Raw genomic sequence first — 56,616 nt, forward strand, 5'->3', positions numbered from 1 at the left:
TCTCGGTCAGCGCTTTCCTGCCGGTTACCCGGTAGGCCGGGTGCTGTCTGTAGAGCAGGACCCCTCGCAACCTTTTGCCGACGTGAAAGTCGCGCCCACCGCCCAGCTGACGCGCAGCCGCTATATGCTGCTGGTATTCAGTGCCGAGTCCGGTTACGGCGAACTGGTGCCCGTACTGGAAGAGGGTAGCGAGCTGAATGATGCTGAAGTGCAGGCTGTCGAAGATGCGCTTCAGGATCCGGTGTTGTCTGCTCCGGCCGCGCCGGAAGCAACGACCGAAACGCCCAGCGCTCCTCTCGATGCACCCCTTAGCGTCCCGCCCAGCGAAGCACCGGCCGTCGAGGGAGCGCAGTGATGCGAACCAATCTGATCGTTGCACTGACCTTTATCGTCGCCTTGTTACTTAGCGTCATGCCGATGCCCGCACCGATGGATCTGGGACGGCCGATGTGGGTAGCCATGGTCGCGGCGTACTGGGTCATGGCGCTACCGCACCGTATTGGACTGTTGACCGCCTGGGTTGCCGGTTTGGCTACGGACGTACTTTACGGGCAATTATTCGGGCAGTACGCGCTGGTCATGACGTTGGTAGCCTGGATGATGTTGTTGCTGCACCAGCGCATTCGACGCTTCCCGCTATGGCAGCAGAGTCTGGTGATGCTGCCAGTCCTGGGCATTGCGCAGATGGTTTTGTTGTGGCTGAGCAGCCTGACCGGCAGCCGGCCGCCAATTCTGCTGTTTCTGTTGCCGGCGCTGGTCAGTGCATTGCTCTGGCCTTGGGTATCGTCGGTATTGCGCGTCATCAGAATGCGCTTTCATGTACTCTGAGCCGGGCATAGCCAGTTTGTATCTGGCTTCAGCCTCTCCCCGGCGCAGCGCGCAGCTGGCGCAGATCGGCGTGGCGCATCGCCAGTTTGCCTGTGATATCGATGAACAGGTTCTGCCCGGCGAGTCCGCAGAAGCCTACGTTGAGCGAGTTACCCTGGCCAAGGTGGCTGCCGGTCAGCAGCGGGTAGCCGCCGAAGCTGCAGCGGTGGTGCTGGCAGCAGATACGGTGGTAGTGCTGGACGGGCGCATCCTCGGCAAACCGGTTGATCAGCAGCAGGCTACCGAAGTGTTGCGCAGTCTGTCGGGTCGAGAGCATCAGGTTTTGACCGCGGTGGCTGTCGCCAGTGGTGAGCGTTGTGAGTTGCTCAGGGTGGATACCACAGTATTTTTTCGGTCTTTAAGTGAGGCTGAAATTGCAGCTTACTGGGCGACCGGTGAACCTGCAGACAAGGCTGGCAGTTATGGTATTCAGGGCCTGGCAGCCGTATTCGTGCAGCGGATCGAGGGCAGTTACAGCGCGGTAGTAGGCCTGCCGTTGCTGGAAACCGCCGGTCTGTTAGCGGATTTTGGTATCGCCAGTTGGCAGCAGCTCTGAAATGGAATTCCGATTTCCGGTATTCTGAAGCACAGTGTCCAGACCGTTGAAAGGATCGCGAGCGAAGTCGCATTTCGGCGATCTGGTTTGGAGAGCGCATGAGCGAAGAAATACTGATCAATGTCACGCCCATGGAAACCAGGGTCGCCTTGGTGGAAAACGGCGTGCTGCAGGAAGTGCACATCGAGCGCACGCTGCGTCGCGGTATTGTTGGCAATATTTACAAGGGCAAGGTGGTCCGGGTATTACCTGGGATGCAGGCAGCCTTCGTTGATATCGGCCTGGAACGCGCCGCATTTATTCATGCCTCCGAGGTGTCCGAGCGTGAAGGCTCGGCGGTAGAGCCGATCACCGCCTTGTTGCACGAGGGCCAGGCTCTGGTGGTGCAGGTGACCAAGGATCCGATTGGCACCAAGGGCGCGCGCCTGACCACCCACTTGTCGATTCCATCCCGGTTTCTGGTCTATATGCCGCGCACGCCGCATGTGGGTATTTCCCTGAAAATCGAGGAAGAGAGCGAGCGCGAGCGGTTGAAACAGATCGTGGCCGATTGTGTTGCTTCTGAAGGGATCGAGGAGGCGGGGGGCTTTATTCTGCGCACCGCCGCCGAAGCTGCCCGTGAAGATGAAATTCTCGCCGATATTCGCTATGTCCGCCGCCTGTGGCTGCAGATCTCGCAGCAGATTCAGGCTGCCCCTTCGCCTTCGGTCATCTATGAGGACCTGTCACTGGCGATGCGCACCCTGCGTGATCTTGTCAGCCCGCGTACGGAAAAGGTGCGGGTCGATTCGCGCGAAACCTTCCAGAAGATCGAAGTGTTTGTACAGGAGCTGATGCCAGCGGTATCCGGATTTCTCGAGCACTACCCGGGTGAACGGCCAATTTTCGATCTGTATGGCATAGAAGACGAAATTCAGAAGGCCATGGAACGGCGGGTCATGCTCAAGTCCGGTGGCCATCTGGTTATCGATCAGACCGAGGCCATGACCACCATCGATGTGAATACCGGGGCTTTTGTCGGTCATCGCAATCTGGAAGAAACCATCTTCAAAACCAACCTTGAAGCGTCCACGGCGATTGCCCGGCAGCTGCGGCTGCGCAACCTGGGCGGCATCATCATTATCGATTTCATCGATATGGAAGATGAAGAACACCAGCGCCAGGTATTGCGCACGCTGGAAAAACAGCTGGAGCGTGATCACGCCAAGACCAATATCATCGGTATTACCGAGCTGGGCCTGGTGCAGATGACGCGCAAGCGCACGCGTGAAAGTCTTGAGCAGATTCTCTGCGAGCCTTGCCCCTGTTGTTCGGGCCGCGGGATTCAGAAGACCCCGGAAAGCGTCTGCTATGAAATCTTCCGTGAAATTCTGCGGGAGGCGCGAGCCTATCAGGCCGGCGCTTATATGGTGCTGGCGTCGCAGTCGGTGATCGACCGCCTGCTGGATGAGGAATCCGGGCATGTTGCCGATCTGGAGATCTTTATCGAGCGCCCGATCAAGTTTCAGGTCGAGACGGTCTATACCCAGGAACAATATGACGTGGTGCTGATGTGATGAAGGGCTGACCTCAATGCGCTGGCAACGCTGGTTAAAGCGTACCCTGGATGGGCTGATCGTGCTGCTGGTGGCCTGGTTGCTGTTGGCCGCTGCCTACGTCAGCCTGGGCCGTCAGTTTGTGCCAGCGATAGCCGATTATCAGACGCAGCTGCTCGATTGGACCGAAGAGAAAACCGGTCGCTACATTCTGCTCGATAGCCTTGCCGGCGAAATGCAGGGCGCTCATCCGGTATTGAGCCTGCGCGGTCTGCAGGTGCATGCGGATGCTAGTCCGGACAGTCCGGTGCTGTTTGCGCTGGAAGACGTTACCGCCAGGATCGACATCTGGTCCAGCCTCTGGCAGCAGCGCCTGGTGATGGATGCGCTGCAAGTCGAGGGCTTGGCGTTGGAGTTGGTAGAGAATGCCGAGGGCCGCTGGCGGCTCTATGGGCTGGGTGACATGCAGACCAGTCAGCTGGGTCTGGACCAAGCACTGGAACTGCTCTTCGACCAGCGGCGGATCACCTTGCTGAATACGCAAATTCAGATCAGCCCCTATGCGCAGCCGCAGTGGCTTTTTCGCAATGGTGATTTGACGCTGCTCAATGGCGCTGACTGGCAGCGACTGGATGCCCAGGTGCGCTTACCTGACGGTCAGCAGATCCGTCTGCAGGCCAATGCACCCGAGGTATTTCGCCGCTGGGAAGAGACCCAGCTGAGTTTCTTCCTTGAGTTGCCTGCGCTGGACTGGTCGCGCTATCTGCCGCCCAATCTGCTGGAGTCTGCCCGTTTGCAAGAGCTGGTCGCGGGCGGGCGCTTCTGGGGTAACTGGGGTGAGCAGCGATTACAAGCGATGCAAGGTCAGGTCGTGGTGCCGAGGCTGCAAATGGCGACTGATCAGCCGGTGCCGCTGATCCGCGACTTGCTCGCCGATTTCAGTTTCCATCAGGGTGCTACGCAGCGTGTGCAGGTCGATAACCTGATGTTGCGCCTGGATGAGCGTGCCTGGCCTCAAACCCGTCTGCAACTGGAACGGGACACCGCGCAGGGCGACTGGCAACTACGCATGGACAGCTTGCCGCTAGCGCTGCTCAGCCAATTGTTACCCCCTTTTATCGCTGAAGATCGCCAGCGCGAACGCCTTGCGACGCTCAATCCAACTGGGTTCCTGCGTGATATTTACCTGCGCGGCACTGCCGATCTGAAGGATCTCGACGGCCTGCACATCGACGCTGCTCTGGATCAGATCGGGGTGCAGGCCTGGGAAGGTGTTCCTGCGCTGAACGGTATCAGCGGTACGATGGCTGGCAGCGCTGCCGCCGGAGAGCTGCGCGTCGACAGTCATGACTGGGGCATGCACTTGCCGCGGCTGTTCCCGCAAGCCTGGGCGTTTGAGCGCTTACAGGGGAAAATGGCCTGGCAATGGTCGCGAGAATCCGGCCTGGGCCTGGATGCCTCGGGCTTGAAGGTCACCGCCGAGGAAGGACCTATAGCAGTTGATCTCAACTTGCAGCTTCCGCCCCCGGGTGGCGTTCCGAACATGGACCTCCAGGTGTCCCTGCGCGATAGCGATGCCCTGTATGCCGACCGTTACCTGCCGACCTCCGCTACCGGGTTCAGCCCAAAACTGGCCGAATGGTTGGCCGCTGCAGAGTTTCAGGGCCAGGTGCCGCTGGCGGTGTTTCAGTATCAGGGATCACTATTGCGCGGCGCCGGTCCAGATGAGCGCCAGCTAAAGCTGTACCTGCAGGTCGAACAGGGCAGTTTGGCGTTTCGTCCGGGCTGGCCCAGGCTGGAGCAGGTCCATGGCGTAGTGCGGCTGAACAATACGGAGTTGGATATCCAGCCCGCCGAAGCGCAACTGCTGGATACCCGCTTGAGCGACGTAAAGGTCAGCACGCGGCGTGAACACGCCCAAGCGCCCGTGTTGTTGAGTATTTCCGGGCATGCCGAAGGGCCGCTGACCAATGCCCTGACGATCATGCAGGACACGCCTCTGGCCCAAACTACTGGTGATCCTTTAAACGGCTGGCAGGGCGCCGGCGAGCTGAGTGGCGATATCGCTCTGACGCTCCCGCTTGAGGGGCAGCAGGCACCATCGATACAGATCAATTGGCAGGCAAAGGCAGATCAGCTGCTGATACCCCAGCTGCAAACGCCGTTGACCAAGGTCACCGGGGATTTTGCGTTTGATCTGCAGCAGGGGATCAAAGCCCGGGACCTCAAAGCCGAGGTGCTGGGTGGGCCTGTCAGCGGAAGCATTGACGGCGTGGTCGGTGAGCAGCGTGTGCAACTTAGCGGACGGCACAGCATGGATAACTTGCGTGGCTGGCCGTTACTTGCGGCCATGCCGGCCGGATTGGTCGACGGCGCAACGCGTTGGCAGGGCACGGTGACGCTGGGCACCGGGCAGCAGCGCATCGAGATAAGCAGCGACCTGGAAGGCGTCAGTCTGGATTTGCCCGGTCCCCTGGCCAAGCCGGCCGCGAGCCGCTTGCCGAGCACGTTGACCCTACGTCTGAATGAGCAGCGCCAGCGCTGGGATTTCAGGCTGGGAGCGGATCTTGCCGGGCAACTACAGGTGGTCGATGGTGCGCCGAGTGGTGAGCTGGCCTATCGCACCGAGCTGGCATCTGCTGGGAGTGCCTCGGGGCTTAATATTCGTGCGCGATTGAATGATCTGGATCTGGATGAATGGCAACGCTGGTGGGAAACCCATCAGTTTGCGCTGCCGGAAGCGAAGGAGCTGCAGCCGTTGCGCGGTACGGCGAGCGAGGTAGTCAGCGCGGTGGATCTGCGCGCTGAACGCTTCTCCGGCTTCGGCCAAGAGTTGGAGCGGCTCGCGGTAACAGGTGTACGCGTTGACAGCGGCTGGCTGTTTGATATCGACCAGGCGCGTATTCGCGGCCAGGTGACGTTGCCCGATGCCATATCCGAGCCACTGCAGGTGAATTTGCAACGGTTGCAGCTTGAGCGTCCGGCCGAAGCCCAGACAGATGATGCATTGGCCAAACCATTGCTGCCCGAGGACAGCCTGCGCATGGTCAAGCCGAGCACGCTCCCGCCGGTGGATCTGCATATTGACCAACTCTATTGGGCCGGTGAGCCGGTGGGTGCGGTGGATATGCGTCTGCGGCCCGACGCGTCAGGGGCAAAAATTCGTGATCTGAGCGTCAATCTGCGTGGCTTGCAGCTGACCGGCGAGCTGGACTGGCGGGAAACGGGGCCACGTAGCCACTTCAAGGGACAGATGCGCGCTGACAACATGGGTGATGTGTTGAAAGCCTGGCACTATGCGCCCACACTGACCAGCGACAGTTTTGCCATGCAGGCCGATTTGAGCTGGCCCGGCTCGCCCATCTTTTTCGCTCTCAGCCGCAGCACCGGTCAGCTCCAGCTACAGGCCAAGGACGGCGCGCTACAGAGCGGTGAGGGCGGTGCTGATGCATTGCGCATTTTCGGCCTGCTGAACTTCAATGCCTTTACCCGGCGCCTGCGCCTGGATTTCAGTGATCTGTTCGGTAGTGGTACCGCTTACGATACTTTGAACGGTGACCTGGTGTTCACCGATGGGACCATGCACACCGTCAGCCCATTGGTGATGGATGGCCCTGGCGCCAAGCTGCAACTGGACGGCAAATTGGACCTGGCGGCGGACCAGATTGACATGGGTTTGCTGGTCACCTTGCCGGTGACCAATAATCTGCCCTTGGCCGCGCTGCTGGTTGGTGCGCCCTATATCGGCGGTGCGCTGTTCATCGCTGACAAGATTCTCGGTGACCGGGTAGCGCGCTTCGCCTCGGTGAAATACAAGATCAGTGGCGACTGGAAACAACCCAGCGTGGAGTTCGACCGCGCGTTTGATAACAAAGCCGCCCTGGAGGAGGACTGAGATGCATCAAGTGGCAGCCATACAAATGATCAGCGGTCCGGACGTGCACGCGAACCTGACCCGCGCTGGCGAGCTGATCGCCCGCGCCGCCGCGCAAGGTGCGCGTCTGCTGTTGTTACCGGAATGCTTCGCGCTGTTTGGCAGCCCCCATCTGGCTCGCGTCGCGGAGGAAGAGGCCAGCGGTGCCCGACCGATCCAGCAATTTTTAGCCGACCAGGCTGAGCGCCATGGGGTATGGCTGATCGGCGGCAGTATTCCGCTGCCGCGTCAGCCTGGCGGCAAAGCCATGGCGGCCTGCCTGGTGTTCGACGATCAAGGCCGCGAAGTGGCCCGATACGACAAGCTGCATCTGTTCGATGTGGAGGTCGCCGACAATCAGCGCAGCTATCAGGAATCGCGCGATTATGGCTACGGCGATCAACTGGTGTGCATCGATACACCGGTCGGTCGAGTCGGACTGAGCATCTGTTATGATCTGCGTTTTGCCGAGCTGTACCTGGCGCTGCGTCGTGCGGGTGCTGAACTGATTGTCGTGCCCTCGGCTTTCACTGCCGTTACCGGCGCGGCGCACTGGGATATTCTGCTGCGCGCGCGGGCGGCCGAAACTCAGTGTTACATACTGGCCGCCAACCAGGGTGGGCTTCACCCGGGGGGGCGTGAGACCTTTGGTCACAGTTGCCTTGTCGACCCCTGGGGCGATATCCAGGCCGGCATGGACCAGGGTGAGGGCGTGGTTATTGGCGCTCTGGACCCGGAATATCTTGAGTCTGTGCGCGGGCGGATGCCCGTGCTACAGCACCGTCGTTTTGCCGCTGTGGACACTATTGTCCCGGCAGCCAAGGAGTCCCAAACGCATGAGTAATCTGCTCGCACAAGTCGAGAGCCGTCTGTTGATGCCGGCCGAACTGAGTCCCGACCACATTGCCAATGTGCTGGGTCAAATCGTCTCCGCCCCGGGCGTAGATGCGGCCGATCTGTATTTTCAGCATCAGATCAGCGAGTCCTGGGTGCTGGAAGACGGTATCGTCAAGGATGGCAGTTTCAATGTCGACCAGGGCGTCGGCGTGCGTGCTCAGTCCGGCGAAAAAACCGGCTTTGCCTACAGCAATGACATCCGCATGCCAGCCTTGAGTCAGGCGGTTGGAGCCGCACGCTCCATCGCGCGCGCTGGCCAGGCGGGCAGTGTGCAGGCGTGGAATCGTGGCAACAGTCAGCCGCTCTATGCAGCGGACAACCCGCTGGATGTGATGCCCCAGGCTGACAAGGTGACCTTTTTGCAACGTCTGGATGCCTACACGCGCAGCCTGGATTCGCGTATCACCCAGGTCAGCGTCAGCCTCGGTGGTGTGCATGACACCGTGCTGGTCGCTGCCAGTGATGGCACCTGGGCAGGGGATATCCGTCCGCTGATCCGCCTGAATGTCAGCGTCATCATCGAACACAACGGCCGGCGTGAACGTGGCAGCTTTGGCGGCGGCGGCCGCACCGATTACCGGTTTTTCGAAGCCGAGGAGCGCGCTCTCGGGTATGCCCGTGAGGCGGTGCGTCAGGCGGTAGTCAATCTGGAAGCGATACCGGCGCCAGCAGGGGCGATGCCCGTGGTCATGGGCCCGGGCTGGTCCGGCGTGCTGTTGCATGAAGCGGTAGGCCATGGTCTGGAAGGTGACTTCAACCGCAAGGGCAGCTCAGCCTACAGCGGCCGGGTCGGTGAAAAAGTCGCCTCCAGCCTGTGTACCATCGTTGACGATGGCACTATTCCCGAGCGGCGTGGCTCATTGAGCGTGGACGATGAGGGCAATCAGACCAACTGCACCACCTTGATCGAGAACGGCATTCTCAAGGGCTATATGCAGGACAAACTGAATGCCCGGCTGATGGGCGTGCCAGCCACCGGTAACGGTCGCCGCGAGTCCTATGCCCATCTGCCGATGCCACGCATGACCAACACCTATATGCTGGCGGGCGAAAGCGATCCGGAAGATATTATCCGCTCAGTCAAGAAGGGCATCTATTGCGCCAATCTGGGCGGTGGCCAGGTGGACATCACCAGCGGCAAGTTCGTATTTTCTACCAGCGAAGCCTATCTGATCGAAGACGGCAAAATTACCGCGCCGGTCAAAGGCGCGACGCTGATTGGGAACGGCCCGGAAGTGATGAACCGCGTGTCCATGGTCGGCCATGACCTGAAACTCGACAGCGGCGTGGGCACCTGTGGCAAGGACGGTCAGTCCTTGCCAGTGGGTGTCGGTCAGCCGACGCTGAAGATCGATCAGATCACCGTCGGCGGTACCGGCTGAGTTGGCTCACTAACGCTCCTCAAAGCGCCCCGCGATGCGGTTCTTGCGAACACCGTCGGCGGGGAATACCCGGCCGCTCATGGCGATATACACGCCCGGCTGGCAGGTGTTCAGGGCCCCGATCGCCAAGCCCAGATTGAACAGCGCGTCGGAATCGCGAAAGCGCGCAGGCTGCATGGCACCGGTCAGCACTATCACCTTGCCGTCGATATCGGCCAGACCGGCTGCGGTCACCGTCATGGTGTCGGTGCCGTGGGTAATCAGAATATACTCGTGCGGGCAGGCTTTGATTTTGTCGTGAATCAACCTGCGGTCGGTGTCGTCCAGTTCCAGGCTGTCTTTCTTCATCAATGACTCGACCGCATAGTCAAAGCCGACACGCCCCTGATCAAGTAGCTCCGGCGCCACCGGATCGCCAATCTGGTATTCACTCAAGGCATCGAAATAGACCTTGTCCAGGGTGCCGCCGGTGCTGAAAATCTGTATAAACATGGCTTACTCCAAGGTTCCAGATAGCTAGTATGCCTGTGCCCAACAGCAAACACAGCCCTGAACATCACGCCGAACATGGTGCCGGAAGCCCCGAGCAGACGTCTGCCCCAATGGGTGCCGAGAAAGTCTGGTGGGTTTATATGGTGCGCGCTGCCAATGGCCACTTGTATACCGGCATCAGTACCGATCCGCATCGCCGGCTACTCCAGCACCAGCGCGGCAAAGGCGCGCGCTTTTTTAATCGTAGCCCGGCGGTGGCGCTGGTGTGGTTTGAGCGCTGTACCGACCACTCCGATGCGTTGCGTCAGGAGCGCAGCGTAAAGGCGCTGGCGAAGGCGACCAAGGAGCGACTGATCAGTCAGTTCGATGCCGAGCTATCAATTGCTGCGAGTAGCTGTGCAGCATCCGACGCACGCGCTAAGCTGGATCCACTTTGACAGGAGAATTCCGATGACCGATCTGATTTTGCATCACTATCCGCAGTCCCCTTTTGCTGAGAAGGCCCGTTTGATGCTGGGTTTCAAGGGGCTGGCATGGCACTCGGTAATGATCCCTGCGGTAATGCCCAAGCCTGACCTGACGGCATTAACGGGCGGGTATCGCAGGACCCCGGTGCTGCAGATCGGCGCCGATATTTATTGTGACACCGCGTTGATCGCCCGCCGCCTGGAACGTGAAAAAGCCACCCCAGCATTATTCCCGGAAGGCAAAGAGGCCGCTGCGGCCGGTCTGGCGCAGTTTGCCGACCAGGTGCTGTTTCAGCATGGTGTGGCGATCAATTTTCAGCCCAAGGGCCTGGCTGCGCGCTTTGCCGGCGCGCCTGAGGCTATGGTCCAGGGCTTTATGGCCGATCGCAAAGCCCTGTTCTCTGGCGGCACAGCCAGCCGTCTGGACTCTGCGGTAGCGTTGTCGCAGTGGCCCGCTTTGATTGGCCGGCTGGAGACTCAGCTCGACCGCGATGGTGAGTTTCTGCTTGGCGACCAGGCCTGCGTAGCGGATTTTGCCCATTACCATGCGCTCTGGTTTGTCGCCAGCAACAAGGCAGTGGCAGAAGTCCTGGAAGGTTATCCGGCGGTTAAGGCCTGGATGGCGCGCATGGCCGATTTCGGTCATGGTTCCTCCACTGCCATGGAGTCCGCCGAAGCTATCAAAATAGCGAAGGAAGCGACCCCGGAAAGCATGCCCGCGACTGATTTTGTCAGCCCAGGCGGGTTTACTGCTGGCCAGCAGGTCACTGTCAGCGCAGTCGATTACGGGACTGAAGAAGTGGCCGGCAAGTTGGTATTCGAAGACGCCGAAGAAATCGTCATTTCCCGTGAAGACGAGCGTGCCGGGCTGGTGCAGGTGCACTTCCCGCGCTACGGGTTCAAGATCAGCGCGGCTTAAGCGCTGGTAATAGACCTCCGGGTCATAAAATCCCCCCATGTGCGTTGCAGATGGGGGGATTTTTTTGGCTGACGACTGTGTTGTTCAAGGCCTTCAATGCGTCAGACCGATTCGCAAACTGTTGTATTGCGATGGTTGTCTGTTTTTTGCCATCCCTTGACGGAACCTGGTCATGACCTGGTTGATACTGATCGCGTTTGTAGTGACCTACCTTGGCATGGCTGTGGGTGGAATCCGAGGGCTACGCGTGGACCGCGCCTGGATCGCCGTCGCGGCAGCGACAGTGCTGCTGTTGTCGGGGGCGATGTCGCCGGCTCAGGCCATGGGCTATCTGGATGGCGGCGCGTTGCTGCTGTTGTTTGCGTTGATGCTGGTGTCTGCGCAGTTCGATTTCTCTGGCGCTTATACACGGCTGACCGAGCTCCTCGACCGGCACGCGCAAAAGCCGGAATTGCTGTTGCTTGGCGTGGTCGCCATGGGCGGACTGCTCTCGGCGATCCTGGTGAACGATATCGTTGCTTTTGCGCTGACGCCCTTGTTGTGCCGAACCCTTCGCCAACGTGGCCTGGATCCACGTCCGTTCCTGCTGGCGCTGGCGCTGGCCTGCAACGCCGGCTCGGTCGCGACCTTGATTGGCAATCCGCAGAATATTCTTATTGGCCAAGCTGGCGGGTTGGATTTCTGGAGCTATACACTGGTGGCAGCGGTACCAGCGTTGATGGCATTGACGGTGGTTTACGCGGTTATCTGGTGGCAATGGCGGCATGGCTGGACATACCTGCCGCGGTCGCAGAACGCCGTCAGCGAGGCGATGCCGCATCAGAGTTACCGCTACAAGCCTATGCTGGCGACGCTGGCTCTGATCCTGCTGTTCTCCCTGCCGTTCCCTCGCGAATATTCTGCGCTGGCTATTGCTGTTCTGGTCATGCTCTCGCGCACGGTAGACAGCCATAGGTACGTCGAAAAGGTCGATTGGAACCTGTTGCTGCTGTTTATCGGCCTGTTCCTGGTGACCGGCGCTGCGGCGGCTATTCCGCAAGTGACTCAGTTCGCCCACAGCCTGACCGTGGGTGGCGAGTTGCCGGAAAGCGTGGCGGCCCTGGCAGGCCTGTCACTGATAGCGAGTAACCTGATCGGCAATGTGCCCTTTGTTATTTTGCTGCTGGGCTTATGGCCCGATCTCAGTGATGCCAGTTTGATCGGCTTGGCGGTGATGTCGACCTTGGCAGGCAACTTTCTGCTGATTGGCAGTGTCGTAAACCTCATCGTGGTGGAAAGCGCAAGGCGCCAGGGCGTCAGGCTGGGATTCATCGATTTCGCCCGCAGCGGCGTTCCAGTGACCTTGATATCCATGTTGCTGGCTGGTATCTGGTTGACTATCGCTGCCGGCGGCTAATCCGGTTGCGAACCCCTGGGGTCTGGTAAAGGCCCTGCCCGGACCTTAAAATTGGCGCACTAACCGCTGTCGAAAAGCTCTGGATGCATGGGTTGATTGATCGGTCGTTCGCAGGAAAATATTCAATCCAATATCAGGGGTGTTGTGATCCGTATTTCATATCAGGCCAAAGGGTTCTGGGCAGGTGTAGGGGCAGCGCTGCTATTCACGCTGCCGATGAGCAGCCCGCTCCTCGCCGCCGACCCCCCACCGCTTACTGACACCAGTGATGAGCCATCGTCTGCAGTAGCTCCCGGCGTGGACGCCCAGCGTCTGTGCGCGGCACCCGCAGCGGAGTTTCAGCAAGCCTTGGCCGATGCCATGGCTGACGGCCTGGTAAAGCCCCGGCACAAAAGCGCTTTTCTGCAGCAGTTGGGCCGCTGCCGTGCGGTCTACCAGGCTGAAATCGCGCGCCTTAAGACTGACTTTGCGACCTTGCCATCGACATCTGTCTGTCACTCGGCGCAGCGTGATCTGCACGAGGGACTGGAGATATTTGATGCAATCAAAGCGCGCGCTCAGCTATTGCCGCTGGATTCTGAAGAAGATCGCCAAGCGGCAGGCATCTTTTTTACTCGTACCAGTCCTGGTCTGGTACGTGCTGTGAATGGCCTCTATCTGCTGCGTCATGGCGTGTGTATGGAGGAGGAGAGGGCACCCTTCGACTCAGCGTCGACAGATTCGGAAATAAGTCATCCCACGCTCTATCTCGAATAACGACGGACATGTCTGCGCTTCGGGCGCGGACATGAGAAGATAGAGGAATTTCGCTAGCCAGCTTCAAGGAGGCCCAGTGGACCCTATTATCACCGTCAGTGGTCTGACCAAAACCTACGCGTCGGGTTTTCAGGCGCTCAAGAGTGTCGACCTCAGCATCCGCCGTGGCGAAATACTTGCTCTGCTCGGCCCTAACGGCGCCGGCAAGACCACCCTGATCAGTATCATCTGCGGTATCGTCAACGCCACCTCCGGCCAGGTCCTGGTCAATGGTCACGACATCGTGCGGAATTATCGTGCCGCGCGCAAAACCATCGGCCTGGTTCCCCAGGAGTTGACCAATAACATGTTCGACACGGTATGGGCGACCATGCGTCTGAGTCGCGGCCTGTTTGGCAAGAAGCGCGATGATGCGCATCTGGAGAAAGTCTTGCGCGATTTGTCGCTGTGGGACAAGCGCGACGAAAAAATCATGGGCTTGTCCGGCGGCATGAAGCGCCGGGTGCTGATCGCCAAAGCCTTGTCCCATGAGCCCGATGTGCTGTTTCTCGACGAGCCCACCGCTGGCGTCGACGTGGAGCTACGGCGCGATATGTGGGAAATGGTACGGCGGCTGCGGGAAAGTGGCGTCACTATCATCCTCACGACGCATTACATCGAAGAAGCTGAGGAAATGGCCGATCGGATTGGCGTGATTCGCCAGGGCGAGATCATCCTGATTGACGACAAGGCCGCGCTGATGCGCAAGTTGGGTACCAAGCAACTGAGTATTCATTTGCAACAGCCATTGCTGACCATCCCGGCTTCCCTCGCTGAATTTCCCCTGAGCCTCACCGACGAGGGCTATGAACTGGTTTATACCTTCGACGCGCTCAAAGAGCAGACCGGCATCGCCGGCTTGTTGCGCGCGCTGGCGCAGGAAGGGATCGATTTCAAGGACCTGCATTCCAGCCAGAGTTCACTGGAAGATATCTTTGTCGAACTGGTTAACGGCCGTAGCGGCTCAGCCGTTACCACTCCCTCAGCACAGGTGGCCTCATGAATTTTTATGGTATCTGGGCGATTTACAGTTTCGAGCTGGCGCGTCTGCGCCGCACCATGCTGCAAAGTATCGCCTCGCCGGTAATCTCTACGTCTTTGTATTTCGTTGTCTTTGGCGCCGCCATCGGCTCGCGCATGGCGGAGATTGACGGGGTAAGTTACGGGGCTTTTATCATTCCCGGGCTGATCATGTTGATGTTGCTGAACGAAAGCATTTCTAACGCGTCGTTTGGTATCTACATGCCTAAATTCACCGGCACCATTTACGAGGTGTTGTCAGCGCCGGTGTCGCCGGCAGAAATTGTGATCGGTTACGTAGGGGCTGCCGCGACCAAGTCGGTCATTCTCGGTCTGCTGATCCTGATGACGGCGCGGCTGTTCGTGCCCTACGAGATCCAACATCCGGTCTGGATGCTCGGTTTCCTGATCCTGACGGCGATTACCTTCAGCCTGTTCGGTTTTATCATTGGCATCTGGGCGGATGGCTTCGAGAAGCTGCAGATCATTCCGCTGATGATTGTCACGCCGCTGGCATTTTTGGGTGGTAGTTTCTATTCGATCACCATGTTGCCGCCGTTCTGGCAGACGGTCACCTTGTTCAACCCGGTGGTCTATCTGATAAGCGGATTTCGCTGGAGTTTTTACGGCGTAGCCGATGTGCACATCGGCGTCAGTGTGGGCATGACTCTGGTATTTCTGCTGATCTGCCTGAGCCTGGTGTGGCTGGTGTTCAAGACCGGCTACCGGCTCAAGCCTTAACTAGGCGCGCTAATACGAACTCACTATCGACCCAACCTCGGAATGAGAGGCTTTTGATGTTCAAGTATCCTTTTCTAGCTGTGTTGCTGGGATGTCTGCTCGCGTCTTGGGTCCAGGCAGATACTGCGCCTGAAAAGCGGGCAGACTGGGCTGCAGTGTTCGAAAAATTCGAGGCTACGGGGACCATTGTGGTAGCCGATCAGCGTCGGGGCTTTGGCCAGATCTGGGTGGTTGACCCTGAGCGTGCTGAGCGGCGTTATTCGCCGGCCTCCACCTTCAAGATCCCCCATGCGCTAATGGCGCTGGATGCCGGCCTGGTACGCGATGAGTTTCATGTGTTCCCCTGGGACGGCGTGGAGCGCAGCTTTGCACCACACAATCAGGATCAGGATCTGCGCTCCTCAATGCGTAACTCTGCGGTCTGGGTGTATGAGCAGTTCGCGGCCAAGCTGGGTGAGGGGCAGGCGCGCAACTATCTGGAGCGCATCGATTACGGCAATGCCGATCCGCGCGTCGACAGCGGCCCCTACTGGATTGATGGCGAACTGGCGATTTCCGCTTATGAACAGGTGCTGTTCCTGCAGAAGCTCTATCGCAATCAATTACCCTTCGAGATGCAACACCAGCGGCTGGTCAAGGATGTGATGATAAACCAGGCCGGCCCGGATTGGATCTTGCGTGCCAAAACCGGCTGGCAAGGAAAACACGGCTGGTGGGTCGGCTGGGTTGAGTGGCCGACCGGCCCGGTGTTCTTTGCGTTGAATATCGATACGCCCCATCGTCTGGACGATCTGTACAAGCGCGAGGCCATTACCCGTGAAATATTGACCTCGATAGAAGCCCTGCCGGGAGAGGCGAATGACTGAAACGCCAATGGCCCCCAAGCGCGAGATCTTCGGCTGGGCCATGTTCGACTTCGCCAATCAGGGCTATACGCTGCTGATCATTACCGTGATTTACGGTGATCTGTTCACCCGGGTAATTGTCGGCGATGCGCCGGATTATCGCCTGGGCAATCTGCTCTGGAGCCTGGCGCTGGCGGTGAGTTATCTGCTGGTCGTGGTGGCGAACCCGCTGTGCGGTGCGATCATGGATTACACCGGCAGCCGTAAACGCTTTCTGTTTGCCAGCTACCTGCTGACGGTGATCACCACCGCGCTGCTGTATATCATTGAGCCTGGCTGGCTGACGCTCGCCGTGCTGCTGATCATCCTGTCCAATTTTGCCTATTCCATAGGCGAGGGCTTTATCGCCAGCTTCCTGCCTGATCTGGGGCCGCGCAAGGCGCTGGGCTGGATCTCGGGGCTGGGCTGGGGGTTGGGCTATATCGGCGGGCTGGTTGCGGCGATCTTTGCCTTGCTGTTTCTCGGTGAGGTGTCTGCGGACAACTACGACACCGTGCGCTGGGTCGGTCCCTTTGCCGGCGCGTTCTTCCTGATTGCGGCGATTCCCACCTTTCTGTGGCTGAAGGAGCGCGGCGCGCCACGTCCGGCGCCCACCGGCGAAAGCCTATTGAGCATCGGCGTACGCCGGGTACTGACGACCTGGCGCGAGGTCCAGTATTTTCGGGACCTGCGCTATTTGCTGGTGTCAGTGTTCTTCGCCATGGCCGGTGTGTACATCATCATCGCCTTCTCGTTTATCTACGGCGCCCAAGTGATCGGCTGGGATGAAGATGTGCGCGTTTACATGTTCATCATCGTACAGATTACCGCAGCCCTGGGCGCGGTCGGGTTTGGCTGGCTGCAAAGCCATATCGGCGCCCGTACCACCTACCTGATTACGCTGGCGCTGTGGCTGGTGGCGATCATGGCCATCTGGCAGACGCCGGCTCTGACCGTCCTCATCGGTAACTGGTTCGGTGTGTTCTGGGAGGCGCAGTATGTATTCCTGATCGCGGGGGTGCTGGCTGGGGCGAGTCTGGGCTCGTCGCAATCGGCCACCCGCGCGCTGGTCGGCGTGCTGACGCCCAAGGGCAAGGCGGCGGAATTTTTCGGTCTGTGGGGTATGGCGTCCAAACTGGCTGCGGTATTCGGTATCTTCGGCCTGGGCATCATCCAGTGGGGCTTCGGCCTGGCAGATGCCATTGTGTTCTGTCTGCTGCTGTTTGTGGTGGCTATCCTGTGCATATTGCCGATGCGTGAAGCCCGTGGCGCAGAGGCGGCGGAGCGCTGGCAGGATGAAGCGGCCTGAGCGAGGCCGCTGGGTCTTGCTGTTTGCTCAGGCGGCAGGGTCTTCAGCCAGGGTGTTGATCAACTGATCGATGGTCGCACTCAGCACATCGATCGGATTGCCCTCGCTCTCAGGCAGCAGGATCACGCTGCTGCCAGCAGCCGCAATGGCTGCGCCGAGCGCTGCGTCAGGCTCACGGTCCACCACCACGCCGGCAACATCGTAGGCACTCAACTGAGTGCTGAGTTCAGCCAACTGCTCCGACGTCCAGTTGCCATCCTCAGGCACTGGAACCTGCACGACGTCCAGATTCAGCCCGCTCAGCAGGTAGTCGTCGTCACTGGTCAGACTGACAACAGTGATGTTGTTCAACTGCGCCAATCGGCTTTCACTTTCCGCACTGAGTTGCAGCAAACGCTGCTTGAATAGCGCGAGATTAGTATCAATCTGCTGCTGATCTGCCGGCGCGAGTCGAGCCAGGTCAGCGGCCATGACATCAGCCATGCGTCCAAGGTTGTTGATGCTCAGCCAGGGTTGGCTGGCGAGCTGATCAGTAATCTCCGGCTGCAGCGCTATACCTGGCAGAGCCCGGTCGACGGGGCGAGCGCCATCAATCTCGACAATGCGGATATTACTGCGCCGCGCCAGCGGATAAAGCGGGTCTTCCGGCCAGAGCGAGCGCAGCGTAATGGCTGCATCCGCTTGGCTGGCAGCCTTGTCCAGCCCCTTGGCACCGCGTCCGGAAAAATACGAGGGCTGCCGACTGGCTGGCAGACTCTCAGGTGCTGCGCGAATCAGCTCGACATCGCTATCCGCGAGCAGCATGGAGCCCAGACCATAAGTTACCGGCAAGGTCGCCAGTACCTGTATTCGATCGGCGTCATCCGCCGCCACTGCGGCGTTGAGCCAGGCAGCGGCAAGCAGCGCGATAGCCGGGCGACAGACAATAGATTTATTCATCCAATATTACCTTTGAGGCTGGGCAGCGTTCCGCGGGCGATAGCCGCGAGCGCGAAAATGATACCGGCAGTGATGATAATGGCAGCACCGGACGGGATCGGCAGATCCAGGGCGATGGGCACAAAAATGCCGGCCAGGGTGCTGAAGGTAGCGATCAGTACGGATAACCAGAAAAAGCCCTTGAGTGACTGGCTTAATAGCCGCGCTGCGGCAGCCGGAATCACCAGCAGTGCGCCAACCAGAATCGCGCCAATCACCTTGACTGCGGCGACGGTCACCATCGACACCAGAATCACGAACAGGTAATCCAGCGCACGCACGCGGATGCCGCGCACACTGGCCAGCTGTGGATTGAAACTGGCGAGCATGATCTGGTTGTACATCGGCAAGGCCAGGCCCATGACCAGCAGCGACACCACCGCAAGTACCGCCAGGTCCTGGCCATTGACCGTCAATACCGAGCCGAACAGCACGTTCTCGAGAATGTGGATATTGATGCGGCCGGCGAGAATCAGCAGCAAGCTGGCGCCGACTGCCAGGGATACGGAAAGAAACACCCCAATCAGCGTATCCGGCGCCAACCCGGTGCGGTTGCGTAGATAGTTGAGCAGAATGCCGAACAGCAGGCAGTAGCCGAACAGGCTGCCATAGGGGCCGGTATAGGGCTCGCCAAGCAGAATGCCGATGGCCACCCCGGTCAGCGCAGCATGCCCCACCGCCTCGGAAAAGAACGCAAAGCGTTTGACCACCACCAGCGTACCCAGGCCGCCCAGCACCGGGCCGATAAGCAAGCCGGCCAGCAGCGCATTGACAATAAAGCCATAGGCCAGGGCTTCGGGCAGATAACCCGCGCTGCTCCAGGCCTGAATGGTTTCGCGCAGAGCTTCAAAACTCATCGTTGAGCCTCCACGGCGCGCGCCGGATGACTGGAAAACAGTTTCAGCACGCATTCGGGGTCGAGCAATTGTTGCGGATCGCCGTCAAACTGCACACTGCGATTGAGCCCGGTGACGCGGTCCGCCAGGCGGCTGACGGCCTGCAGATCGTGCTCCACCCAGAGCACGGTAGTGCCGGCGCGGCGCCAGTCGGCGAGCAGTTGTTCGAAGACTTGCACACCCGGCTCATCCAATGCCGACATGGGTTCGTCGAGTACCAGTAATTGAGCTTCAGGCACCAGGCCTTGGGCCAGCAACACCCGTTGACGCTCGCCGCCGGACAGCGCGCCCATACGACGTTTGCGCTTGTCGAGCAAGCCTACGCGGCTCAGGGCCTGTTCAATCGCCGGTTTGTGGTTGGCTGACAGCCCCATAAAGGCGGGCTTGCGTTGGCACATCGCGGCCATGAAATCGTCCACGGTAATCGGCAGGCCACGATCAAACTCCATGGCCTGGGGCACGTAACCAATAGTGCCGGGGCTGGCTGGCCAGTGCAGGCTGAGTTCGCCGCGGTGGGGCATCTGGCCGAGAAGGGTCTTGATCAACGAGCTTTTGCCGCCACCATTGGGTCCGACCAGTGCGTGAATGCTGCCGGCGGTGACCTGAAAACTGACCTGCTCGAGAATTCGCGTGCGCCCGAGGTCGAGATCGACAGCATTGAAGTGAATCGCCGGGCCGCGAATATCCCCGTGCACCGCGCCTACGGGCAGAGGCTCGCATGCGGTCATGGATTATTGTCCTGAATGGCGCGCACCACGGTATCCAGGTTTTTGGCCATTTCTTCTTCGTATTTCCGCGTTTCGTATTCCCCATAGGAAATATGCGTCAGCGCATAGAGCTTCACGCCGGACTCACGCTGGATGGTGTCGACATAGCTTGAGGGAAAATCCATTTCAGAGAAAATCACCTGCACGTCCAGATCAGTCAGTTGATCGATGGTCTTTTTCAGCTGGCTGGGGCTGGGCTCTATGCCGTGGGCCGGCTCGACCACCGCAGTGACTTCCAGGCCGAACTCGCGCAACAGGTAATCGTAGGCGCCGTGAATGGTGGCAACGCGCAGCTCAGCGCCCTTGTTCTGGCTCAATTTGGTCAGCGCTTCGGCGCGCAGGGTTCGCAGATGTTTGCCATAGGCGCGGGCGTTCTGGCTATAGGCTCGGGCGTTGGCCGGGTCGAGTTTGCCCAGTTCACGGGCAATGGTATTGATTTGCGTAATTGACGCGCTGATCGACAGGAAGGTGTGCGGATTGACCACCTTGCCCGCGCCGCGCGCGGCCATGCCGGTGGCCGAGAGCAGCGGCACATTGGCGTTGGCCTCAATCAACGGGATGTCCGGCTTCTCACTGGCAGCAATCATGCGGTCGGCAAAATCATCATGGCCGACGCCATTGAGTACGATCACATCAAGCTCGCCAATCCGCTTGATATCTTCCGCGCGAGGCTCGTACGCATGCGGATTGAATCCTGCGGGAATCAGCGGGACCACATCCGCCAGATCACCGACGATATTGCTGACAAAACTGTAATAGGGGTGCAGCGTTATGCCTATTCGCAAACGTTGCGGATCGGCAGCATGGGCAAAGGAGGAGAGGGTGGTGGTGCTTAACGTGACTAGTAGACAAAGCAGCAGCCGACGTAAGGGGCGCGGAAAAGACATAGTTAGGGAGTCCAGTTCAGTGGCGATGTTGGCGGGTGACGCCAGCATCGAAATGGGCAACGACTTGCCGCCAGCCTGAGGCAATCAAATGCTCGGTGGTCAAGGTAGTGGGCAAAGTAACGTCGTCATCACGGGTCAGCCATATCTCGGCGTCGCTAGTCTGCGGCCAAAGCAGGAAGGTGCCGGCAATATCCTGCGCCTGGCTTTGGCCCAGATAGAAGGTTTCCGCTCCGAGTTGCAAACGTTGCCACTGGTGACTGCCCCGGTTGCTGGCACTGGCATCATCCATAAACGGCGGGAAACCCTCGTCGGCCAGTTCGGTGGGGCTGGGCAGTTGGCCCTGTTCGCTCAGGTACCACTGCATCTCCTCGAAGGCCACACCCAGGTCGGTATGCACGCCCTGTTCGGCTGCGGTCAGATCCATCCGCGCGTCCAGTTGGTAATCGGCAATGTCACTTTCAATATCGGCCTTGGCATGCGAGAGCACCACAGCGCTGGCCCCCAACAGGATCAGCAAGCACAGCGCCAGTACCCAGAGCGTCTCATGCCCAGCGCCGGCAGGGCGTATTACCTGAGCGGTCATAGGCCGGAAATATCCGTGTGGTCGACTTCAACCACGTGCCCAGGGCCGGCGTCGAACAGAATGTAGAACTCGCCATCCGGGCGCTTGAAGCTGAACCGCGAGTCGTCTTCCAGTTTGCCGGGTACCAGCACCTCTTCGTCGTAACTGATTACATCCAGGGTAACCCCAGGCGCGCCGCTACCATCGGAGAAGCCGCCAGTGCAGACGATTTCATCCTCACTGCCGGGTTCGCACTGGCAGATCGGATTGTGCGCCAAAGCCAGAGGCGACAAGGCCATGCCGAGCAGCATGAGCAGGCGTTGATTGATCGTTTTCATCAGAGCGTATCTCCTGTTTTCTCTAGCCAGGCCAAAGTGACTGGCGAAGCAGTAGCGAGGTCTAGGGGAGCCTGGTGGACGCTACCGTCCCAGCCCTCCATGGTGATCCATAATTGCGCATCGGTCGGCGTGTCTTCGGGTACCGGCAGGCTGGCACCCATGCGATAAGGCGTGCCGAAGAACAGCGCTCCGGCGGCGCGCAGGCTGCGCGGCTTGCCCACGCGCAGGTAAGTCGCCTTGACCTGGCTGATGCATTCCTCGCACAGCGCGGCGTTGAAGGCTTTCATATAGCCCGCCGGGCCTTCCAGATGCGGGGGGAGTTCGCGAAATTCCGCCAGGCGTAGACTCCACGGGCCGACCTGCACCTCACCGATTTCCCGCTCGCCCAAGCCACTTTCGCCGCGAAACAGGGCGACGTCCTGAAAGTACTTGGGCATAAAGCCCAGCGGTATCAGCACCAACAGGATGTTGATATGAAACCGCCAGCGGCGCCAGAAAAGGCTCAGCTTCGAAGGTTGGGAGGACGAAACAGCGTTGCTCATGATTGATTCACCGGTGTGTGCTCAAGGCTGGAGGCGCTCTGGCGCGTCGGTTTGCGTTTGCTGACCACAGCAGCGGTGGCCTTGGCAGTGCGTTTGCTCCAGATCAGCAGGCCGCTGAGCACCATCATGCTCAGAATCAGGCCAAACACGAACCAGATGAGCTTGACCCACAGGCCGCCGAAATCGCCGGTATGCAACGGCCGCATGGACTCTGTTACGAATTCCAATCCGCTGCGGTCACTGAGCAGGCGGACCTTATCCACATCGCCGGTGTACGGGTTGACCTCGACCGATTGGAACATCAACGGGTAGTTGCCGCGTCCGCTGATCGACACATGCCCGTAGGCGTAACCGGGCAGGCTCACCGAGCTGACATCCAATCCGGGAACGCGCTCCTTGGCAATCGCTACGGCCTGGTCCAGTCCGATGCGCGGAACTGCCTCTGCAGAAGCAGCCAGGGGCACTACATCGCGCGCAATCACCGGAGGAACGCCTTCGGTGGAGATGGAAATCTGATTGTCGAACAGCACCGCTTGCACCAGGAACCACATCCCCGTTATTGAAATAACGGCGATAAACCAGATCGACCAGATGCCGGAAAGACGATGGAAGTCGCCCCAGAAGATCCGTGCGCCCTGGTTAAAGCGTAATCTGGGCTTGAGAAAGCCCTTCCAGAAGCGCTTGTACACCACCAAACCTGTGATCAACGACACCAGCATCGGCAAAGCCATGAACGAGACCAGATACCAGCCCCAGCTGAACCCGTTGGTAAAGGGCACCAGCCACCAGCCATGCAGCGCGCGAGTAAATTGGCGGAAGTCGAACTGTGGGCTGACGCCCTGGATGTCGCCAGTGTAGGGGTTGACGTAGAGCGTTGGTGAGCTGCCGTCCGGGTAGGTAGCCTGGACGTTCAAGGCAAAGTGGCCTTCATCCGGACGCCGGATTGAGCGCACGATGACCTCGGGCGCAGATTGGTCTATAGCGTCTATGATCTGCCCGTGGGTAAGGCGTTGGGCGTCGTCAGAAGGCTTGTTGGCGCGCACATCCGGGTTGGCCAGCCAGATGATTTCCTGGCTTACGGTGGCTAGCGTGCCGGTTACACAGATGATCAGCAGAAAGAACCAGACCGGCAATGCCAGCCAGCTGTGAACGAGAAACCAGGTGCGAGCCTGCGACTTCTTAGCCATGGGGTTGTAAACCAAGTGTTGAAAACGAAAAAGATGATCGAATGGCAGCGCCGGTAGAATACTCTGCATTCAAATCTTAATAATAAAGATTATCATTCTAGATTGTAGTGAGGCGTTGAATCAAGCGGAAACAACAAAAGTATTAGGCTAAGGGGGTGTTGAGAGCGGCGGACTAAAGCCCTGCCCGGCTTCTGCTGAGCAAGCAGACCGGGCTGGATGGAGCTGAGTTTGAAGTGGCTGGGGACCGTAACGCGGAGTTAAAGCTTCTTTTTCTGCAACTGCTGCACCAATCCCTTGGGCGGATGCTTGATCACCAGCGAATCGTCGGACTCGTCATACTCTACGCGCTCGCCGAGCAAGTGCGCTTCAAAGCTGATCGACAGGCCGTCGGCCTTGCCATAGAAACGCATGAAGTTGTTCAGCGTGCGCTTGTCCGGCGGGATCTCCGGTGACAAGCCGTAATCCTTGTTGCGAATATAGTCATAGAACGCGCGTGGCTGCGCCTCATCCATCAGTCCGGACAGCTCCTCCAGCGCGACTTGCTCGCCCTGGCGCGCCTGGCCGCTGACGTAGCTGCTCATCGCCTTGGTCTTGTCTTTGACCACCACCGGTTCCATGTCAGCTTCACCGACATAATCCTGGAAGGCCTGCAGCAGGGTAGTGGTCTCTTCCTCGGGATTAGCCCCTTCCACGCAGCCAATAAAGTCGCGGAAATAATCCGATACGCGCTTGCCACTGCGCCCGCGAATAAAGGAAATGTACTGCTTGGAGCTGGCGTTCTGTTTCCACTCGGTCAGATTGATGCGGGCGGCCATGTTCAACGCAGACAGGTCCAGGTGGCGAGCGGCGGCCACGTCCAGGTTATCGGTCACGGTAACGCCTTCGGTATGATGGAGCAGCGCAATCACCAGGAAGGCGGTCATGCCTTGGCGGTAGCGGATAAACAGCACATGCCCACCCAGCGCCAGGTTGGAAGCTTCCATCAGCGTTTTCAGCTGTTCACTGGCCCTGGCCGTGAAGTTGACGAAGTCCAGTTCCTGATCAATCAGTTGCTGCAACCAGCCGCTGAACGGGTAGGCGCCGCTCTCCTCGTGAAAGTAGCCCCAGGCCTTGTTTGGCTTGCTGTTGTAGGCTTCGATCAGCCCGGCGAGCAGTTGCTCCAGCGCTTCGGAATTGGCCAGTTCGGCTTCGCGCAGGGTCAGGCTGGCGGGCTGGCCGTCAGGCTTTTTGTGAATCTGATGAACGATGCTGTTATCGATGGGCATGGTGTCTCTTCTGATCGGGGGTGCCTGGACGCCTGGGCATGAAAAAGCGGCCGACGTAGATGTCGGCCGCTGCGTGCCTACAGGCTGGCGATATGCGTGCGTTGTTCACTGAGCTGCACCAGTGCCTTTTCGGCGTCGCTGAGCTTGGCGCGTTCCTTGTCGATCACCGCCGGAGGGGCCTTGTCGACAAAACCGGCGTTGGACAGCTTGCCGCCGATGCGTTTGACCTCTCCTTCCAGACGCACGATCTCCTTGTCCAGACGCGCCAGCTCGGCGGTCTTGTCGATCAGGCCAGCCATCGGCACCAGCACTTCCAGCTCGCCTACCAGCGCGGTAGCGGACAGCGGCGCTTCTTCACCTTCAGCCAACACGCGGATGGAGGAGAGCTTGGCCAGCTTTTTCAGGAAAGTATCGTTCTCGGTCAGACGGCGCTGGTCTTCACTGCCGGCCTTGCGCAGCAGCAGTTCCAGTTCCTTGCCCGGCGCCACATTCATTTCACCGCGGATGTTACGCACGCCAAGAATCAGCGCCTTGAGCCATTCGATATCGCCTTCGGCGGCGGCATCGATGCGCTCTTCATTGGCCACTGGCCAGGGTTGCAGCATGATGGTTGGGCCAGCTTTGCCGGCCATGGGCGCAATACGCTGCCAGATTTCTTCGGTGATAAAGGGCATGAAGGGGTGCGCCAGGCGCAACGCCACTTCCAGTACCCGCACCAAGGTGCGACGGGTGCCGCGCTGGCGCTCAGCCGGGGCATTCTCGTCCCAGAGTACCGGTTTGGACAATTCCAGATACCAGTCGCAGTACTGGTTCCAGATAAATTCGTACAGCGCGGTGGCGGCCAGATCAAAGCGGAACTGGTCGAGCTGACGGGTGACTTCAGCTTCGGTGCGCTGCAGTTGCGAGATAATCCAGCGGTCGGCCAAGGTCAACTCAACCTCGGAACCATCAACGCCATTGTCTTTATCTTCGCACTGCATCATCACATAGCGCGCCGCGTTCCAAATCTTGTTACAGAAGTTGCGGTAGCCTTCGACGCGGCCCATATCGAACTTGATATCGCGGCCAGTAGAGGCCAGCGAGCAGTTGGTAAAGCGCAGCGCGTCGGTGCCATAGGCGGCGATGCCATCGGGGAACTCGGCGCGGGTCTGCTTCTCGATCTTGTCCGCGAGTTTGGGCTGCATCATGCCGCTGGTGCGCTTGCTGACCAGCGACTCCAGATCGATGCCGTCAATGATATCCAGCGGGTCGAGTACGTTGCCCTTGGACTTGGACATCTTCTGCCCCTGGCCATCGCGTACCAGGCCATGCACGTATACCGTCTTGAATGGAATCTGCGCGGTGCCGTCGTCATGCTTCATCAGATGCATGGTCAGCATGATCATGCGCGCGACCCAGAAGAAGATGATGTCAAAGCCGGTTACCAGTACATCAGTCGGGTGGAAGGTCTTCAGGGCGTCGGTCTGTTCGGGCCAGCCGAGGGTGGAGAAGGTCCACAGACCGGAGCTGAACCAGGTGTCGAGCACGTCTTCATCCTGGCGTAGCGGGGCATCGCCGAGGTTGTGTTTGGCGCGTACTTCGGCTTCATCGCGGCCGACATAGACCTGGCCGGACTCGTCATACCAGGCCGGAATGCGGTGGCCCCACCAAAGCTGGCGCGAGATGCACCAGTCTTGAATGTCGCGCATCCAGGAGAAATACATGTTTTCGTATTGCTTGGGCACGAACTGGATACGGCCATCTTCCACCGCAGCAATCGCCTGTTCAGCCAGCGGTTTGGTGGAGACATACCATTGATCGGTCAGCCAGGGCTCGATCACTACCCCGGAACGGTCGCCCTTGGGCACCTTGAGTGCGTGCGGTTCGATTTTTTCCAGCAGATCGGCGGCTTCCAGATCGGCGACGATTCGCTTGCGCGCCTCGAACCGATCCAGGCCGGCATAGGCCGCCGGCAGACTGGCGTCCAGGTCGGTATTGAGGCTGCCGCCGATATTGAAAATTTGCGCGCTGGCGAGAATCGCCGCGTCCTTGTCGAGAATGTTGATCAGCGGCATTGCGTGACGCTTGCCGACTTCATAGTCATTGAAATCGTGGGCCGGGGTGATCTTCACACAGCCGGTTCCGAACTCGGGATCGCAGTAATCGTCGCCGACAATCGGGATGCGGCGGCCGACTAGCGGCAAGTCGATATATTTGCCAATCAAGGCCTGATAGCGCTCGTCATCGGGATTCACCGCAACAGCGGTATCGCCGAGCATGGTTTCCGGCCGCGTAGTCGCGACAATCAGATGATCCTTGCCTTCAGCGGTTTTCTCGCCATCGGCCAGCGGATACCGCAGGTGCCAGAGTGAGCCGGTCTCGTCATGGTTTTCCACTTCCAGATCGGAAATCGCCGTGTGCAAGGTCGGGTCCCAGTTGACCAGGCGCTTGCCGCGGTAGATCAGCCCATCATCATGCAAACGAACGAAGGCTTCCTTCACCGCGTTGGACAAACCCTCGTCCATGGTGAAGCGCTCGCGGCTCCAGTCTACCGAGCTGCCCAGTCGGCGAATCTGGCGGGTGATGTTGCCGCCGGACTCTTCCTTCCATTCCCAGACCTTGTCCAGAAACTTGTCGCGGCCCAGATCATGCCGGCTCACCCCCTGAGCGCCCAGTTGCCGCTCCACTACCATCTGCGTAGCAATGCCGGCGTGGTCGGTACCCGGCTGCCACAGCGTATTGCGACCCTGCATGCGCCGAAAGCGAATCAACGCATCCATGATCGAATTATTGAAACCGTGGCCCATATGCAGGCTGCCGGTCACGTTCGGCGGCGGCAGGGCAATGGTGTAGGACTCGCCTGAGCCCTGGGGAGCGAAGTAGTTGTTTTGCTCCCAGGTCTGGTACCAGGAGGTTTCAATGGCGTTGGGCTGGTAAGTCTTATCCATGGGTGTTCTGGGTGTCCGGATGTTGGGTGAGCGAGTGATTAGCCGCAGCTGGAACAGGGGGCGATAGTCGCGCAAACGAGCATTATAGCGGTCTGGGGCAGGTCAGGCCCAGTCTGATGCGTTATTTCATTTGTTCCTGAACCATCTGCTCCAATTTATCCCGCAGTCGGTTGCGTAGTTCAGCTTCTATGGTGGGAATCAGATCGTCGATCACGTCTTGCAGAATCAACTGCGCTTCGGCGTGCAGGCGGGCTTCCATACGTAGTTGGCGAGCGCCGGCTTGCACATCGGGCGGGGTGCCGAAATGTTTGGTCGAGTAACCTGGCGGCGGATTGACCAGAGTGCTGGTGTGCTGCGTGCCTGGCTTCGGTGCCGGCGGGATGTGGCCGGCCATCAACCGATCCAGCTGCACCCGTTCTTCCGCCAGCCTGGCCAACTGATCGTAGGGCAAAAACGGATTGGGTTTAGGGCGGCCGGGGTGGTGCGCTGCTGCCTCGTCTTCGGCGGAGTGATGGTCAATCGGGGTAAGCGGCGCGGTCAGGTTCAGCCCTGGCGCGTCGACGATCACGTCCTGAAGCAGCGGAATATCCAGTTGGTCCTCGGCGCCAGAAGAATGTGCAGCCACGCCCTGACCTTCGTCTTCCGGGTGCTCGTCGAGCAGCGTACGGATGGACTCCAGATCCTTCAGGAGTCTTGAGGGTTCAGATGGGTCGCGCTGCGTCATGATTCATCCCGCTGTGCGTAACTGGTGGGTCTGCAGAGGATAGCCCCGTTCACGGTAGAAACGAAAGCGCTCACGTGCCGGGACGCGAACCGGGTCAAGTTCGATGACGATTTCAGCCAGGCGATTGAACTGGCTGAAAAACGCCGGACTCTCGTCAGCCAGGTTGATCAACAGATCGTGGTGGTCGCCGGCGTCATCGCCGCAGCCACAGACAACTTTGGCTTCAGGCTGCTCGGTGGCGCGGGCGTGGGGTAAAAAGGCATCGGCGCGAAAGCTCCAGAGCAATTCGTCCAGTGCCTGGGTCTGCTCCTCGTCGGTGCAGTGCAGATAGATTTGATGGCCCTTGTGCCAGGCTTTGTGCGCCAACCGGCAAGCGTATTCGAGCCGCTTTTGCGGTTCGCTGCTGGTCAACAGGTAGAAGTCGATGCGGGTCATTGCGGTTCGCTGGATTAATGGAGCTGAGTCGCTGACCGCGGGAAGCACCTACTGCTTCCCGCGGCCAGCTCTGGGTCAGGCTTTGACCTGGTTGAGCATGTATTGGGTCAGCAGCGGTACCGGCCGACCGGTGGCGCCTTTGTCCTTGCCGCCACTGGTCCAGGCGGTGCCGGCAATATCCAGGTGCGCCCAGGGGTAGGCCTTGGTAAAGCGCGAGAGGAAGCACGCCGCGGTAATGGTACCGGCCTTGGGGCCGCCGATATTGGCGATGTCGGCAAAGGGGCTGTCCAGCTGTTCCTGATATTCATCGAACAGCGGCAGTTGCCAGGCGCGGTCGTCGGCTTGTTGGCCGGCAGCCAGCAGTTGCTCGATCAGCGCGTCATTATTGCCCAGCAGGCCGGTGGTGTGAGCACCGAGGGCTACCACACAGGCACCGGTGAGGGTGGCGATATCGACCACGCTGGCCGGCTTGAAGCGCTCGGCGTAGGTCAGGGCGTCGCACAACACCAGCCGCCCTTCAGCGTCGGTGTTCAATACTTCAATCGTCTGGCCAGACATGCTGGTGACAATATCGCCAGGCTTGGTCGCGGTACCGCTGGGCATGTTCTCGGCAGCGACAACCAGGCACACCAGGTTGATCGGCAACTGCATGCTGACCACCGCCTTGACCACGCCGAATACGCTAGCGGCACCACACATGTCGTATTTCATTTCGTCCATGGCGGCTGCGGGCTTGAGGCTGATGCCGCCGGTGTCAAAGGTAATGCCTTTGCCAACCAGCATGTGCGGCTTGTCCTTGGCCTTGCCGCCCTGGTAGCTGAAGCGAATCAGCTTGGCGGGTTCGGCGCTACCGGCGCTGACCGAGAGCAGCGAACCCATGCCCAGGGCTTTCATGTCTTTTTCTTCGAGTACTTCAATCTCCAGCTCTTTATGCTGTTTGCCCAGTGCTTTGGCTTCCTTGGCCAGATAGGTCGGCGTACAGATATTACCCGGCAAGTTGCCCAGCGTGCGGGTCAGATCGGTACCGTCGCTGATCGCCTGACCGTGGCGTATAGCCAAGTTAAGTGCAGATGCTTCAGCCTTGTCATCGGACCACAGCAGGCATTTTTTCAGCCGTGAGGGCGTCGCTTTCTGGCTTTTGAACTGATCGAACTGATAAAGGCTTTCGCGCAGGGTTTCCACCAGTAGACGGGTGCGTGCGTATATATCGCGGCCTTTTACTGCCAGTGCAGGCAGAGTCAGCAGCGCATCGGTGGCGCCGCCTTCTTTGAGCGTGGCGGCGATTTTCTGTACCAGTTTGCGCAATGCGCGATCACCCAGTTCTTCATCTTTACCGCGACCAATCACCAGTACGCGTTGCGCGGCGATGCCCGGCAGGCCGAACAGCATCAGGGTCTGGCCAGCCTTGCCGCTGATGTCGCCGTGCTTGATGGCAGCGCTGATCTGGCCGTTGCAGGCGTTGTCCAGTGTCATCACCGGACCTGTCAGGGTCTTCGCTTCGCTGAGGGTGACAACCAGACAGCCCGTCTTGATCGTTTCCAGTGTACCGTGCTTGACGTTGAACTCCATGGTGCTCCCCGAGACAAATGATGTGGTTTGACTGATAATACCCGCCCAGAACAAGCCTGATGCAGGGACTACCTTGCAGGACTTGAGGGGGCGCTTGCAACCAGCCGCGCTCTACCTGCATTCTGGCTTATTCCCGTGCCTTGAGCCAAGGAAGTTATCGTGATTGTGTTTCGTTATCTAAGCCGCGAGGTGCTGTTGACCCTGACTGCGGTCAGTGGCGTGCTGCTACTGATCATCATGAGCGGCCGCTTTATCAAGTACCTGGCCCAGGCTGCCGCCGGGCAATTGGACCCGAGCGTGCTATTTCTGATCATGGGTTATCGTCTGCCCGGCTTTATGGTGCTGATTCTGCCGCTGGGCATGTTCCTGGGGATTCTGCTGGCTTACGGGCGGATGTATCTGGATAGCGAGATGACGGTGTTGTCGGTAACCGGCATCAGTGATCGCAAAATTATTGGTTACACCCAGGGCTCGGCATTGGCGGTAGCCCTGATAGTGGGGTTTCTGAGTTTGTGGGTGGCGCCTTCAGGAGTGTTCAAAACGCAACAGCTGTTCAATGAGCAGGACGCGATGACCGAGTTTGACACCCTGGCTGCAGGGCGCTTTCAGTCCTTGGGCAGTGGGCAGCGGGTAACCTATGCCGGGGGGCTGTCGGACGACCGTACGCAGTTGCAGGAGTTGTTCATTACCGAGCGTGCCGGTGATGTCGAGGAAGGGCGTGTTGGTGTGCTGGTAGCTGAAACCGGGCGCCAGCAGATGAATCCTGATGGCAGCCGCTACCTGATGCTTTATAACGGCTTTCGCTATGATGGCAAACCCGGCGCTGCGGATTTTCGCGCTATCCAGTACGACACCTATGGTGTGCTGTTGCCGCGCCCTGAGGTGGCTACCGAGGTGACCGACCGGGAAGCGATCCCCACCCTAGAGCTGTTCGGCCAGGCAGACATCCGCCTGCAGTCCGAACTGCAATGGCGCTTTTCATTACCGATTCTAGTTTTTGTTGTGGCCTTTTTTGCCGTGCCGTTGGCGCGGGTCAATCCTCGTCAGGGTCGCTTCCTCAAGCTATTGCCGGCGGTCATGCTGTACATGGCCTACCTGGCTCTGCTGATCAGCGCTCGCAGCTGGATGGAGTCGGGCGCAGTGCCCGCCGCATTGGGATTGTGGTGGGTACACCTGGTGTTTATCGGCGTTGGTCTGGCGCTTAACCGGGAGGCGCTGATGGCGCCGTCTTCTGCCGGGCCGGGCAAGGGAGGGCATCAGCATGCGCAAGCTTGATCGCTACATAGGCAGCACCGTACTGCTGAACATCGTGGTGGTGGCGATGATCATTCTAGGCCTGGATCTGCTGTTCGCCTTTATTGGTGAGCTGGACGATGTTGAGGGTAATTACAGCGCAATGGATGCGCTGACCTATACGCTATTTACCCTGCCCCGGCGCCTCTATGACATGTTGCCACTGGCGGCACTGGTGGGTTGTCTTATCGGTCTGGGTACGCTGGCGAGCAACTCTGAATTGACCATCATGCGCGCAGCGGGCGTCTCCATTGCGCGCATTATTGGTGCGGTCATGAAGCCCTTATTGGTGGTGATGCTCGCCGGGATTCTGCTTGGAGAATATGCTGCGCCGTACAGCGAAAATCTGGCAGAAAATCGCCGGGCTATCGCCCAGGGCAGTGATGGGGCATTCCAGTCGCGTGGGCTCTGGCACCGTGAAGGTGATGACTTTTTGCATATCAATGCAGTGCAGCCCGACGGTGAACTGGTGGGGGTCACGCGCTATCGCTTTGGCGAGGAACGGCGCCTGCTGGAGGCCAGCTTTGCCAGCCGTGCCACAGTGCAAAGCGATCACTGGCTAATGCAGGATGTCGAGGCCACACGCTTTCAGGAGAACGGCAACAGTGAAGTATCGGTCAGTGCTGAGGAGCGCTGGGATGTGTTGCTCTCGGCCGAGCTGTTGCGGGTGGTGATGCTTGAGCCGGATGTGCTGTCATTGGCGGCTATCTGGCAGTATCAGGGTTATCTGGCCGAGCAGGGCTTGAATAACAGTCAGTACTGGCTGGCGTTCTGGAAAAAGCTGCTGCAGCCGCTGGCTACCTTGGCGCTGGTGTTTGTGGCCATTTCCTTCGTCTTCGGCCCCTTGCGTTCGGTCACGCTGGGGCAGCGCATTTTCACCGGGGTGCTGGTTGGCTTCAGCTTCCAGATCTTGCAGGACCTGCTCGGGCCTTCAAGTCTGGTGTTCGGTTTTTCGCCGCTGATTGCGGTGTTGCTGCCGATCGGACTGCTGCTGGTGATGGGTGCCTGGTTGATGAAGCGGGCAGGGTAGAAACCTGCCACGCCTATTATTTTTTGTAGGTGCCCTTTGGCAAGGTAACCAGGCGCGTGCCAGAGGCGATGTCCTGCCAGGTGCGCGATTGTTTGTCCCAGAGCATCCACAGCAGGCCCAGACCGCCGCATAGCCACGCAGGCTGCGCGACCAGGAAACGAATGAGCCCTTGCTTGCGGGTAATGGCATCGCCGTTGGGTTGTTCTACCCGTATCCGCCATACTTGCATGCCCAGCGTCTGCCCCTTGAGCGTCCAGAAGCTGAGATAAAACAACAGACTGACGCCGATCAACAGCAGCCGCAGCAGGATGTCGCCATCCAGCATACCGCTGTCGGCCTGCTGCTGGACCTGCTCCGCGCCGCTGATCAGTATGCGTACACCCAGGTAAGCAAAGGCGGTGACCATCCAGATGGCGATCAGCAGAAACAGGTCGTAGCCTATCGCGGCCAGTCGCCGGATCAGGCCCGTGGCGGGGAAGTCGCCGACAGGTTGCAGTTGCTTGGCCTGCATGATTGCTCCAGAAAGCAGCTGTTGCCGCTTAACGCCGAGTAAGGGGGAATGTGGCAAAGCTGACGCCGGCCTGGCCGTGTAGCATCAGGGCGCGAATATTAGCGTGATCTTCACCGTCCGGCGTGTTTAATACGGCCTGATAATGCTCGGCAAAGCACTGAAGTGCCTGTTGGTCGCTGAGTTGCTGATCTTTGGCCATGGCCAGAACCTTGCAGGAGCCCTGGTTTTGCTCGGCGTCGTTGTGGACCGGGCCGTTGGTAAAAGCACTAGGTTGGTAGTGGTAATGCTCGGCTATAAACGCCAGCGTATCGGCGAAGCGGTGCTCATCTGTGCCCAGTCGAGCCCTCAGTTGGTCGGCGGTCATCACTTCTCTGCTTTGCTTTGGGCTTGGTCGAGCGCAGCCTGTTGCTCAGGGCTGGCTTGCTTCTGGTACTTGGACTTCCACTCGGCGTAGGGCATGCCATAAATCTCTTCGCGTGCCTGGTCCAGCGACAGCTCTATATCCATATCGTCGGCGGCGCTCTTGTACCATTTGGCCAGGCAGTTGCGGCAGAAGCCGGCCAGGGTCATCAGATCAATATTCTGCACATCCTTTCGGCTGCTCAGATGCCCGAGCAGAGTACGAAAGGCCGCCGCTTCAAGTTCAATGCGCTCTTGCTTGGTCATACTCAGCTCCGCTTGGTAGGGGACGTGTTCGCAGGGATGATACTGGGCCGTCGGCGCAGCGGCAATCTCGGGCTACTATCAAGCTTCGCGGCTGTTGCTAAGCGTGACCGATACCGATTCAGCAAAGCGCAATGCATGCGGCTTGTCGACCTCGACCTCGGCATAACGTACCTGTGGATAGCTCATGACGAGATCGAGCAATTCCTGAGTCAAACGCTCCAGCAGAGCAAAGCGGTTGTTTTCAACGTGGTTGATAATGGCTTTGGTAATGGTCCGGTAATTCAGCGCCTGTTCAATCTGGTTGCCCGCCACCGCGTCACTGGCCGGATAGAGAATGCTCAGGTTGATCAGCACATCCTGTTTATTGCGGACTTCGTCGTCATTGATACCGATAAAGGTGCGCAGCATCAGATTCTTGACCCTGATGCGCGCCATACCGGGGGTCAATTGCGGCATCGGTTGCGACATTGTCAGCTACTCCGGGCGATCAGCTGGAGGAATTCCTGGCGGGTGTTCACCGAATCGCGAAAGGCGCCGAGCATCACTGAACTGTGCATTGAGGAATTCTGTTTCTCCACGCCGCGCATCATCATGCACATGTGCTTGGCCTCAATCACCACGGCGACACCCTTGGCATTGGTGACTGATAACAACGCATCAGCAATTTGCCGGGTCAGGTTTTCCTGAATCTGCAGGCGTCGGGCAAACATGTCGACGATCCGAGCGACCTTGGACAGGCCAATGACTTTTCCGGTAGGAATATAAGCCACATGCGCCTTGCCAATGAACGGCAGCAGGTGGTGCTCGCACAGGGAGTAAAGTTCGATGTCCTTGACGATCACCATCTCGTCATTGGTGGAGTCGAACAGAGCGCCGTTGACGATCTCTTCCAGCGACTGATCATAACCACGGCAGAGAAACTGCATGGCTTTGGCGGCCCGCAGAGGGGTACCTTTCAGACCCTCACGCTCTGGATTTTCACCCAGATTGGTCAGGATCTCTTGGTAGTTCTGGGTCAGGTTCTCTAGGCTCATCTCTGGAGTCTCGTCGGGTGTCATTTCAAATGCCTGCCGCCATTAAGGCTCAGGCTGGTTCCGGTTACGTAGTTATTGTCCAGCAGGTAGCGTATCGACTGATACACCACCTCCGGGCCGGGCTCGATACCCAGCGCGGATTTTTCCAATGCCCGCGTGCGGTAAGCCTGATCATCCTCAGGGTTGAACATGATCAGGGCAGGGGCGATGGCGTTGACTTTCACCCTGGGCGCCAGCCGCCTGGCAAACGACAGGGTCAAATTTTCCAATCCAGCCTTGCTCGCGCAATAGGCCGCATGCCGGCTACTTCCACGCTGGGCGGCGTAGTCAGTCAGATGGATAATGTCCGTCTGAGAGTCGGGGTCAAGTAACTCGGCACTGGCATTGTTGATCATCATCGGTGCCTGCATATGCAGCATGAACATGGTCTGGAATGCTTCAGCGCCCGCTTCGTCGTCCAGCCATAGCGAGGCGTTGTGGATGATTGCGCGTAGCCGCGGTGCCCGGCTTTTCAGGGTCGCGATAAACTCTTCAATCCCTGGCAGCGTGGAGAAATCCGCAATCATGACTTCGATCCCCGTTAGCGGAGAGGTCAGCCATTCCTCGCGCTGATAACGACAGGTAATGATCACATGATAGCCCGCCTCGACTAGGCGCTTCGCGCAGTGCAACCCCACGCGCTGCGCTGCTCCGGTGATCAATATGCTTTGCTGCTCAGTCATGTGCGTCTCGATATCCTTGGATAGAACCTGGCAATCCCGAGCCGGGGGTACAGCGGCAACGGCTCAGGGTTGCCAAGTTCTGGGCAAAACTTATACCAATACATAAAACTGTACAACTGTGCGCAGATATTTAGCTACAAATGGGCTGTATCTGCTCTATTATCCATCAGTAGCGGCGTTGATTTGCGCATGACGAAGCGTATTTGTACAAGTATTCCTAACCCGGCCTTTTTTACGATGCAGGTCAAAACACATGATACAGGGCAAAGAACTCAGGCAAACGCGGCAGGCGAACCCGACAATGACGGTGAATATTATCACGCATAGCGCTCTGGGACGGTATGCGCTGCAGCTACACGCAGAGGGTTTGGGTCAGCAACTGCTGACAGACCATCGGGGCAGGCCGCGCTACTGGTCCGAGCTGGGCCAGATGCGCCGGGATCTGCGCGGATGGGGTTTGACTGAGGTTCCGCTGAAAGTGATCGTGCCGCAGGATGAGGTCATCGGGCGACGTTAGTGGCCAGTCACTCGGATTTTGTGGGTCGTACGCCGTTTTGCGGGCGGCACTGGCCAGTCGCGCAATCACTTGCCGCCGGCATCGGAATGGTTTTCGCCAGGAGTGGCCGCATGGCGCAGAAGCGCCTGTAACCCCATTGCCATAACGGGCGCGCCCAGCGCCACGCCAGCGGCTTGACCAGCCACCCGAGGCCGACGGCACGGTAGCTCCAATAGGTCGCGTCGATGCCCGTGACGATCAACCCATCATCAAACCGTGCATGCAGACAATCAAGCATCTGCTCGCGCGTCAGGCCCGGCAGCGGCGCGGTGCTGTCTGTGGAGATGTCCAGCAGCTGCAGCCGGCCTTGGCGGTTACGTCTCTGGAACAGCTGTATTTCGCGCAGACACAGCGGGCACTGGCCGTCGTAATACAGCGTGAGAGGCCAGCATGCAAAAGAAGGTGAGGCTTGAGACGTCATGTGGCCACCTGTGGGGCGCTGGTGAATGGGGGTAGCGGGCAATCGATGTACAGGCTTTTGCTAATGCCTAACTTCTGTACAATGGGAGCCAATCTAGCGGTCGTACACAGCACACCACAACCGTTACAGCACAGAACATGGACTTTCACTGTAAGTAGATATGACCACCATGACATTACCGCCAGCTTCTTCAGCACCGCCTCTGGATCTGAGTAACGAAGACCTCTATCCGATTCGTGAGGTCTCTCGGCTTACCGGCGTCAATTCGGTGACCTTGAGAGCCTGGGAGCGGCGCTACGGTCTGTTGGTGCCGCACCGGACTCCCAGCGGCCATCGACTTTATTCCATGGCCGATATCGAGCGCGTGCGTTCGGTCATGTCATGGATTGATCGCGGCGTCGCAGTCAGCAAGGTGGCCTCCATTATCGACAGGCAGGTCAAGCCTGCTGCCGTCTCAGAGCCTGTGACTGAAGTGGGCGTTGCTGCTGCGGCCATCGTCACCGCAGCAGATCTGCAAAGCTGGCAAACACGCCTGATCGAAGCGGTGAATGCCTTCGATCTGCGCAGCCTGGATCTGATCTACGGTCAGGTACAGGGCGATTATCCGATGTCGGTGATGTTCGACGACGTTCTGCTGCCGGTATGGAAGCGCTTTCTAGACAGTGACGAAGGGTCTGGGTTATCCGGGCAGTGGGCGTTTCTGGATGCTTACTTGCGCGGCCGGCTGTTCCAGCGCTTGAGTTATCGTCGCCCGGGCTATCCCAGCGTCATGTTCGCTGGGCTGCCGGGGCCGCAAAAGGAATTGGAGATGCTGGTGGCTGCGGCTTTTATTGCCGCTGCGGAGGTCGACGTGGTTTACCTTCCTGCAGTTCCGTCGATCTCGGAACTTACTGATATGGCCCAGCGCTGTGGTTGTGATGCGCTAGCTCTATATGGTGGCCGCACGATCGAAGACGATCTGCTCAAGAGCCTCAGGCGGATGGAGCAGGCGCTGGAGTGTCCGGTTGCGGTAGTCGGGGCGCTGTGTGAAGTGCAGCCTGCAGAGCTGCTGAGGGCGGGCATGGTTTTGTTGGGTGAGCCTGCAGAAGGCCTTAGTGCGAAAATGCGTCTATTGCTGGCTGGCCGGCTGGAAGAATAGAGAGGCTTATCCCGGTTTTCCGCCATCAAGTTATACGCTTTTACAAATACTCAGCGCTATCTGCGCATTTTCCTGTACAAGAATTATTTTTTAGGCTAAGTTTTGTATAAGTAAATGCGAGAGGCTTGGAGTATAGAGTCTCGCTGCAACTGCGCACTCCGGTAGTCGTCTTCCCCTTTGGACTACCGGGGTTTTTTATTCCCGCCTAAGACCCGCAGCTATACGACACTATCTCAGCGATAAAGCAAAAGTCATGCAGGTGAAATACCTGCTCAGTCTTTTGCAGCTTCCAGTTGCGCCTTGAGACGGCTGATTTCGGCCTGCAGCTCTTCGACCTTCTGCTGCGCGTCAACCTGTTCCGTAACGTCCTTCTGGATGCCGATGTAATACGTAAGCTGATCGGCTTCGTTAAAAACCGGAGTAATGGATAGCTCGTTCCAGAACGGGCTGCCGTCCTTGCGGTAGTTGCGTATTACCTGGCGGCAGGGCACGCCTTCTTTCACCGCCTTGCGGATGGCGTCCAGACCAGGCTGATCGCGGTCATCCTTTTGCAGAAAACGGCAATCCTGATACAGGATGTCGTCGGTTTTGTAACCGGTCAGCGTCTCGAACGCTTTATTCACGTAAATGAGGATATTGTCGTCGCCTTCCTGTTCGGCGACACAAATGCCGTCATTCGACGCATTGACCACAAGCTGCAGCAGTTTGGCATTGATCATTGCAACAATATTCTCCTGATATTTGACCTCATTCTATAGCATCAACTTGCGCTGTCTACCGCCTCAGGGCGCAAGAGTGGGGCATAATGGTCGTCTTTCAAAGCAGTTGTGGAGTCAGCGCATGCAGGTAGCAATACTCAGTGGTTCAGTTTTCGGTACAGCCGATATGGTCGCGGATGAGGCGGTGAGTGTGTGCTCAAGCGCCGGGTTGAATGTGGTAAGAGTCAAGCCGGCTACCGTGGACGCACTGTTGGCATCGCAGCCTGAGAGTTTGCTGGTGTGTACGTCGACTACCGGCATGGGTGAATTGCCTGACAGTTTTATGCCGTTCTATCTGGAATTGCAGAGCCGTTTCCCGTTGCTGACCAAGATCCCATTCGGCGTGATCGCGTTGGGTGATTCCGCCTATGGCGATACCTTTTGCCAGGGTGGTGAGTTGATGCGTGAGCTGTTACTCGAGTTGCAGGCTGAGGAAGTTTTGCCAATGCTGCGCCTGGATGCCAGCGAAAGCGTCACCCCGGAAGTGGACGCGCAGCCTTGGCTTGAACAATGGGTCAACACGCTCACCCAGCGGGCTTGATCGGCAGCCTCACACCTCGAGAGTAGTTTCCCCCGTGGCCAGCCGCGTCAGTGCAGGTTCGTCGAGTATTACAATCTGCCCATAGCGGATCTTCAACCAGCCCGCGGTTTCGAGTCGCTTGAGCAATTTGTTGATACTTTGCCGTGAGCTGTTGAGCATCAGGCCGAGCGATTCCTGCGATAGCTGTACAGAAGGGCGGCCGCCTTCATCGTCGGTCTGACCATAATTGTGTGCGTGCATCAGCAAGCGTTTGGCCAGGCGCGATGGCAGCGGCAGCAGGGCACTGTCTTCGAGCATGGCAAAGGAGATGCGAATGCGGCGACATAACAGGCGCATGAACAGAGGGTAAAGTTCCGGCCGTCGATCCAGCATCTGCTGAAAACCCTTGCGCGGGATCAGCAGCAATTCAGTGGGGCCGCTGGCATGGGTATCGTGGGAGCGGGGCAGCCCATCGAATAGAGAAATCTCGCCAAACCAGCTGCCAGGGCTCAATACCGCCAACACCGCTTCACGGCCATCCGGGCCGATATTGCTGATACGCGCGGCGCCGCTGATGACGCCATATAAGCCGTCGGGCTCATCATCCTTGGCATAGACGCACTCGCCATCGTCCAACTGACGGATTCTTGCCAGCGCGAGCATTTCTTCCAGGCAGTATTCCGGGAGCTCATTGAACCAGCGATTGTTCTGCAGCAGCTTGGATAGTTTGCCGTCATCCACTGATGCGGCGACTGTAACCTGCTTGACAGTCCGCTTTGCTGTCACCGTCTAGACTCTCTCTTATATTGAACGTCCCATAGTATGCCGCAACTGGCTGGGGATGTGACAAGCATTGGGCGCCCGGTGCAGCTCCCATATTTTATCTCATACAAGAGGACAAAGCCGATGAACGCATTCCAGTCGTTGCCAGTGGTTAATCTGCAGGATCAAGTAAGCGCTGAAGAGTGGCAGACACGAGTCGATCTGGCCGCCTGCTATCGTTTGATTGCGATGTACGGCTGGGATGACGTGGTGTTCACCCACGTATCAGCCAAAATCCCTGGCACCGAACATTTCCTGATCAACCCTTACGGTTTGATGTTCGAGGAGATGACTGCCTCCAACCTGGTCAAGATCGATCTGCAGGGTAACAAGCTGTCGGATACGCCCTACGATATCAATCCAGCCGGTTTCACCATTCACAGCGCCGTGCACGAAGTCCGCCATGATGCCGGCTGTGTGCTGCATACGCATACCGCGGATGGGGTCGGTGTTTCTGCGCAGAAAAATGGCATTCTGCCAATCTCCCAGCAATCGATTTTCGTATTGAGCAGCCTGGCCTATCACGATTACGAAGGTGTGGCGCTGAATGATGAAGAAAAGGCACGGCTGCAGGCAGACCTGGGCAACGCAAATAATATGGTCCTGCGAAATCACGGCCTGATGACCTGTGGCAAGTCCGTCGCCGAAGCCTTTCTGACCATGTACACCCTGCAGCGTTGCTGTGAGATTCAGGTCAGTGCCCAGGCTGGCGGCGGTGACCTGATTCCAATCCCGCAGCAGATCCTTGATGGCGCCCGCGAGAGCATGCGCAAGGTCACCAAGGGTGCTGGCGCCAATCTGGCCTGGCCGGCGTTGCTGCGCAAGCTGCAGCGAGTCAACCCCGGCTTCGATCAGTGAAAGCCTGACCGCTTAGTTGCGCTCTTCGCGCAAGAACACCAGCTTGTCATCTGATGAGCTGGCTGCATCAAAGCGGTAGCCGTCCAGGTCGAAGTTTTTCAACTGTTCAGGGTTGGTAATGCGTTCCTTGATCACGTACCGAGCCATCAATCCGCGGGCTTTCTTGGCGTAGAAGCTGATGATCTTGTACTGGCCGTTTTTCTGATCCTTGAATACGGTATCGATCACTCGCGCCTTCAATGCCTTGGCTTTTACCGCGCCAAAGTACTCCTGAGAAGCCAGATTCAGCAGGACGTCATCGCCCTGTTTCTTCAGGTCCTTGTTCAGCCATTCGCTGATGTGTTCGCCCCAGAAACTGTACAGATCCTTGCCGCGCGGGTTGGCCAATTTGGTACCCATTTCCAGGCGGTATGGCTGCATCATGTCCAGCGGACGCAGCAGGCCGTATAAGCCAGACAACATGCGCAGATGCTGTTGGGCAAAGGCAAAGTCTTCCTCGGTAAAATCTTCCGCCGCCAATCCGGTATACACGTCACCCTTGAAGGCGAGTAACGCCTGCTTGCTGTTGGCCTTGGTAAATCGGTCGCTCCAACTGCCATAGCGGGCTACGTTCAAGCTGGCCAGCTTGTCGGACAGCGACATCAGCTCGGCGATATCCTGCGGCGACTTTTCCTGGAGTATGTCGATCAGCTCGCGGCTATGCTCGAGAAAACGCGGCTTGGTATGGGTGCTGGTGACCGGGGGTGTTTCGTAATCAAGAGTTTTGGCGGGCGAAATAACCAACAGCATAGAAAACCTCCGTATAGGACTGGAGGCTATTATGCCGGATTGCCTTTGGCTGTGCTCTGCATTGGGTTGATAGGGGTGGTTAATAGCTACAAGCTACAAGCGGCAAGAGAAAACAGAACGCCTTCTGCTTGCCGCTTACCGCTTGCCGCTTCTAAAGGTGCGTTTCTGCGTATTCCGCCAGTATCGAGCGGGGTACGCCCTGCAGGTGAATATGGACGCCGTGGGGGAAGTCCTTGAAGCATTCTGTCAGGTAGGTCAGGCCTGAGCTGGTGGCGTTCAGATAGGGGGTATCGATCTGCGCCAGGTTACCCAGGCAGACCACTTTCGAGCCGCTGCCGGCACGGGTGATGATCGTCTTGATCTGGTGCGGCGTCAGGTTCTGGCTCTCGTCGATCAGGATAAAGCTCTGCTGGAAGCTACGGCCGCGGATGTAGTTGAGCGATTTGAACTGCAAGGGAACGCGGTCGAGTATGTAGTCCACGCTGCCGTGGGTACATTCGTCATCCATATGCAGGGCTTCGAGGTTATCGGTAATGGCGCCGAGCCAGGGCTCCATCTTTTCCGCCTCGGTACCGGGCAGAAAGCCGATATCTTCATCCAGCCCCTGCGTACTGCGGGTGGCGATGATGCGTCGGTAAGTCTTGCTGACCATGGTCTGTTCGATGGCCGCCGCCAGCGCCAGAATGGTTTTGCCGGATCCGGCCGCGCCGGTCAGGTTTACCAGGTGAATGTCTGGATCGAGCAGGGCATACATGGCCAGCGCCTGAAATACATCCCTCGGCCGTAAGCCCCAGGCTTCCTGATGCATCAGCTGTTCCTGATGCAAATCCCGCAGGCTCATATGGTCGCCCTGAATCGATTTCACCCAACCGATAAAGCCCTGATCATCAATGATGAAATCGTTGATATGCAGGGCTGGCACGTTGTCGACCAGCTGGACGTCATGCACGGTCTTGCCCAGGCGTTGATGGGTTTCCACGCGCTTGACGCGGTCCCAGAAGGAGCCTTCAACCTGATGGTATCCGCGGGCTAACAGAGAGATATCATCGAGTAGCTGATCGGTTTGATAGTCCTCGGCATCGATGCCGCAGGCGCGCGCCTTCAGGCGCATATTGATATCTTTGGATACCAGCACCACGCGAGAATCGGGATGCTTGTGCTGCAATTGGCAGAGCTGGTTGATGATCTTGTTGTCGTTCAGATCGTTGGGCAGGCAGTGGGCCGGAATCGGTGTCTTGTCCATCAGGATGGCCAGGGTGCCATTCGGGCCCAACTTGCCGCGCTGGATCGGCACGCCTTTTTCTACCTGGTCAGGGGGAGCATCGGCGAGGGTCTTGTCTATCAGTCTGATGGCCTGGCGACAATCAGCGGCAGTGCTGGCCTTACCTGATTTGAGTTTGTCGAGTTCTTCCAGAACGGTCATCGGGATGATGACGTGGTGTTCTTCAAAGTTCAGCAGCGCGTTGGGATCGTGGATGAGGACGTTGGTGTCGAGAACATAGAAGGTATGTCGTGTCGGTCCGCACGCTTCCATATGCAATTACCTCGCAAGTGCCATTTTACGAGACTGTATCAGGCGCTTGAGCTGCGCCTGGCAGTCCGCGGGCCGACTCGAAAGGCCGTCAGGTATCAGGGGATCACCTTGAGAATTCGGTCGGTTGACCGATATATAGCGCAGTTCAAATGACCTTCACAAGCGCAAAAAAGCCAAACTGGAAATAAATGTTGCAGGCGACGAACGGGCATGTTCAGGGGCCAAAAAACCACGTTATAGTCATTGGCCCGGTGAGATGAAAAACGTTTCTAGCGCCGGTTTCCCCGCTGTCCGTCACGTCCACTCGCACGTTTCTTGTTGGCTGCCGCTGCTGCTGCCTGTTCGGCTTCGTTGGCATCGCTGGCGGCTTTCTCGTCGGCGCTCTGATGGCGCTGGGGCAGGGCTTTGAGCAGATGCATTTCCGGCGGAATACACACCAGCTTGTTGCCCAGCAGAACTTCGATAGGGGGAATCTGGAACGCGTCATCCTCGCAGGCGAAGCTGATCGACGTGCCCTTGGCGCCGGCGCGGCCGGTGCGACCAATACGGTGCACGTAATCTTCAGGATCGTCTGGCAAGGTATAGTTGATCACGTGGCTGATACCGTCAACGTGAATGCCGCGGCCGGCAACATCGGTGGCTACCAGCACGCGCAGGCTGCCATCCTTGAAGCTGTCCAGCGTCTTGACGCGTTTGTGCTGCGGTACATCACCGGATAGCTGGGCGGCATTGATGCCATCCCGTACCAGTCGCTCCTGAATACGGCGTACCTGATCCTTGCGGTTGGCGAATACCATGACCCGGGTCAGATCAAGTTGCGTAATCAGGTTGTACAGCAGCTTGTACTTGTCGCTGCCGGTCACGGCGTAAACCTGCTGATCGACATTCTCCGAGGCGGCACGCTCTGGCTCTATCTCGACGATGGCCGGATCCTGAGTCCATTGCTGGGACAGGTTCATCACGTCGTCGCTGAAGGTCGCGGAAAACAGCAGCGTTTGCCGGTCGCCCTTGCGCGGGGTCTGGCGGATGATCTGACGTACTTGCGGAATAAAGCCCATATCCAGCATGCGATCGGCTTCATCCAGGATCAATACCTCGATCAGGTCCAGATGCACTTCACCGCGGTTGCAGAAATCCAGCAGGCGACCCGGGGTGGCGACCAGAATGTCGCAATGCTGCTTTTCCAGCTGTTTGATCTGTTTGTCGAAATCCATGCCGCCGACAAACGCCATCACGTTCAATGGGCAATGCTTGGTCAGGCCTACCGCATCGTTGGCAATCTGCATCACCAGTTCGCGGGTTGGCGCAATGATCAGTGCACGCGGCTCGCCCATAAAGCGTTCATCCGGCGGGGGAGTTTCCAGCAGTTGAGTGATGGTCGAGATCAGAAACGCAGCTGTCTTGCCGGTACCGGTCTGTGCCCGGCCGATGGCATCCTGACCCTTGAGCGTGCTGCCCAATACCTGTGCCTGAATCGGTGTGCAGTAACTGAAGCCCTGATCCTGAATCGCGCGCATCAGGCTGTCGGGGAGGTCGAAATCATGAAAGCGGGTCTTGCCTTCGGCCGGCTCGACCGAGAAGTCCTCACGTGCCCAGGGTGTAATGGGCTCAGCCGGTTGCGCCACGGGTTTGTCTTTGCGCGGTCGTTGTTTGCCAGCCGGGCGCCCATTGGCGGTATTACTGGCAACGGTATTTGCGGCAACAGACGGGCTTTTTCTTGCGTCAGCGGCAGAGCTAGTACGAGGGCTAGATGTGGCAGGCTGCGGCTGGGCTTGAGGCTTGTCTTGCGGCTTGAACAGACTCTTCAGTGCTTTGAGCACAGGCATCTCTCAGTGTGGGCAAATGGATATTCACCCAGCAGTGTACTGCAACGTTTTGTATTCGCGAAGCCCTGGCCGGTTAATTTTTGATCAATCCGGCCGGGGCATCCGGATTACAGTCCCAGGCGGGTGATCAACCACTGCCGAATGTCGGCAATTTGTGCTGGGCAGACTTCGTGGCCCATGGGGTAGTCATGCCATTCAACCTGGTGGCCCGCGGCTTCCAGCACGTCGTGTGCCTGGCGGCCCAGAGTGGTTTTGACCATCTCATCGTTCAGGCCGTGAGCGCAGAAAACCGCCAGCGGCCGCGCAGTTCTACCTTCGACCAGGGTGTCGAGAGTGGGGCCGTAGGTAGAAAGGGCCATGACGCCGCCCAACGTCAGGTCACTTTGCATCGCAGCATGCAAGACCACGGCGCCGCCCTGGGAAAAGCCGGCAAGGATGATGTGTTCCGCCGGAACGCCGGCAGCGATCTGCTGATTAACCAGGCTCAGAACCGTGTCCGCCGATTCCTGCATCTGTTCGTGGCTGATCGCCCGCGCGGGAGCCATGCCCAGGATGTCGTACCAGCTTGGCATCGGGAAACCACCATTGATGGTGACCGGCCGCGTTGGCGCCTGGGGAAAAATAAACCGAATGCCGTGATCATCTGGCAGATCCAGGGCATCGACTACCGGAACAAAGTCGAAACGGTCGGCACCCAGGCCGTGCAGCCAGATAACGCAGTGGCGCGTCGTGGTAGAGGGTTCGATGACATGGGGCTGTGACATGAGTAATTCCTTGTGGAGAGTCGGATTGGGATACGCCGTATATGGCGCCCCTGCTTGGAGCCTGACACTCAGGCGCGCGACATGAATTTCCCGGTTTCGGTATTGATGCGCAGTGTCTCGCCCGTTTCCAGGTATTCAGGGATCTGAATTTCCAGGCCGGTAGCAAAGCGAGCCGTCTTGGTTCGGGCGCTGGCGGAGGAGCCTTTAATCGCCGGGGGTGTTTCTTCGATGGGCATTTCCACTACTGCGGGCAACTCCACGCCAACCAGGTTGCCCTCGACAATCAGACCGTACAGACCGGCGATACCGTCATGCAGGTAGGGAATCTGGTCTTCCAGTTGGTCTGCCGTCAGGGTGTACTGGCTGAAGTCCTCATTGTCCATAAAGGTGTAGCCGTCAGCGTCGAGATAGAGAAACTGCACAGCGCGCTTCTGAAAGTCGATAGAGGCGAGCATGTCATCACCGGTCAGGCTCTGGTCCAGCTTCTGCTTGGTCTGCACATGGTTGAAACGTACCTTGTACAAGGTCGTACCGCTGCGCGACGAAGGGCTTTTCACTTCGATATGCGAGACGATGTACGGCTGGCTGTTGATCTGGACGATCTGGCCTTTTTTCAGTTCGGCGGCTCTGGGCATGGAACGGCATACTCGGGTGGAAGTTGAAGACGGATATTGTGCGGGTATTTGTATGAAGGCATCAAGCGCCGGGGGTGGGGCCCCCGGCGCAGCGGCTCAACGGTGTTTTAGAGCGACGCGGGGCTATCAGGCTGGGGTGATTCAGGCTCTGGAGGCTTTTCGTCGAGCAATTGGCTGAGTACCTTTTTTTCAACTCCTGAGCTGGTGCGCAGATTGATATCCAGTTGGCGGAAGGCGATCTCAATGCCATTCTCCTCGAACAAGCGGTCAATTTCCCGGTTGATTTCATCGATAGCCATATTCCGGTCAATCAGCTCGCGCACGTGAATGCGCAATTCATGCTCAAGCGTGGAGTCACTGAAGTTGAGAAACAACACCAGCGGCTCGGGGTCCTTCAGTACCCGGGGGTTGCTGGTGGCCGCCTGCATCATCAGTTCCTTGGTTTTTGCCAGGTCAGAGCCGTAGGCCACGCCGACCTTGATGATCACCCGGGTAATGGTATCCGAGAGCGACCAGTTGATCAGGTGATCGGTCACGAAGGTCTTGTTCGGAACGATGATTTCCTTGCGGTCAAAGTCGGTGATGGTAGTGGCGCGAATACGTATGCGATTGACCGTCCCCGAGAGCTCTCCGATGGTCACCACATCGCCGATACGGATAGGCTTTTCAAACAGGATGATCAGACCGGACACGAAATTGGCGAAAATTTCCTGGAGGCCGAAACCCAGGCCGACACTGAGCGCCGCTACCAGCCATTGGAGCTTGTCCCAACTGACCCCAAGTGCGGACAGACCGCTGATAACACCGATACTGACGATGATGTAGCTAAGCAACGTGGTTATGGCGTAGCTGCTGCCCTGTTCCAGCTTCATGCGCGACAGCACCAGAATCTCCAGCAGGCCGGGCAGGTTGCGCGCCAGCGTCACGGTGAAGACCACTATCAGCAGAGCTCCCAGTACGTCTCCGGCGGTCATCGCTGTGGTAGACGGATTTTCCGGCGTACCGCTGGCGTACTCCCACAGGGTGACCGACTCCAGATAATAGGCCGCACTGACCAGATCGGACCAGACGAAATAGACCAAAATGCCAAACAGCACGAGAATGCCCAGCTTGGTCAGCCGTAGGGATTGTTGATTGATCTGCTGAATATCCATCTCGGGGATTTCGATCCCTGCTTCGTTCTCCTGGCCTTCACGGTTCTGCGCAGCTTCGCGCTTGGCCATCGCCCGTTGATAGGCCAGCCGGCGGCCGGCGACGCTCAGATTGCGCACCACGGTACCTTCTACCAGCATCCACAGCACTATCAGGTACAGCGTATCGATAAAGCGATCGGCGAGCTTTGTCGAAGTGTAGTGATAGCCCCAGTAGGTCATGCCCGCCAGTGCCAAGGGCGTCAGCGTCAGCACCAGCATCGCGGTAAAGTGCAGCACTCGCGAGTTGTACAGCGGCTCGCTGCGCAACATCATCCGGCCCAGCAAGACGCAAAGTAGCAACATGCCGGCCATCATCATGAAGCGCCCGACCACGTCGTTGGTCTGCTGCTCAGGTATTTCCGCGTTCAGACTGATGATCAATACCACCGGCAACATGATCCAGGCGAGATTGCGGGTCAGCCTGTGCAGGCGATGCACCAGGTTGGCTTCCCAGCGAAAATGCCGCACAGCAATCCCTTTGGGGTCGAGCACGCGGTACAGCAGATGCAGAATGAACCAGGCGATTGACAGTTTCAGCAGTGCGGCGCCAATCACCGGCATGCCTGCCTCATCGCTACGGCTCAGTAGCAGGCCCAGCGCTGCCAGCACCACCGGCACCGGCAGCACTTTAAGCGCGCTCAGCGCAATCGCCTTGGGCGTGTGATAAACGGTATCGCGGCGGAAATGACCTACATCTTCGTTCAATGTGAAGAGTTTCTGTTTGATTCTTTTACGGTACCCGGTATGTAACGCCACCAGCGCTGCCAGGACCAGCAGCCAGGGCCATTTTTCCTCCAGGGTAATAAACGCGTGCTTGGCCTGAGTAAGCAGTTCCATGTTCTTGAACTGTTGCTGCGCCTGCTCACCAAATGTCATCAGCCAGGCGCGGTCTATCCGCCGGTTGCTGGCAACCCAGAACAATCGGTCATCAATGGTTTGTCGGAGGTCGCCGCTCAACTGCTGCAACTGGCGTTGATTTATCTGTAATGTAATCGCCTGGCTTAGCAGAACGTTGATGTTGTTACTGAGCTGGTCGACCAGGTTGATTCGGCTATCAATGACCAGTTGCATATCGTCACGCAGGTTCTCGCGCAAATCTTCCGGCACGCGGCCGAGCAATTCGTCGAGATAGGCTTGCGGCCTGCTCAATTCGTCACGCAGGCTGTTGAGTTCAAACTGGCGTAAACGCAAATCGGCTATCTGGTCGGCAACGCTGTTATCCAGCCGAACATCGGGTAGCGCGCGTTTTTGCTGATGGAGGATGCGCGAGAGCAGTACGCTGCCCTCCAGCACGTCGATCTGCTGCTCCAGCGCGCTGTCGATCTGGTTCATGCTTTCGATTTGTTGCAGCGTCTGGATATTCTTGCTGGTCAGCTCGCCGACGCGCGTGGTCGCGGCCAGCAGTTCTTCACTGAGGCGCTGGTTGAGGCCGCCCTGTTCGCGCAGCAGCTCGTTTTCGGTGGTTTCCAGTGCCTCAGTCGCTTCGCTGACAGTCTGTTCGGACTGGCTGCGACGTTTTTCGTTGATCACTTCCTGAAGGATGCCGACTTCGCGCTCGATATCATCAATCTGTTGCTTGAGCAGATCGCGTTTCTGGGTAGCCAGATCCTGCAGCAGACTGTTGGCGCTCAACTGCCTGCGCATAAAGCGGTTGTTCAACTGCAGGCTTTCCTGTTCCGCGGTCAGCATACGCAGGTTGGCTTGGTTGATGCGGGTGTCCGGCTGGCGCTGCAATATGCGTATTTGCTCGACGATGGCCTGTTCGCGCGTCTGGTTAGCCGAGACTTGTGCCTGGGTACGTTCAGGCCGAGTCTGCGCTGCAATCAGGTCGCTGTTGACGCTGGTCAGGGTATTTTGCCAGGTGAACATCTGCCCGACTTTTTCGCCGAGCAGGTCCTCCAGGGAGCCCAGGTTCTGGCTGGTAAATTGGCGGCGTACGCTATCGGAATCCTGCGCCCGCAAGTTCAACATCTGCTGGCGGGCGGCCCGTATTTTCTCCGGGGCCTGCTGTAGCTCCTCCTCGAGTTTTTTGGTGTCCTCCGCTAACTGCTTACTGCGCTCAAGGTAGGTCAGGGTGTTCTGATAGGCTTCCTGGAATTCGCGTTTTTCCGCGTCGGGCTGGGTGCTTTCGGCCAGGGTCTGAATTTCGGCCTGCAGGGATTCGATGGCGTTGTCGATTTCCGACTGGGCTACGGCATGACTGGCCAGGGCCCATTGCCCCAGAAGCAGGGCACAGCAAAACAGTTTAAGAAAACGCGGCATGAAAAATGTCCAGAATGATCCTGTGCAGAAGGTTAGTCCTACCTGATGATATTGGGAAGCGGCTTTGGCCGAGCGTCAGGCAAACAGCCGCGCTGACACAAAAAAGCCGCCCCGAAGGGCGGCTGTCAGCAAAGTACGAAGGAAAAGCTACGACGGATTACTACGGTGGAAATTACGGCAAATTCCAAGGTCTGACTCAGAACCAGTCGTTCTGCATTTCCAGGCAGGTATCGTCGCGATTTTCCAGAATGCTCAGCGCGTGATGGCAGGCCGGTACTTCCCAGGTCAGGAAGAAACGCGCGGCTTGCAGCTTGCCACGATAGAAATCAGCGTCGCTGGCTTTGCCGTTGGCTAGTCCGCGCTCGGCGCAAACGGCTTGCTCCAGCCAGCGCCAGCCGATGACCATGTGCCCGAAGGTGTTCAGGTACAGCGCCGAGTTGGCCAGGGCCTGGTTGATCTTGCCCTGACCCATATCGCCCAGCAGCGCCATGGTGACCTTGCCGATATGCGCGTGCAGTTTTTCCAGCGGCTCGCGCAGTGCGTTCAGCGAGTCGTACTCACTGGCGCGGGCGCAAGTAGCTTGAATCAGGCTAGACAGTTGCTTGAGCGCAGCGCCGTTGTTCATTGCCACCTTACGGCCGAGCAGATCCAGCGACTGGATGCCGTGGGTGCCTTCGTGGATCGGGTTCAGACGGTTGTCACGGTAGTACTGCTCAACCGGATACTCGCGGGTATAACCGGCACCGCCAAGAATCTGAATCGCGTGCTCGTTAGCCTTGAGGCAGAACTCCGACGGCCAGGATTTGACGATGGGCGTCAGCAGATCCAGCAGTTCCAGCGCAGTGCGGCGCTGCTCCTCGGTCTCCAGGGTTTCAGTGTCGTCGAACAGGCGTGCGGCATACAAGCCCAGGTCAAAGGCGCCTTCCACGTAGGCCTTCTGCGTCAGCAACAGACGTTTGATGTCGGTGTGTTCGACGATCGCTACCTGAGCGGAGCTGGGGTCCTTGCCATCTGGCAGGCGGCCTTGTGGGCGATCGCGGGCGTATTCCAGCGAGTACAGGTAACCGGCGTAGCCGAGCATGGTTGCGCCCATACCGACGCCGATACGTGCTTCGTTCATCATCTGAAACATGTAGCTCAAGCCCTGGTGCGGCTTACCTACGAGGTAACCTACGCACTCGCCTTTTTCGCCAAAGTTCAGCGCGGTTGAGGTTGTACCGCGCCAGCCCATCTTGTGGAACAGGCCTGCGAGGGCGACGTCATTGCGTGCGCCGACACTGCCGTCATCATTGACCAGGAACTTGGGCACGATAAACAGCGAGATGCCTTTGACGCCCGGAGGCGCGTCGGGCAGCTTGGCCAGAACCATGTGCACGATGTTGTCTGACAGCGGGTGGTCGCCGCCGGAGATATACACCTTGTTGCCTTTCAGGCGGTAACTGCCATCTTCAGCGGGTTCTGCCTTGGTGCGGATATCCGACAGGGACGAGCCAGCGTGCGGCTCGGTCAGCGCCATGGTGCCGAAGAAGCGGCCCTCGATCATCGGCTGCAGGAAGCGTTGCTTCTGCTCGTCATTGCCGAAAGCTTCAATCAGGTTAGCCGCGCCCATGGTCAGCATCGCGTAGGAAGAGGTCGCGGCATTGGCGGACTGAAAATGCGCAAAGCAGGCTTGCGACAGCAGGTTGGGCATCTGCATGCCGCCCTGCTCGAAAGTGCGCGTGGCGTTCAGAAAGCCGGCTTCCAGGAAGGCATCGACCGCTGGCTTGATTTCTGGAATCAGTTCAGCCGCACCATCCACGTACTTGGGCTCGTTTTCGTCGCTTTTGCGGTTGTGCGGAGCGAAGTACTTGTCCGCGATGGTGCGTGCAGTGCCAATCGCCGCGTCGAACGTTTCACGGTTATGGTCAGCGAAGCGTGGGCGCTGGGTCAGACCTTCGGCATCTAGCACTTCGTACAGTTCGAAGGCCAGATTGCGGGAGTCGAGGAGTGTGTCGGTCATGCTCGTTGCCTCTCAAAAAAGATGCGTTGCAGTGTATTCAGTCAAAAGGTGACTGGGAACGGCCATTGATATCTCTTATACGGCCTGATCAGAACAATCGGAGCAGCGGCTCATCCAGTGCGGCGCGCTGTTCGCGCAGCGTCAGTACCTGATCGGCCCAATAGCGCTCACTGGCAAACCAGGGGAAGTGCCGGGGGAACGCCGGATCGTCCCAGCGGCGGGCCAGCCAGGCGCTGTAATGCACCAGGCGCAGCGTGCGCAGGGATTCGATCAGCGCCAGTTGCCGTGGATCGAAATCATAAAACTCATTATAGCCCTCCACCAGCTCGGCCAACTGCCCCTGGCGTTGGTTGTGATCGCCGGACAGCATCATCCACAGATCCTGGATCGCGGGACCCTGACGGCAATCGTCCATATCCACCATATACAGGCTCTCGTCGCGCCAGAGCAGATTGCCGACATGCAGATCGCCGTGCAGGCGGATGGTGGAATAAGGATTGGCCTGCATGCGCTGATCGATCACCTGCATCAGATCATCGGCCACGGAGAAATACGCCGGGCGCAGATTTTCCGGGACTATGCCCGATTCGCGCAGCCAGGCCAGGCTGTCATGGCCGAAATTCTGCACCGTCAGTGTCGGCCGGTGCTTGAACGGCTTCATCGCACCAACCGCATGCAGGCGGCCGAGCAGGCGGCCGAGCATCAATAAGTGATCAGGATTATCCAGTTCAGGCGCGCGACCGCCAAAGCGCTTGAACAGGCTGAAGCGAAAGCCGGCGAATTCGAACAAGGTGCGGCCGTCGATCTGCATCGGCGGGATAACCGGAATATCGCGGTCGGCCAGCTCCAGCGAATACTCATGTTCTTCGAGAATGGCTTCATCGCTCCAGCGGTCCGGGCGATAGAACTTGGCGATCAGAGGTTGTTCGCCTTCAATGCCAATCTGAAACACGCGATTCTCGTAGCTGTTCAGCGTCAGAGTGCGGGCATCGCTAAGAAACCCCAGCGATTCCACCGCATCCAGCACGGTGTCGGGGGTAAGCAGGGCAAAAGGATGTTGCGAGTCCATGGTAGCTCCGCCAGACCGAATTAGGCTGCCATGGTGTCACATCCCGGCACACTCGGGTAACGGCGCAATGTAACTGACTGTAGTAACAGCGGTATTCCCGGTCCTTTAACGCGGCAAATAACCCGTCAGATACTAGGGCGTTCTGGCCACGCACCAGACGCTCACGCTGTGCGCACCAGCCTGCAGCAAGGTATGAGCGGCCTCGTCGGCGGTGGCGCCGGTAGTCAATACGTCATCAATCAGCGCCAGATGCAGGCCAGCCACCTTGTCGGGTGCGGAACAGGCGAACGCGCCCCTGAGGTTGTGTTTGCGTTGCTGCGCGGTAAGGCCTTGCTGGGTGTGGGTAGCTTGCACCCGCTTGAGCGCCGAGCTTAGCAAGGGGCAGGCTAATGCTCGCGCTATGGGTCGAGCCAACTCCAGGGCCTGATTGAAGCCGCGTTGCGCCTGGCGTTGGCGATACAAAGGCATGGGGATCAGCGCGTCCGGCAAAGCGTGCTGCTGTTCCTGATACGCATAGGTGACGTAATCGGTTAACAGGTGCGCGAGAAGGCGACCGTAAATCAGTTGGTTGTGGTACTTGAAGGCGGGCACCAGACTATCCAGCGGAAAACGGTAGAGAAACGGACAAATCACCTGCGAATAAGCCGGGGGATGCTGCTGGCACTTCCCGCAGAGCTGGCCGGCAAAAGGCAGCGGCAAGGCGCATTGGCGGCAGCGTGTACCGAGCCAGGGCAGATCGCGTCGGCAGGGCTCGCACAGCCCTTGTTGAACAGAAGCGCGATGATCAGTCGAGTTGCCACTCAGGCATAAAAGACAATGGCTCGACTGGTCATTATTTAGCCAGTTGTAAACCTTGGCGATTTGCAATGGTTGACAGCCTCCCTGCCGTCGCTATCATGCGTGCATAGCTTAAATATAGATGGTTGTTCATCCCTATTTCAGGATTCTATTCATGACAGTTTCATCCTTGACCACCTCCGTCACCCGTCATAACTGGAAGCCAGCCGAAGTGCTGGCGCTGTTTCGCCAGCCCTTCAATGATTTGATGTTCCAGGCGCAAACCGTACACCGCCAACACTTCGATGCCAACCGGGTGCAGGTTTCAACCCTGTTGTCGATCAAGACCGGTGCCTGTCCGGAAGACTGCAAGTACTGCCCGCAGTCGGGTCACTACAACACCGGGCTGGACAAGGAAAAGCTGCTGGAAGTGCAGAAGGTCCTGGATGAAGCCGTCGCCGCCAAAGCCATTGGCGCAACCCGCTTCTGCATGGGCGCGGCCTGGAAGCACCCGTCTGACAAGGACATGCCCTACGTCCTGGAAATGGTCAAAGGCGTGCGCAAGCTCGGCCTGGAGACCTGCATGACCCTGGGCAAGTTGACCAAGGAACAGACGCGCGAGCTGGCTGAAGCCGGGTTGGATTACTACAACCACAATCTGGACACCTCGCCAGAGTTCTACGGCAATATCATTACCACCCGCACCTTCGGCGACCGCCTGGAGACACTGTCTTACGTGCGCGACGCCGGCATGAAGATCTGTTCGGGCGGTATTCTCGGCATGGGTGAGTCGCTGGAAGACCGCGCCGGCCTGCTGATCCAACTGGCCAATCTGCCTGAGCACCCGGAAAGCGTGCCGATCAACATGCTGGTCAAGGTCAAGGGCACCCCGCTGGAAAACGAAGCCGATGTTGATCCCTTCGATTTCATTCGCACCTTGGCCGTGGCGCGAATCATGATGCCAAAATCCCATGTGCGCCTGTCCGCTGGCCGTGAGCAGATGAACGAACAAACCCAGGCCCTGGCGTTCTTCGCTGGCGCCAATTCGATCTTCTACGGCGATCGTTTGCTGACCACGTCCAACCCGCAGGCCGAGAAGGACATGCGTCTGTTCGACCGCCTGGGCATCAAGCCTGAAGAGCGTGAAGAGCATGACGACGAGGTTCACCAGGCGGCCATCGAGCAGGCGCTGGTTGAACAGCGCGACAGTGAAATGTTCGTGAATGCGGCGGGCTGATTAACCGCAGCAGCAAGCTTTCAGCGACGAGCGGCAAGCCGCGGGTGCCTTCAACACCCTCGGCCTGTCATCTTCTCAATCGGTAATATGCGCCGCCAGCTTCAAGCTGGCGGCTAGCAGTTGCGTGAGCCCTATGTCCTTCAATCTGTCATCCCGTCTCGCTGAGCGCCGTGCGGCTCATTTGTACCGGCAGCGCCCGCTGCTGGAGTCACCTCAGGGCGTGCGGGTGGTGGTGGATGGTCAGCCGCTGCTGGCGTTCTGCAATAACGACTACCTCGGCCTGGCCAGTCATCCGGCGGTGATCGAAGCCTTTGCCGAGGGCGCGCGTCGTTGGGGTGTGGGCGGCGGTGCCTCGCACCTGGTGGTTGGCCATAGCCAGCCGCATCATGAACTGGAAGAGGCGCTGGCCGAGTTTACCGGCCGGCCGCGAGCGCTACTCATGTCCAGCGGTTACATGGCCAACCTGGGTGCAGTCACTGCGTTAGCGGGGCAGGGCGATACGGTCCTGGAAGACCGGCTCAATCATGCGTCACTGCTGGATGCCGGCCTGCTCAGCGGGGCACGGTTTTCGCGCTATCTGCACAACGATATGAATAGTCTTGCCAGTCGGCTCGACAAATCGCAAGGCAATACCCTGGTGATCACCGACGGCGTATTCAGCATGGACGGGGACCTGGCAGAGCTGCCGGGTGTGTGTGCGACTGCTGCCGAGCGGGGGGCTTGGGTGATGGTCGACGACGCACACGGCTTCGGCTGCCTGGGCAACAATGGCGGTGGGATCGTCGAGCATTTCGGTCTCAGTGTGGAGCAGGTACCGGTATTGATCGGCACCCTCGGCAAGGCTTTCGGTACTGCTGGCGCCTTTGTGGCGGGTAGTGAGGAGTTGATCGAGACCCTTATCCAGTTCGCCCGGCCCTATATTTACACCACCAGTCAGCCGCCGGCAGTTGCCTGCGCCACGCTGCGCAGCCTGCAATTGCTTCAGGGTGAACATTGGCGCCGGGAGCGGCTGGCGCAATTGATTGCGCAGTTCCGTATTGGTGTGGCCGATATCGGCCTTGAGTTGATGAACAGTCCCACACCGATCCAACCGATTCTGGTCGGTAGCAGCGAGCGTGCTATGGCGCTCTCGGCAGCACTGCGTGAACAGGGCATTCTCGTCACCGCCATCCGCCCGCCTACCGTGCCGCGGGGCACCGCGCGGCTACGCGTGACCCTCAGCGCTGCGCACACTGAAAACGACGTTAACCAGTTACTGGACGCCTTGAAACGCGCCGTGGCGCAGCTACCCGTGACGCAATCATCCGAGGCTCATGATGCCTGACATTACGCTTTTACCTGGCTGGGCTCTTTCCCAGGAGGCCATGCAGCCACTGGCCGATGCATTGACTCCAGCGCTTCCCGGCTGGCAGGTCGGCACGCAGGGAATGCCGGCGCTGCAACTGTCGACGCTGGAAACCGATCTGGCAGCTTTGGCTGAACAGTTGCCGGCGGGGGTGCTCGTAGGTTGGTCGTTGGGTGGCATGCTCGCGGTGCAATTACAGCGGCGTTTCCCCGAGCGTTTCAGTCACGTGGTGACTATCGCCAGTAATGGCTGTTTTGTGGTGCGTAAGGATTGGCCCGCGGCCATGCCAGCCGAGACGTTCAAGACATTCCTGAATGATTTCCGCATTCAGCCTGAAAAAATACTCAAACGTTTTGCCCTGCTGGTGGCTCAGGGCAGCGAGCAACCACGCGCCCTGGCACAAAAGCTCGAATGGGATGACGCCGATGCGGACCAGCGGCTGCATGCGCTGGCCTTGCTCGGTGTGCTGGACAGTCGCGCGGCGCTGAAAGCCTCGGCTGCATCCAGCCTTCACTGCTTCGGCGGGCAGGATGCGCTGGTACCCGCTGCGGCGGCGCAGGCGCTTGAAGACCTGCAACCCCTTGTGCAGGTCGCAGTTCACGCTCAT

General features: G+C 58.5%; 56 protein-coding genes (2 of these 56 running past the window's edge). 24 read left to right on the plus strand and 32 right to left on the minus strand.

All coding sequences use genetic code 11. The features are described 5' to 3' along the window. The 7 genes from mreC to tldD form a co-directional block, all read left to right on the plus strand. On the plus strand, positions 1 to 355 hold the 3' portion of the coding sequence (gene mreC, locus DT594_RS15715; RefSeq protein ID WP_246164664.1) for a rod shape-determining protein MreC. Its footprint begins 626 nt before the window's first position; only the last 355 of its 981 coding nucleotides appear in the window; its start codon lies beyond the left edge, outside the window; the stop codon is at positions 353 to 355. After that, positions 355 to 828, plus strand: coding sequence for a rod shape-determining protein MreD (gene mreD / locus DT594_RS15720; protein ID WP_149333688.1), 474 nt, complete (start codon positions 355 to 357; stop codon positions 826 to 828). Before mreC ends, mreD begins: the two co-directional genes overlap by 1 nt. Before the next feature lie 7 nt (positions 829 to 835). Next, entirely contained in the window at positions 836 to 1,423 is a 588-nt protein-coding gene (locus DT594_RS15725; protein ID WP_149333854.1) for a Maf family protein, read from the plus strand. A 98-nt stretch (positions 1,424 to 1,521) separates the two neighbouring features. Then, positions 1,522 to 2,979, plus strand: a complete 1,458-nt coding sequence (rng, locus tag DT594_RS15730) for a ribonuclease G (RefSeq protein ID WP_149333690.1) — start codon at positions 1,522 to 1,524, stop codon at positions 2,977 to 2,979. A 16-nt stretch (positions 2,980 to 2,995) separates the two neighbouring features. Next, entirely contained in the window at positions 2,996 to 6,853 is a 3,858-nt protein-coding gene (locus DT594_RS15735) for a YhdP family protein (RefSeq protein WP_149333692.1), read from the plus strand. Position 6,854: 1 nt separating this feature from the next. Beyond that, complete coding sequence (locus DT594_RS15740; RefSeq protein ID WP_149333694.1) at positions 6,855 to 7,715, plus strand: carbon-nitrogen hydrolase family protein; 861 nt, start codon at positions 6,855 to 6,857, stop codon at positions 7,713 to 7,715. Next, positions 7,708 to 9,150: a metalloprotease TldD gene (gene tldD / locus DT594_RS15745; protein WP_149333696.1), complete on the plus strand. Its 1,443-nt coding sequence runs from the start codon at positions 7,708 to 7,710 to the stop codon at positions 9,148 to 9,150. The genes DT594_RS15740 and tldD overlap by 8 nt, the downstream gene beginning before the upstream one ends. Before the next feature lie 9 nt (positions 9,151 to 9,159). Here tldD and DT594_RS15750 read toward each other — a convergent pair whose 3' ends face one another. Further along, positions 9,160 to 9,642, minus strand: coding sequence for an asparaginase domain-containing protein (locus tag DT594_RS15750; protein ID WP_149333698.1), 483 nt, complete (start codon positions 9,640 to 9,642; stop codon positions 9,160 to 9,162). A gap of 110 nt (positions 9,643 to 9,752) precedes the next feature. Here DT594_RS15750 and DT594_RS15755 point away from each other — a divergent pair, with 110 nt between their 5' ends. The 8 genes from DT594_RS15755 (at position 9,753) to DT594_RS15790 (ending at position 17,173) form a co-directional block, all read left to right on the plus strand. Then, complete coding sequence (locus DT594_RS15755; RefSeq protein ID WP_149333856.1) at positions 9,753 to 10,079, plus strand: GIY-YIG nuclease family protein; 327 nt, start codon at positions 9,753 to 9,755, stop codon at positions 10,077 to 10,079. A gap of 13 nt (positions 10,080 to 10,092) precedes the next feature. Beyond that, positions 10,093 to 11,028: a glutathione S-transferase family protein gene (locus tag DT594_RS15760; protein ID WP_149333700.1), complete on the plus strand. Its 936-nt coding sequence runs from the start codon at positions 10,093 to 10,095 to the stop codon at positions 11,026 to 11,028. A 172-nt stretch (positions 11,029 to 11,200) separates the two neighbouring features. Then, on the plus strand, positions 11,201 to 12,424 hold the full coding sequence (locus DT594_RS15765) for an SLC13 family permease (protein WP_149333702.1): 1,224 nt from the start codon (positions 11,201 to 11,203) through the stop codon (positions 12,422 to 12,424). Between the two features lie 144 nt (positions 12,425 to 12,568). Further along, the gene (locus DT594_RS15770; protein ID WP_149333704.1) at positions 12,569 to 13,180 is read left to right on the plus strand and encodes a hypothetical protein; all 612 of its coding nucleotides are present in this window, start codon (positions 12,569 to 12,571) and stop codon (positions 13,178 to 13,180) included. A 76-nt stretch (positions 13,181 to 13,256) separates the two neighbouring features. After that, a complete protein-coding gene (locus DT594_RS15775; RefSeq protein WP_149333705.1) occupies positions 13,257 to 14,222 on the plus strand; it encodes an ABC transporter ATP-binding protein in 966 nt (321 codons plus the stop codon). After that, a complete protein-coding gene (locus tag DT594_RS15780) occupies positions 14,219 to 14,980 on the plus strand; it encodes an ABC transporter permease (RefSeq protein WP_149333707.1) in 762 nt (253 codons plus the stop codon). Before DT594_RS15775 ends, DT594_RS15780 begins: the two co-directional genes overlap by 4 nt. Before the next feature lie 56 nt (positions 14,981 to 15,036). Beyond that, the gene (blaOXA, locus tag DT594_RS15785) at positions 15,037 to 15,846 is read left to right on the plus strand and encodes a class D beta-lactamase (protein ID WP_149333709.1); all 810 of its coding nucleotides are present in this window, start codon (positions 15,037 to 15,039) and stop codon (positions 15,844 to 15,846) included. Further along, positions 15,839 to 17,173 (plus strand): MFS transporter, encoded by a 1,335-nt coding sequence (locus DT594_RS15790; protein ID WP_178091544.1) that lies wholly within the window; start codon positions 15,839 to 15,841, stop codon positions 17,171 to 17,173. The genes blaOXA and DT594_RS15790 overlap by 8 nt, the downstream gene beginning before the upstream one ends. Before the next feature lie 27 nt (positions 17,174 to 17,200). On the opposite strand, the gene DT594_RS15795 is transcribed toward DT594_RS15790, so the two are convergent. The 13 genes from DT594_RS15795 to DT594_RS15855 all read right to left on the minus strand — a co-directional run bounded on the left by DT594_RS15795 (position 17,201) and on the right by DT594_RS15855 (position 30,250). After that, positions 17,201 to 18,112 (minus strand): metal ABC transporter solute-binding protein, Zn/Mn family, encoded by a 912-nt coding sequence (locus tag DT594_RS15795; protein ID WP_149333711.1) that lies wholly within the window; start codon positions 18,110 to 18,112, stop codon positions 17,201 to 17,203. Further along, positions 18,109 to 19,008 carry a metal ABC transporter permease gene (locus DT594_RS15800; RefSeq protein WP_096344717.1) on the minus strand — a complete coding sequence of 300 codons (900 nt, stop codon included), beginning with the start codon at positions 19,006 to 19,008 and terminating at the stop codon, positions 18,109 to 18,111. Before DT594_RS15800 ends, DT594_RS15795 begins: the two co-directional genes overlap by 4 nt. Further along, complete coding sequence (locus tag DT594_RS15805) at positions 19,005 to 19,775, minus strand: metal ABC transporter ATP-binding protein (RefSeq protein ID WP_149333713.1); 771 nt, start codon at positions 19,773 to 19,775, stop codon at positions 19,005 to 19,007. Before DT594_RS15805 ends, DT594_RS15800 begins: the two co-directional genes overlap by 4 nt. After that, positions 19,772 to 20,701, minus strand: a complete 930-nt coding sequence (locus DT594_RS15810) for a metal ABC transporter solute-binding protein, Zn/Mn family (protein WP_149333715.1) — start codon at positions 20,699 to 20,701, stop codon at positions 19,772 to 19,774. The genes DT594_RS15805 and DT594_RS15810 overlap by 4 nt, the downstream gene beginning before the upstream one ends. Before the next feature lie 16 nt (positions 20,702 to 20,717). Beyond that, a complete protein-coding gene (locus tag DT594_RS15815) occupies positions 20,718 to 21,284 on the minus strand; it encodes a DUF6162 family protein (RefSeq protein ID WP_149333717.1) in 567 nt (188 codons plus the stop codon). After that, the gene (locus DT594_RS15820; RefSeq protein ID WP_096344721.1) at positions 21,281 to 21,601 is read right to left on the minus strand and encodes a hypothetical protein; all 321 of its coding nucleotides are present in this window, start codon (positions 21,599 to 21,601) and stop codon (positions 21,281 to 21,283) included. The genes DT594_RS15815 and DT594_RS15820 overlap by 4 nt, the downstream gene beginning before the upstream one ends. Next, the gene (locus tag DT594_RS15825) at positions 21,601 to 22,143 is read right to left on the minus strand and encodes a thiamine pyrophosphate-binding protein (RefSeq protein ID WP_149333719.1); all 543 of its coding nucleotides are present in this window, start codon (positions 22,141 to 22,143) and stop codon (positions 21,601 to 21,603) included. Before DT594_RS15825 ends, DT594_RS15820 begins: the two co-directional genes overlap by 1 nt. Next, on the minus strand, positions 22,140 to 23,330 hold the full coding sequence (locus DT594_RS15830; protein ID WP_149333721.1) for a PepSY-associated TM helix domain-containing protein: 1,191 nt from the start codon (positions 23,328 to 23,330) through the stop codon (positions 22,140 to 22,142). Before DT594_RS15830 ends, DT594_RS15825 begins: the two co-directional genes overlap by 4 nt. Positions 23,331 to 23,587: 257 nt before the next feature. Next, positions 23,588 to 24,595, minus strand: coding sequence for a nucleoid-associated protein YejK (yejK, locus tag DT594_RS15835; protein WP_149333722.1), 1,008 nt, complete (start codon positions 24,593 to 24,595; stop codon positions 23,588 to 23,590). Between the two features lie 77 nt (positions 24,596 to 24,672). Then, complete coding sequence (locus DT594_RS15840) at positions 24,673 to 27,522, minus strand: valine--tRNA ligase (protein ID WP_149333724.1); 2,850 nt, start codon at positions 27,520 to 27,522, stop codon at positions 24,673 to 24,675. Between the two features lie 121 nt (positions 27,523 to 27,643). Continuing rightward, on the minus strand, positions 27,644 to 28,246 hold the full coding sequence (locus DT594_RS15845; protein WP_149333726.1) for a hypothetical protein: 603 nt from the start codon (positions 28,244 to 28,246) through the stop codon (positions 27,644 to 27,646). Between the two features lie 3 nt (positions 28,247 to 28,249). Further along, a complete protein-coding gene (locus DT594_RS15850; protein WP_149333728.1) occupies positions 28,250 to 28,681 on the minus strand; it encodes a DNA polymerase III subunit chi in 432 nt (143 codons plus the stop codon). A 75-nt stretch (positions 28,682 to 28,756) separates the two neighbouring features. Continuing rightward, the gene (locus DT594_RS15855; RefSeq protein WP_149333730.1) at positions 28,757 to 30,250 is read right to left on the minus strand and encodes a leucyl aminopeptidase; all 1,494 of its coding nucleotides are present in this window, start codon (positions 30,248 to 30,250) and stop codon (positions 28,757 to 28,759) included. A gap of 159 nt (positions 30,251 to 30,409) precedes the next feature. On the opposite strand from DT594_RS15855, the gene lptF reads away from it, so the two are divergent. Together lptF and lptG are read left to right on the plus strand one after the other, a co-directional pair. After that, positions 30,410 to 31,525: an LPS export ABC transporter permease LptF gene (gene lptF / locus DT594_RS15860; protein WP_149333732.1), complete on the plus strand. Its 1,116-nt coding sequence runs from the start codon at positions 30,410 to 30,412 to the stop codon at positions 31,523 to 31,525. After that, on the plus strand, positions 31,512 to 32,573 hold the full coding sequence (gene lptG / locus DT594_RS15865) for an LPS export ABC transporter permease LptG (protein ID WP_096345686.1): 1,062 nt from the start codon (positions 31,512 to 31,514) through the stop codon (positions 32,571 to 32,573). The genes lptF and lptG overlap by 14 nt, the downstream gene beginning before the upstream one ends. A gap of 16 nt (positions 32,574 to 32,589) precedes the next feature. Here the strand turns inward: lptG and DT594_RS15870 are convergent, their stop codons facing one another. The 6 genes from DT594_RS15870 to folM all read right to left on the minus strand — a co-directional run bounded on the left by DT594_RS15870 (position 32,590) and on the right by folM (position 35,506). Further along, the gene (locus DT594_RS15870; RefSeq protein WP_149333734.1) at positions 32,590 to 33,084 is read right to left on the minus strand and encodes an RDD family protein; all 495 of its coding nucleotides are present in this window, start codon (positions 33,082 to 33,084) and stop codon (positions 32,590 to 32,592) included. A gap of 28 nt (positions 33,085 to 33,112) precedes the next feature. Further along, positions 33,113 to 33,448: a HopJ type III effector protein gene (locus DT594_RS15875; protein WP_425460575.1), complete on the minus strand. Its 336-nt coding sequence runs from the start codon at positions 33,446 to 33,448 to the stop codon at positions 33,113 to 33,115. Then, positions 33,448 to 33,750 carry a DUF1244 domain-containing protein gene (locus DT594_RS15880; protein WP_096345683.1) on the minus strand — a complete coding sequence of 101 codons (303 nt, stop codon included), beginning with the start codon at positions 33,748 to 33,750 and terminating at the stop codon, positions 33,448 to 33,450. Before DT594_RS15880 ends, DT594_RS15875 begins: the two co-directional genes overlap by 1 nt. A gap of 78 nt (positions 33,751 to 33,828) precedes the next feature. Continuing rightward, on the minus strand, positions 33,829 to 34,206 hold the full coding sequence (gene folX, locus DT594_RS15885) for a dihydroneopterin triphosphate 2'-epimerase (protein WP_096345691.1): 378 nt from the start codon (positions 34,204 to 34,206) through the stop codon (positions 33,829 to 33,831). A 14-nt stretch (positions 34,207 to 34,220) separates the two neighbouring features. Next, complete coding sequence (folE, locus tag DT594_RS15890) at positions 34,221 to 34,808, minus strand: GTP cyclohydrolase I FolE (RefSeq protein ID WP_425460576.1); 588 nt, start codon at positions 34,806 to 34,808, stop codon at positions 34,221 to 34,223. Further along, entirely contained in the window at positions 34,805 to 35,506 is a 702-nt protein-coding gene (folM, locus tag DT594_RS15895; RefSeq protein ID WP_149333737.1) for a dihydromonapterin reductase, read from the minus strand. The genes folE and folM overlap by 4 nt, the downstream gene beginning before the upstream one ends. Before the next feature lie 301 nt (positions 35,507 to 35,807). Between folM and DT594_RS15900 the strand changes: the two genes are divergently transcribed. Beyond that, on the plus strand, positions 35,808 to 36,023 hold the full coding sequence (locus DT594_RS15900; RefSeq protein ID WP_149333738.1) for a hypothetical protein: 216 nt from the start codon (positions 35,808 to 35,810) through the stop codon (positions 36,021 to 36,023). A 7-nt stretch (positions 36,024 to 36,030) separates the two neighbouring features. Here DT594_RS15900 and DT594_RS15905 read toward each other — a convergent pair whose 3' ends face one another. Further along, positions 36,031 to 36,483 carry a thiol-disulfide oxidoreductase DCC family protein gene (locus DT594_RS15905; RefSeq protein WP_149333740.1) on the minus strand — a complete coding sequence of 151 codons (453 nt, stop codon included), beginning with the start codon at positions 36,481 to 36,483 and terminating at the stop codon, positions 36,031 to 36,033. A 169-nt stretch (positions 36,484 to 36,652) separates the two neighbouring features. Here DT594_RS15905 and DT594_RS15910 point away from each other — a divergent pair, with 169 nt between their 5' ends. After that, positions 36,653 to 37,621: a MerR family transcriptional regulator gene (locus DT594_RS15910; protein ID WP_178091545.1), complete on the plus strand. Its 969-nt coding sequence runs from the start codon at positions 36,653 to 36,655 to the stop codon at positions 37,619 to 37,621. A gap of 272 nt (positions 37,622 to 37,893) precedes the next feature. Here the strand turns inward: DT594_RS15910 and DT594_RS15915 are convergent, their stop codons facing one another. Beyond that, positions 37,894 to 38,340, minus strand: coding sequence for a PAS domain-containing protein (locus DT594_RS15915; protein ID WP_149333744.1), 447 nt, complete (start codon positions 38,338 to 38,340; stop codon positions 37,894 to 37,896). Between the two features lie 121 nt (positions 38,341 to 38,461). On the opposite strand from DT594_RS15915, the gene DT594_RS15920 reads away from it, so the two are divergent. Next, a complete protein-coding gene (locus DT594_RS15920; protein WP_149333746.1) occupies positions 38,462 to 38,920 on the plus strand; it encodes a flavodoxin domain-containing protein in 459 nt (152 codons plus the stop codon). Between the two features lie 9 nt (positions 38,921 to 38,929). Here DT594_RS15920 and DT594_RS15925 read toward each other — a convergent pair whose 3' ends face one another. After that, a complete protein-coding gene (locus tag DT594_RS15925) occupies positions 38,930 to 39,685 on the minus strand; it encodes a Crp/Fnr family transcriptional regulator (protein ID WP_143520280.1) in 756 nt (251 codons plus the stop codon). 120 nt (positions 39,686 to 39,805) lie between these two features. On the opposite strand from DT594_RS15925, the gene DT594_RS15930 reads away from it, so the two are divergent. After that, positions 39,806 to 40,579 (plus strand): class II aldolase/adducin family protein, encoded by a 774-nt coding sequence (locus tag DT594_RS15930; RefSeq protein ID WP_096345674.1) that lies wholly within the window; start codon positions 39,806 to 39,808, stop codon positions 40,577 to 40,579. A 12-nt stretch (positions 40,580 to 40,591) separates the two neighbouring features. Here the strand turns inward: DT594_RS15930 and yaaA are convergent, their stop codons facing one another. The 9 genes from yaaA to DT594_RS15975 all read right to left on the minus strand — a co-directional run bounded on the left by yaaA (position 40,592) and on the right by DT594_RS15975 (position 53,517). Next, entirely contained in the window at positions 40,592 to 41,368 is a 777-nt protein-coding gene (gene yaaA, locus DT594_RS15935) for a peroxide stress protein YaaA (protein ID WP_149333748.1), read from the minus strand. 151 nt (positions 41,369 to 41,519) lie between these two features. Then, positions 41,520 to 42,902 carry a PhoH family protein gene (locus tag DT594_RS15940; protein ID WP_149333750.1) on the minus strand — a complete coding sequence of 461 codons (1,383 nt, stop codon included), beginning with the start codon at positions 42,900 to 42,902 and terminating at the stop codon, positions 41,520 to 41,522. A 269-nt stretch (positions 42,903 to 43,171) separates the two neighbouring features. Next, a complete protein-coding gene (rhlB, locus tag DT594_RS15945; protein WP_149333752.1) occupies positions 43,172 to 44,722 on the minus strand; it encodes an ATP-dependent RNA helicase RhlB in 1,551 nt (516 codons plus the stop codon). Between the two features lie 113 nt (positions 44,723 to 44,835). Then, positions 44,836 to 45,492 (minus strand): alpha/beta hydrolase, encoded by a 657-nt coding sequence (locus tag DT594_RS15950; RefSeq protein ID WP_149333754.1) that lies wholly within the window; start codon positions 45,490 to 45,492, stop codon positions 44,836 to 44,838. A gap of 68 nt (positions 45,493 to 45,560) precedes the next feature. Beyond that, positions 45,561 to 46,127: an elongation factor P-like protein EfpL gene (efpL, locus tag DT594_RS15955; RefSeq protein WP_149333756.1), complete on the minus strand. Its 567-nt coding sequence runs from the start codon at positions 46,125 to 46,127 to the stop codon at positions 45,561 to 45,563. 107 nt (positions 46,128 to 46,234) lie between these two features. Next, on the minus strand, positions 46,235 to 49,582 hold the full coding sequence (gene mscK / locus DT594_RS15960) for a mechanosensitive channel MscK (protein ID WP_149333758.1): 3,348 nt from the start codon (positions 49,580 to 49,582) through the stop codon (positions 46,235 to 46,237). Positions 49,583 to 49,778: 196 nt separating this feature from the next. Next, the gene (locus DT594_RS15965; protein WP_149333760.1) at positions 49,779 to 51,581 is read right to left on the minus strand and encodes an acyl-CoA dehydrogenase; all 1,803 of its coding nucleotides are present in this window, start codon (positions 51,579 to 51,581) and stop codon (positions 49,779 to 49,781) included. An 88-nt stretch (positions 51,582 to 51,669) separates the two neighbouring features. Beyond that, positions 51,670 to 52,650, minus strand: coding sequence for a serine/threonine protein kinase (locus tag DT594_RS15970; RefSeq protein ID WP_096345667.1), 981 nt, complete (start codon positions 52,648 to 52,650; stop codon positions 51,670 to 51,672). A 132-nt stretch (positions 52,651 to 52,782) separates the two neighbouring features. Then, positions 52,783 to 53,517 (minus strand): ComFC family protein, encoded by a 735-nt coding sequence (locus tag DT594_RS15975; RefSeq protein WP_149333762.1) that lies wholly within the window; start codon positions 53,515 to 53,517, stop codon positions 52,783 to 52,785. Between the two features lie 85 nt (positions 53,518 to 53,602). Here DT594_RS15975 and bioB point away from each other — a divergent pair, with 85 nt between their 5' ends. The 3 genes from bioB to DT594_RS15990 all read left to right on the plus strand — a co-directional run. Further along, positions 53,603 to 54,664 (plus strand): biotin synthase BioB, encoded by a 1,062-nt coding sequence (bioB, locus tag DT594_RS15980; protein ID WP_149333764.1) that lies wholly within the window; start codon positions 53,603 to 53,605, stop codon positions 54,662 to 54,664. Positions 54,665 to 54,797: 133 nt separating this feature from the next. Beyond that, positions 54,798 to 55,988 (plus strand): 8-amino-7-oxononanoate synthase, encoded by a 1,191-nt coding sequence (gene bioF / locus DT594_RS15985; protein WP_149333766.1) that lies wholly within the window; start codon positions 54,798 to 54,800, stop codon positions 55,986 to 55,988. Then, positions 55,981 to 56,616: the 5' portion of an alpha/beta fold hydrolase gene (locus DT594_RS15990; protein ID WP_281290923.1), read on the plus strand. 81 nt of this gene lie beyond the right edge of the window; only the first 636 of its 717 coding nucleotides appear in the window; the start codon lies at positions 55,981 to 55,983; its stop codon lies beyond the right edge, outside the window. Before bioF ends, DT594_RS15990 begins: the two co-directional genes overlap by 8 nt.

This window comes from Halopseudomonas laoshanensis (assembly GCF_008365385.1).
GTDB classification, from domain to species: Bacteria; Pseudomonadota; Gammaproteobacteria; order Pseudomonadales; family Pseudomonadaceae; genus Halopseudomonas; species Halopseudomonas laoshanensis.

Bases quoted from the DNA above. Each gene is read 5' to 3' on its own strand.
- mreD (WP_149333688.1), top strand. From the start codon at position 355: ATGCGAACCAATCTGATCGTTGCACTGACCTTTATCGTCGCCTTGTTA.
- rng (WP_149333690.1), top strand. From the start codon at position 1,522: ATGAGCGAAGAAATACTGATCAATGTCACGCCCATGGAAACCAGGGTC.
- DT594_RS15735 (WP_149333692.1), top strand. From the start codon at position 2,996: ATGCGCTGGCAACGCTGGTTAAAGCGTACCCTGGATGGGCTGATCGTG.
- DT594_RS15740 (WP_149333694.1), top strand. From the start codon at position 6,855: ATGCATCAAGTGGCAGCCATACAAATGATCAGCGGTCCGGACGTGCAC.
- tldD (WP_149333696.1), top strand. From the start codon at position 7,708: ATGAGTAATCTGCTCGCACAAGTCGAGAGCCGTCTGTTGATGCCGGCC.
- DT594_RS15750 (WP_149333698.1), bottom strand. From the start codon at position 9,642: ATGTTTATACAGATTTTCAGCACCGGCGGCACCCTGGACAAGGTCTAT.
- DT594_RS15755 (WP_149333856.1), top strand. From the start codon at position 9,753: ATGGGTGCCGAGAAAGTCTGGTGGGTTTATATGGTGCGCGCTGCCAAT.
- DT594_RS15760 (WP_149333700.1), top strand. From the start codon at position 10,093: ATGACCGATCTGATTTTGCATCACTATCCGCAGTCCCCTTTTGCTGAG.
- DT594_RS15765 (WP_149333702.1), top strand. From the start codon at position 11,201: ATGACCTGGTTGATACTGATCGCGTTTGTAGTGACCTACCTTGGCATG.
- DT594_RS15780 (WP_149333707.1), top strand. From the start codon at position 14,219: ATGAATTTTTATGGTATCTGGGCGATTTACAGTTTCGAGCTGGCGCGT.
- blaOXA (WP_149333709.1), top strand. From the start codon at position 15,037: ATGTTCAAGTATCCTTTTCTAGCTGTGTTGCTGGGATGTCTGCTCGCG.
- DT594_RS15790 (WP_178091544.1), top strand. From the start codon at position 15,839: ATGACTGAAACGCCAATGGCCCCCAAGCGCGAGATCTTCGGCTGGGCC.
- DT594_RS15795 (WP_149333711.1), bottom strand. From the start codon at position 18,112: ATGAATAAATCTATTGTCTGTCGCCCGGCTATCGCGCTGCTTGCCGCT.
- DT594_RS15800 (WP_096344717.1), bottom strand. From the start codon at position 19,008: ATGAGTTTTGAAGCTCTGCGCGAAACCATTCAGGCCTGGAGCAGCGCG.
- DT594_RS15805 (WP_149333713.1), bottom strand. From the start codon at position 19,775: ATGACCGCATGCGAGCCTCTGCCCGTAGGCGCGGTGCACGGGGATATT.
- DT594_RS15810 (WP_149333715.1), bottom strand. From the start codon at position 20,701: ATGTCTTTTCCGCGCCCCTTACGTCGGCTGCTGCTTTGTCTACTAGTC.
- DT594_RS15815 (WP_149333717.1), bottom strand. From the start codon at position 21,284: ATGACCGCTCAGGTAATACGCCCTGCCGGCGCTGGGCATGAGACGCTC.
- DT594_RS15820 (WP_096344721.1), bottom strand. From the start codon at position 21,601: ATGAAAACGATCAATCAACGCCTGCTCATGCTGCTCGGCATGGCCTTG.
- DT594_RS15825 (WP_149333719.1), bottom strand. From the start codon at position 22,143: ATGAGCAACGCTGTTTCGTCCTCCCAACCTTCGAAGCTGAGCCTTTTC.
- DT594_RS15830 (WP_149333721.1), bottom strand. From the start codon at position 23,330: ATGGCTAAGAAGTCGCAGGCTCGCACCTGGTTTCTCGTTCACAGCTGG.
- yejK (WP_149333722.1), bottom strand. From the start codon at position 24,595: ATGCCCATCGATAACAGCATCGTTCATCAGATTCACAAAAAGCCTGAC.
- DT594_RS15840 (WP_149333724.1), bottom strand. From the start codon at position 27,522: ATGGATAAGACTTACCAGCCCAACGCCATTGAAACCTCCTGGTACCAG.
- DT594_RS15845 (WP_149333726.1), bottom strand. From the start codon at position 28,246: ATGACGCAGCGCGACCCATCTGAACCCTCAAGACTCCTGAAGGATCTG.
- DT594_RS15850 (WP_149333728.1), bottom strand. From the start codon at position 28,681: ATGACCCGCATCGACTTCTACCTGTTGACCAGCAGCGAACCGCAAAAG.
- DT594_RS15855 (WP_149333730.1), bottom strand. From the start codon at position 30,250: ATGGAGTTCAACGTCAAGCACGGTACACTGGAAACGATCAAGACGGGC.
- lptG (WP_096345686.1), top strand. From the start codon at position 31,512: ATGCGCAAGCTTGATCGCTACATAGGCAGCACCGTACTGCTGAACATC.
- DT594_RS15870 (WP_149333734.1), bottom strand. From the start codon at position 33,084: ATGCAGGCCAAGCAACTGCAACCTGTCGGCGACTTCCCCGCCACGGGC.
- DT594_RS15875 (WP_425460575.1), bottom strand. From the start codon at position 33,448: ATGACCGCCGACCAACTGAGGGCTCGACTGGGCACAGATGAGCACCGC.
- DT594_RS15880 (WP_096345683.1), bottom strand. From the start codon at position 33,750: ATGACCAAGCAAGAGCGCATTGAACTTGAAGCGGCGGCCTTTCGTACT.
- folX (WP_096345691.1), bottom strand. From the start codon at position 34,206: ATGCCGCAATTGACCCCCGGTATGGCGCGCATCAGGGTCAAGAATCTG.
- folE (WP_425460576.1), bottom strand. From the start codon at position 34,808: ATGACACCCGACGAGACTCCAGAGATGAGCCTAGAGAACCTGACCCAG.
- folM (WP_149333737.1), bottom strand. From the start codon at position 35,506: ATGACTGAGCAGCAAAGCATATTGATCACCGGAGCAGCGCAGCGCGTG.
- DT594_RS15900 (WP_149333738.1), top strand. From the start codon at position 35,808: ATGACGGTGAATATTATCACGCATAGCGCTCTGGGACGGTATGCGCTG.
- DT594_RS15905 (WP_149333740.1), bottom strand. From the start codon at position 36,483: ATGACGTCTCAAGCCTCACCTTCTTTTGCATGCTGGCCTCTCACGCTG.
- DT594_RS15910 (WP_178091545.1), top strand. From the start codon at position 36,653: ATGACATTACCGCCAGCTTCTTCAGCACCGCCTCTGGATCTGAGTAAC.
- DT594_RS15915 (WP_149333744.1), bottom strand. From the start codon at position 38,340: ATGATCAATGCCAAACTGCTGCAGCTTGTGGTCAATGCGTCGAATGAC.
- DT594_RS15920 (WP_149333746.1), top strand. From the start codon at position 38,462: ATGCAGGTAGCAATACTCAGTGGTTCAGTTTTCGGTACAGCCGATATG.
- DT594_RS15930 (WP_096345674.1), top strand. From the start codon at position 39,806: ATGAACGCATTCCAGTCGTTGCCAGTGGTTAATCTGCAGGATCAAGTA.
- yaaA (WP_149333748.1), bottom strand. From the start codon at position 41,368: ATGCTGTTGGTTATTTCGCCCGCCAAAACTCTTGATTACGAAACACCC.
- DT594_RS15940 (WP_149333750.1), bottom strand. From the start codon at position 42,902: ATGGAAGCGTGCGGACCGACACGACATACCTTCTATGTTCTCGACACC.
- DT594_RS15950 (WP_149333754.1), bottom strand. From the start codon at position 45,492: ATGTCACAGCCCCATGTCATCGAACCCTCTACCACGACGCGCCACTGC.
- efpL (WP_149333756.1), bottom strand. From the start codon at position 46,127: ATGCCCAGAGCCGCCGAACTGAAAAAAGGCCAGATCGTCCAGATCAAC.
- mscK (WP_149333758.1), bottom strand. From the start codon at position 49,582: ATGCCGCGTTTTCTTAAACTGTTTTGCTGTGCCCTGCTTCTGGGGCAA.
- DT594_RS15965 (WP_149333760.1), bottom strand. From the start codon at position 51,581: ATGACCGACACACTCCTCGACTCCCGCAATCTGGCCTTCGAACTGTAC.
- DT594_RS15970 (WP_096345667.1), bottom strand. From the start codon at position 52,650: ATGGACTCGCAACATCCTTTTGCCCTGCTTACCCCCGACACCGTGCTG.
- bioB (WP_149333764.1), top strand. From the start codon at position 53,603: ATGACAGTTTCATCCTTGACCACCTCCGTCACCCGTCATAACTGGAAG.
- bioF (WP_149333766.1), top strand. From the start codon at position 54,798: ATGTCCTTCAATCTGTCATCCCGTCTCGCTGAGCGCCGTGCGGCTCAT.